Source organism: Stenotrophomonas sp. AC248, from assembly GCF_979258185.1.
Genome location: NZ_OZ409840.1, coordinates 2,095,745 through 2,152,325 on the forward strand (window position 1 = coordinate 2,095,745; position 56,581 = coordinate 2,152,325).

Consider the following 56,581-nt stretch of genomic DNA (forward strand, 5'->3'; position numbering starts at 1 on the left):
CCTGGTCTCCGACTTCGGCACTCATGTTCTCGTTGACCGACGCGAAATGGTCGATGTCCACGTGCATCAGCATCAGCGGGGTGCCACCGGAGGCGGCCTCGGTGACCATCGCCTGCAGCTCGGGATTGCCCGCACCCAGGCGCGGTGGTGCGTCCTCGATGCTGACCAGGGGCAGGGAAGGGTTCCACATGTTCAGTGTTCCAGAGTATCGGGAGTGGCCGCAGCGCTGCTGCGATACGGCAGGTACAGGTCGATCAGGGTGCCGGCGCCGTGCGCCGATTCGATGCGCAGGGTGCCGCCCACGCTCTGCGCGCGTTCGCGCATCACGATCAGCCCCAGCCCGCGCGGGCCTTCCGGGTCGAAGCCCTCGCCATCGTCGCGCACCTGCAGGTGCAGGCCGCTGTCGCCCACGTCATGCAGCTGCAGGCTCACCTGGCTGGCGCGCGCGTGGCGCAGCACGTTGGTCAGGCTTTCCTGGGCGATGCGGAAACAGGCCTGCTCGATATCGCCCTGCGGGCGTCGCGGCAGCGCCTGGATGTCGGCCAGCAGTTCGATGGCCGCCGAGCGGAACAACATGCCAGCCTGCCAGCGCAGCGCGGCTTCCAGCCCCAGCGCGTCCAGCTGTGGCGGGCGCAACAGCGTGGAAATGTCGCGCAGCTTGCCCACGGTGGCATCGGCCAGCTGGATGATCTGTTCCAGGTCTTCGCCGCGGCGCGCGTCATCGGCCTCATCCTGTGCGGCGTACGCCGACAGCTTCATCGCGGTGATCGCCTGGCCGATGTCATCATGCAGGTCGCGCGAGATCGCGCGGCGCTCATCTTCCTGCAGCGAGAACAACCGCCCGGCCATCGCCTGCAATTCGCGGTTGCTGGTTTCAAGGGCTTCGCGGATCCGTTCGGGTTCGCTCAGGTCCCGCACGATCAACAGCTTGCAGTTGCGTCCGCCATAGCGCACGTCACCCACGGCCAGCCCGGCCTGGAAGCGCTGCCGGTCCAGCCGGCGCATGCCGATCACTTCACCGGCGCCGGTGCTCGGCAGCGGGATCGGCGCGAACAGCTGCGCCCGCACCCGCGCCAGATCACCGGCGTCCACCAGCGCCGACAGCGGCTCGCCCAGCAGCGTGTGCTGGCCATAGCCGAACTGCGCCGCCGCGCAGGCGTTGGCATACAGCACGTATTCGTCGGACAGGATCACCACGCCATCGGGCAGCACCCGCACCAGCTCGCGGAACTGCTCTTCGCGCTCACGCAGCAGGCGACGCGACTGCTCGCGCTCGGTGACGTCCTGCAGCGTGCCCAGCACGCGGGGCCGGCCGGCGTCGTCGTGCCCGCTTTCGGCGCGCAGGTGCACCATCAGCGCACGTCCGTCCATCGCCAGCAGCGGCAGCAGCACGTCGATCTGCACCTGCTCGCCGGTCATGTCCTGCAGCAGCTGCTCACTCAGTGCAGCCGTGGCCGGGTCGGCCGGCACCAGCAGTTCCTCGAAGCGATGCCAGCGGCGCGCTTCCGGCGGACGGCGGCCCAGCAGGTGATAGACCTGGTTGGAATAGCGGCCCAGCCCGGTGGCCGGGTCCACTTCCCATGCGCCGATGCGGGCCATTTCGTGCGCTTCCTCGACCCGCGCCAGGGCCATGTCGCGGCGGCGCAGGGCCTGGGTTTCGCTGGTGCGGTCGATGGCGATCAGCAGCCGGGCAGGGCGTCCGCCGTAATTGATGGCGTTGCTGCGCATTTCCATGCGCCGGCGGCTGCCGTCACGCAACTGCAGGTCGGCGGTCAACACACACAGTTCGCCGGGCTCGGCGCGGATCTCCGCCAGCTTGGCGGCCAGCTGGGGCTCGTCGCCGGGAGGCCACAGCGCGCTGATCGGCATGGCCATGAATGCCTCGCGGTCCCAGCCGAACAGGCTGCTCGCGGCGGGATTCACATCCAGGATCGCCAGGGATTCCAGGTCGTACACCAGGATCGGCCCGGGGTTGTCCTGGAACATCTGCCGGTGGCGGGCTTCGGAGCTCTCCAGCCGCGAATGGGCGTGGAGCACGTGCTGGGCCAGCGGACGCAGCAGCAGGTAGATCAGCCCGGCGCTGGCCACCACGAAGAAGGTGCCTTTGGCGGTCTGCCATCGCGCCGCAGTGGCCATGTCGCCGGCCATCACCTGCACCGCGGCATCGCTGCACAGGATCCACACCAGCGCCAGCACCAGGTAACCGGCCACCACCCGCCAGCGGTCGCGGCGCAGGGCCTGGGCGAGCGGGCGTTCGGGGGCGGTGGGGTGGGGCAGGCCGGAGGGGGCGACAGGCATGGACGGGTCGGGGACCTTCGGGGCGGGCGAACTGCATCTTAGTGGGTGTCATGCCATTTGGGGGTGCACGCCGCGCACCGCTCAATAATTGGCGAAATCCGCCGCTAACGATTGCGTTCCCGGTCGTCGGGTGCGTTATCGGAGTCTTACCGCGTGGACCAAGGGATTATCGCGAGTCTGCTGCAGCACCCATTGGCGTCGGCCTTGGTCATCCTCGACCGGGCCGGGCGGCCGCTGGCGGCCAACCCGGTCGCGCGCGAGCTTGGGCTGCCGGCAACCGTGGCGGCCTATGGCGAGCTGCTTGAAGACCTGCGCCTGCTGGCGGCTGATGGAGGCCTGGTGCCCTGCCAGCTGCCCGGCGGACCGCGCGGTCGCCTGGATGGCTGGATGCGGGCCGTGCACGACCCGGACGGCAACCTGCTGGCCTTCACGCTGAGCGTGCCCGAGCCGGTGGCCAGCTATGCCGGCAGCCGCTGGGAGCTGGCCCTGGACCACGCCGGCCATGGCCTGTGGGACTGGGACCTGCCCAGCGACGCGGTGATCCGGTCACGGCGCTGGGACGACCAGCCGGTACCGGCCGAAGAAGTCACCCGGGGCGATGTCACCGCGGCATTGCTCGCTCCGGTCCATCCGGACGATCAGGCGGCCGTACGCGCCGCCCTGGACGCCCACCTGCGCGGCGACGGCGAGGTGTACACCGCCCAGTACCGGTTGCGTCATCCCGACGGTGACTGGCGCTGGGTGCTCGACCGTGGCCGGGTGGTGGCGCGTACCGCCGACGGCCAACCCCTGCGCATGGTGGGCACGCACACCGACATCCAGGCCCAGAAGCAGTTGGAGGCGCAGCTGCTGGAGCAGCAGGTGCACCTGCGCGAAGCCCAGCGCATCGCCAGCATGGGCAGCTGGTCGTGGGACCCGGCCCAGCGCCAGTTCTGGTGGTCGCCGGAGTTCCGCGCCCTGCTCGGCGTGGGCGAAGATCCGCTGAGCGGGCGTCGGCGCTGGTTGCGCCAGCTTGAACCGCGCTCGCGCAGCCTGCTGCGCCACGCCTGGCGGCGCATGCTGCGCGATGGCAAGCCGACCACGCTGGAGCTGGAACTGCCGCGCGAGCGCGAAGGTGCGTTGCACCTGCGGCTGTGGATGCAGCCGCTGCTCGGCGCAGACGGGCGCATCCAGCGCCTGCTGGGCCAGGTCCAGAACATCACCGAACAGCACCAGACCGACGCGCTGATCCGGTGGCGCACCGAACTGCTCAACCGCGTGTCGGCGCTGGGCCGCATCGGTGGCTGCGAAATCGAAGTAACCACCCGCAACATGCAGTGGACCGAGGAGTGCTACCGCATCCACGGCCTGCGCAAGGAGCCGATCAGCCTGGACCAGGCGCTGGCCCTGTACACCCAGGACTCGCGCAATGCCTTCGAGGCCGCCTTGGAGCGTATCGCCGACGGCGGCCTGCCCGAGCAGCTGGATCTGTGCTTCTACCGCCAGTCCGGGCTGCGTATCTGGGTGCAGGTGCTGATTGAACTGGACCGCCGCGATGGCCTGCCGACCCGCTTCGTGGTGCTGTTCCGTGACATCACCCGCGAACGCGAAGCCAACGAGCGCATCGAACTGCTGGCCCACTACGACCTGCTGACCGGCCTGCCCAACCGCATGCTGCTGCGCGAACAGACCGCCGATGCCATCGAAGAAGCGCGCGACCGTGGCGCGCCGCTGGCCATGCTGTTCATCGACCTGGATGGCTTCAAGACCATCAACGACACTTTCGGCCACGCCACCGGCGATGCGCTGCTGAAGGCGGCGGCCAGCCGCCTGCACCAGAACCTGCGCAACGCCGACCTGTTCGGCCGTTTCAGCGGCGACGAGTTCATCGTGGTGCTGCGTGACCTGGCCGACCCCGAGGACGCCGGCCACGTGGCCCGCAAGCTGATCGCCTCGCTGGCTGAGCCGCTGCAGCGCGGCGAGACCACGCTGAAGGTGGGCGCCAGCGTGGGCATCGCCATGCTTGATCAGAGCCACCACGACTTTGAATCGCTGCTGCGCGCGGCCGACGCGGCGATGTACGCCGCCAAGGAAGCGGGGCGCAACACCTACCAGTATTACAGCCAGGACGCGCTGGCCAAGATCCAGCGCAAGCTGGAGATCGAGCATGCGCTGCTGGGCGCGATCGAGCGCGAAGAGTTCACCCTGGCCTACCAGCCGCTGCTGCACGCCGAGAACGACCAGCCGCCGGCGATCGAAGCCCTGCTGCGCTGGCATCGGCCCGGTATCGGTTACTGCAGCCCGGCCGAGTTCATTCCGATCGCCGAAAAATGCGGTGAGATCGTCCGCATCGGTGACTGGGTGCTGGCCGAGGCGTGCCGCCAGGCGGCCGCCTGGGATGCGGCCGGCCTGGCGTTCGACCGCGTGGCGGTCAACGTCTCGGCGGTGCAACTGCGCGACCGCGGCTTCGCCGAACGCGTCATCGACATCTGCCATGCCCACGGCTGGCCCCCGCAGCGGCTGGAGCTGGAGTTGACCGAGTCTGCGTTGATCCGGGATACCGACGTCCTGCGCCACTGCTTCGACGTGCTCGAACGCCACGGCGTGCCGCTGGCGGTGGACGACTTCGGCACCGGTTTCTCCAATCTGCATTACCTCAACCGCTTCCCGGTGGGCCGCCTGAAGATCGACCGCAGCTTTGTGCAGGGCATGCTGCACGATACCGGCACGGCCGAAGTCACCCAGGCCATCGTCCACCTGGGCCATGCGCTGGGCATGAAGGTCGTCGCCGAGGGTGTGGAAACCGAGCAGGAAGAAGCCATGCTGCGCCGCCAGGGCTGCGACGAGATCCAGGGTTATCTGTATTCGCGCCCGCTCACCCCGCGCGACCTGGCCCAGTGGCTGAAGACCGGCGGCACCCGCATCGCGCCGCGCGAGGCGGTGGTCGCGCTGAGCCACGCGATCTGATCGCGCGCGATCCCCCAACGTTCGCGGGGTTCCGTTGGTCACGCACATTTGGCGGGTAGAGCCGACCGTTGGTCGGCTGCTCCCGGTGCAGCCGACCAACGGCCGGCTCTACGTTCGTAGATGGCCTTACCCCAGCAGCCCCGGAATCTTCGCCACCGCGTCACCGACTCGCGCAATTTGATCGCACGCGCCCCCCGGTAGAGCCGACCGCTGGTCGGCTGCTTCCGGTGCAGCCGACCAACGGTCGGCTCTACCAGAGAGGGTGGCTTGACGCGGTCTCATCACGCGCCGGCTTCCGGCCCCGAAACGATCATCAGCAGGTCCAGGAACACCAACATCGTCAGTGCGCGCGTCCGGCCGGGGTCCGTGTCGTCAACGGTCAGCGCGCGTGCACTCTGCCCGGACCTGTGCAGCAACGTGCCAGCGGGCAGTCCACGCCATGGGGCCTCCAGCACGAGATAGTCCTGCACATCCTCGGCCCCGTCATCTTCGATGAGGATCGCAGGGGGGCCGTCATCGAGCTGCACCGAGGAAACCTCAACGTTCGCATCGACACTGCCGGCGTCCGCGTCATCAAGGTCCTCCAGTGCGGCATACGGCTGCTGGAAGTCGCCCGTTTCATCCAGGGTGCGCCGGAGAATGTTCAGTTCCATGGGCTCAAGAAGCCACGGCTCGGCACCGGCGGGTAGTGGCTTCAGGTCAATCGAGAGGTGTGGCGTGAATTCAGCCATGGGGAAGCAACTCGTCTCAGGGGGAGCCGATGTTGGAAAAGTCCCGGGGCTGTGTCGATGCAACTTGTTGTAAAGCGCGTGTTTGCCTGGGGGATTACCTGCCGGTGCAGCCGACCAACGGTCGGCTCTACCGCGGATCGGGTGGGTGCGCTTACCCCTGCGGGCCCGGAATCTCCCCCACCGTGTCGCCTTCGTAGGTCTGCACGGACATGCGGTAGATGTCGGTCCAGCCATCGTCGGGGCCAGGGCCCAATCGGTGTCGCCCTCCGAACATGTAGAGCGTTTCGCCCAATGACATGTGGCCGATCAGGTGTTGCGCGGCAATGCTGACCTGGAACTGGTGCAGGAACACCATCGGTTGCCCCTGGTAGTACAACCAGGCCGGCTCACCCACCCACTTCGGCTTGGCATCCATGCAGGGAAAGGCGTTTGCCAGCCGGGTGGCCAGCCATTTCTTGCGCGCCTTGGGTGCGCCCTGTTCCAGGTACTCGCGATAGAGCTGCCGGGCGAAATCTTCGGCGCCATCGGCTTCCATCGAGGCGGCATGCCGCTCCGCCGCCGCCATCGCTTCGCCCCAGAAAAGATGGAAATCTGTCAGTTCGGACATACTGTTCCTTGTGGATGCCGGCACCCTTGCAGGCCGGCGCCGCAAAACAGGATACCCCCCCGTGGCAAATCCGGATAGACGGCGGATGGACCGCGGTGGCTCAGACAATGATGGGGCGGGGCGCACAAACGTCGTCGGCCAACACCCGATGGCACAACTATCGGCCGTCGGCAGGCAGGCAACCACTACCGCAGCGCCATCCCATCCACGGCGCGTGCGTCCAGCTCTGGACATCGATTGAACACCGCGAACCGGTGCAGCGCCTTGCGCAGTTCAGGCAGGAAGTGATCGCGATCCAGATCGTCGCGCTCCAGGTGCAGACTTATCACCTCCAGCCGCTGCTCGCTGCGGTGCGCCTTGCAGTCCACCCGGCCCACCACTTGGTCTGCGTACAGCAGGGGCAGGCAGAAGTAGCCATGCACGCGCTTGCCCGCCGCCACATAGCACTCGACCCGGTAGTCGAAGGCGAACAAGGCACTCAGGCGGTCGCGGTGGATGACCAGGTTGTCGAACGGGGACAGGATCTTCACCTCGCGACGCAGCCGCATCGGACGGTCCAGCGCGGCCACATCGACGTAGGTGGTCACCCCGTCGTCGCCCTTGCACACGCTCACCTGACCCGCATCGACCCGTTCGTCGACCACTGCGCGCATCGCATCGCGCAGATCCTTTCCGGCCTGCAGGTGCAGCAGCTGTTTCAGGGTGAACACACCGTGTGACCGACGCGTGGTCTCGAACAGATAGGTCGCGTACTCACCCAGCGTGGGAACACGCAGGTCGATGTCGTCGGGCAGGCAGCGCTCGGCAAGGTCGTAGGATTTCTCCATGCCGTTGCGCTCGCACACCATCAGGTCGCCGCGCATGAACAGCGTCTCGAAGGCGCGCCGGCCGGGCCCCTGGTTCCACCAGCTGCCGGCTTCCTTGGTGCCCGGGTCCAGGTGGCGCATCCGCATCGGGCCATCGGCGCGGATCCGCGCCAGGATTTGCTTCATCAGCCGCGGGTCGCCGCCACGGAAATAGCGGCTTTCTCCCGTCCGTATCGCGTGCATCCGGCGCAGCGCATAGCGGTAATCGCACATCGGAAGATAGGCCGCCGCGTGATACCAGTACTCGAAAATCTGCCGCTCGCCGACCAGGCGGTTCAAGTGCGCCGGGTCGTAATCGGGCACCCGATTCCACAGCACGTGGTGATGCGCGCGCTCCACCACCGACAGCGTATCGATCTGCACATAGCCCAGGTGGGCGATGGCGCGGTGGGTGCCCGCCGGGCCTTCGCCGAACGGCGCCCGTGACGCCAGCCCCTGCGCATGCAGTGCCACGCGCCTCAAGCCGGATGTCATGGACGGTGCGGGGGATGCATCGGGTCCGGGGAAGCGGTCGCTACGGCATCGCCACTCAGCCCCAGGTCCCAGGCCAGGCCGATCAATGCCGGGTCCACGGCAGCGGCGCCTGACGATCCGGCAAGCCCGCCCTGTGCCGCCAACTGCGCCAGTTCCCGCTGCGCCAGCTGCTCAAGCTGGGCCAGCAATGCGCGGCCACGCAACGGCTCGGGTGTGCGAACAGGCGAGGGCGGGAGGATGCGTTCCTCCGGCGCAGCCACTGCCTCGGGCAGGGGGGCGGAAGAGGACGGGGCGGCATGGGGGGTGTTCGTCAACAGCATGGGTCGATCATCTGCAGCCAGGACGGATCTTGCAAGCACAACGGCCCCGGGGAAACCGGGGCCGTTGTGGGCGCCGTTGCCGGCACGGAACATCTGGGTCAGAACAGCTCGACCGCGCCAGCGGCCATGCTCTGCTGGGCAACGGCCTTGTGCGGCGGGCGTTCCCACTCGCTGCGCATTTCACGCAGGCGGCTGCCGGTGCGCTGCAGGGCGCTGACGACTTCTTCGTCGAACACGCCGCCATTGCGGTGCAGCAGTTCCTGCAGGGCCACCGCTTCGCGGTTGATGGCGGTCAGGCGGTCCAGGTGGGTATGCACCCCGCCCAGCGCCTGGGTGGCGATGTCTTCGAACTGCAGGGCGCGGACCGCTTCGGCCACGCTGCTGTCGATGGCACGGCCACACTCGGAGATTTCGCGCATGCCGTCGCCCAGCGAGGCATTGATCTGGGCCACGTTGTCCAGCATCTGCGCTGCTTCGTGACGCGCTTCGCGGGAGCGGTCCATGTCGCGCGAGGCCATGTGCGAGACCGTCTCGCGGACCTTGGCGATGGCGTCCTTGGAGCTGTGCGCCAACTTGCGGATCTGCTCGTTGAACGTGGTGGAGCGCTCGGACAGGTTGCGCACCTCGTCGGCGACCACCGCGAAGCCGCGACCGGCCTCACCGGCACGCGCCGCTTCAATGGCCGCGTTCAGCGCCAGCAGGTTGGTCTGGTCGGCAATCGACTTGACGTCTTCCAGCAGGGCGAAGATGCCATCCAGGTGCTGCGCCATCTGGTCGATGTGCTGCACGGTGTTGCTGCTCTGGCCGCTGACCTGCTCCAGGGCTTCCACCAGCTGCTCCATGCGATGGCTGGCATGCTGGGCAAAGCGGGCCACGTCGACACCGGCGCCGCCGTCTTCACCGGCACGGTCGACGATGCGGGCCAATGCCTGGCTTTGCTGGCGCGACTTGCGGTTCATGGCGTCGAAGCTGCCACCCAGGCCGCTGACCGCATGGCGGATCAGATCACGGGCGCGTTCGACTTCGCCGCGGGAGCCGTCCACTTCGTTGGCAACGAAGCTGCGCAGCTCGGTGAGCAGCTGGTCCTGCTCACGCAGGATGCGGGCATGCTCGGGTGACCGCTGGGTCTGGGCCCGGGCGGTCCACCAGGCAAAGCCCAGCCAGCTGAGCGTCATCGTGGTCAGGATGGCCCAGCGCAGCGCGGCGGGCCATTCGAAACCGATGGCGAAAGGAAGAAGCAGGGTCAGGACCAGGGGGGCGGCCAGACGGATGAAGATGCGTGAGTACATGGACGTTCTCGGGAAGTGCACGGTTGAGGTATCGGCCGTACCCCCATTTGCTTTAGTGCTGCACTGCACATTCCATCGAAAAACCTCCCCGCGGTAGCGCCACCCCATGGGTGGATGCGGGATCCCCGACCGCCCAACCCAGCCACCCATGGGGTGGCTCTACCCGCATCCATCAATGGTAGCGCCACCCCACGGGTGGCTGCACGCAACCCCTCATCCCGAAGCCACACATGGTGTGGCTCTACCCGCCCGCCGTGAGTCAGCGCAGCTGGCGGTCCACTGCTTCGATCATCGCCTTGCGCGAGAACAGGAAGTCCCAGTACTGGCCGCCGGTCTGGCGCCACAGCACCGCCGACCGCACCGCCGCCAGCAGCAGGGCGCGGATCTCGGCCACCACCCCGGCCTGGCCCAGGTAGTGCGGGTTGCCCTGGACCATCACCCGCGGCTTCAGATTGCTGATGGTGTCCGCGTACAGCCCGCCCAGGGCGGCCAGCACGTCCGGGTGGGCGCTGTCGCCCAGCTCGGTGGCCTGGCGCTGGGCGCGCTCGATGCCCTGGCTCACCTTGTCCACCACCGCATGCTCACGCACGAACCGGCGCTCCAGCTGCAGCACGGCCAGCGCCAGCCGGGGCAGGGCGTCGTCCTGGCCCTGGTTGCGGAAGTAGTTGTGCAGCAGGCGCAGCCCCGGGGCCACGTTGGCCGGGCTGCCGTAGATGGCCTGCGGGGTCTCGGCATCGATGCGGAACACGCTGTCTACAGCGGTGCGCACCACGGCCGCTTCGGAGTGGCCGGTTTCGGCGATGCGGCGCACCTGCTGCAGGGCCTGGGCGATGCCGGCCAGTGCAAGAACGCGGTCGTCGACGGAAAAACTCATGCAGCAGATACCTCAAAGGGGGAAGGGGCAGTCCGCAGCCGCTGTTCCAGCGGCGCGTCGGTGGCGGCGATCACCGCGCCACCCAGGCAGACCTCATCGTCATACAACACCAGCGATTGACCGGGGGTGACGGCGCGCTGCGGGCGCGCAAACAGCACCTCCAGGGTGCCATCGTCGCGCACGGTCACCGTGCAGGGTTCATCGGGCTGGCGGTAGCGGGTCTGTGCGGTGCAGTCGAAACGGCGGGAGGGTGGGGCGCCGGCGATCCAGTGGGCGGCCTCGGAATGCAGCCGGGTCGAGAGCAGCCAGGGGCTGTCACGGTCCTGGTCCACGTAGAGCACGTTGCTGGCCACGTCCTTGCCCACTACATACCAGGGCGCGGCCGGGCGGCCACGCACGCCGCCGATGTTCAGGCCCTCGCGCTGGCCCAAGGTGAAATAGAACACGCCGGGGTGTTCGGCGATCAGGGCGCCGTCCGGGTCGCGGATCTCGCCGGTCCTGGCCGGCAGGTAGCGGCCCAGGAACTCGCGGAAGTCGCGCTCGCCGATGAAGCAGATCCCGGTGGAATCCTTCTTGGCGTGGGTGGGCAGCCGCGCGTCGCGGGCGATCCGGCGCAGGTCGTTCTTCTGCAGGTCGCCGATCGGGAACAGGGTGGCCGCCAGTTGTTCCTGGCCCAGCTGGTGCAGGAAGTAACTCTGGTCCTTGCTGCGGTCGGCGCCGCGCAGCAGCGCCCAGCGCCCGCCCACCTGCGCCACGCGGGCGTAGTGGCCGGTGGCGATGCGTTCGGCACCCAGTTCGCGGGCCGCGTCCAGGAAATGCTTGAACTTCACTTCCCGGTTGCACAGCACGTCCGGATTGGGGGTGCGGCCGGCGGCGTATTCGGCCAGGAAGTGCGCGAAGACGCCCTGCCAGTATTCGGAGGAGAAATCGCGGAAGTGGAACGGGATGCCCAGCAGGCCGCACACGGCCACCGCGTCGCGGCGGTCGTCCTCGGCCCGGCAGTCGCCGCTGCCGTCGTCTGCCCAGTTCTGCATGAACAGCCCGGCCACCGGCTCGCCCTGCTGGACCAGCCGCCAGGCCGCCACCGAGGAGTCCACGCCGCCGGACACGCCGACCATCACCCGGGGCGTGCTCATGCGGTTTCCTTCAGGAGCGACAGGGGATGGCGATGGCCGCCCAGGTAGTCGGCCACGACCTCCCAGACCAACGGGCTGCGCAGGCGTGCCGCACTGGCCTGCAGCTCGGCCGGGGTCAGCCACAGCGCGCGCAGGATGCCCGTGTCCAGCGGCCGGGCCGGATCGTGCTCGACCGGCGCGGCAGCGAAGGCGAAGCGCAGGAAGGCGGTGCCGTCGGGCGCGGTCCACTGGTAGACGCCGATGAAGGCGCTCAGGCGCACCGTCCAGCCGGTTTCTTCCAGGGTCTCGCGCACCGCCGCGGCGGCCAGGCTTTCGCCCGCCTCCAGGTGCCCGGCCGGCTGGTTGAGCACGTCACGGCCGTCGATACGCTCTTCCACCAGCAACAGGCGCCCGTCACGCACCACAACGGTGGCGACGGTGACATGGGGCGTCCAGCGCGGGTCCTGCACGGCATTCACCTCAGTATTCGTCCGTCTCGGTCAGCTCGTTTTCCATGGCATCGGCGGTGCGCATGGCCGCATCGATGGCATCGCTCAGCGCGGCCGAACTGGCATTGGCGTCCACCTTGACCACGAACATGGCCAGCTGGTCCTGCTTCACCCAGGCGCCCATCTTGGCGTCCTGCGAGTCTTCCAGCAGGCGGTTGGCCACCGCGGCCGGGAACTGCTTGCCGGGGGAGTTGTAGCCGGGCGACCAGATTTCGCGGATCTTGTGGCTGCCGAACTCTTCCACCGACGAACGTACGAACACCAGCTGGGTACGGTCCTCGCCGGCATCGAAGACCAGCTTGTAGTCGCCGTCCTCGTCGATCTCGTAGGGGTAGTCCAGCTGCTTGAGCACACGGCCGACGGCCTTGTCGGGTTCGGCTGCGTGGGCGCCGAACATCGTGGCGGTCAGCAACAGCGCGGTGACGATCCTTTTCATGAAATCCCTGTGAAAGTGTGGGGTGGGTATGCAGATTGTGAAGGGCGACAGAGGCGGCGTCCAATCCCGCTATAATGTGCGGATGCCCCGCGAGCCCAACCAAGAACCCCACCACGATCACGGCGTCATGCTGGAACCGGCCCGGCCGGAGGTGGCACCGCCGCCGTTCTACCAGGTGATGCTGCTGAACGATGACTACACCCCGATGGATTTCGTGGTGACCGTCCTGCAGAGCTTCTTTGCCATGGACCTGGACAAGGCCACCCAGGTGATGCTCCACGTCCACACCCGCGGTCGCGGCGTGTGCGGGGTGTTCACCCGTGAGGTTGCCGAGTCCAAGGTGGCCCAGGTCAACGAATTCTCGCGCATGAACCAGCACCCGCTGCTGTGCACCATGGAGAAGACCAGCGGCTAGCCGCTGGCGCGTGCCAACTGACGCAGGGCCATGGCCGCCACCGCCAGATCGACGTCGGCGGCGCTGCCATCCTCGAGGAACCACACCGCCGACAGCCCGGCGCTGGCCGCGATCCAGCGCAGCAGGCGCGTGCGCTCCAGTCCGGCCAGCGCGCTGACCTGGTCCACGCGGCGGGCAAAGATGTCCGGGTGGATGGCCACATGGATGCCCGGCCCGCACAGGTCCGGGTTGCAGAACAACACGGTGTAGTCAAAGGCGCGGTCGCCAAGCAGGCGCTTGGGGTCTATGGCGAGCCAGCCGCGCGCGCCGCCGTCGAGCACATTGTCATGGTGCAGGTCGCCATGCAGTGGGCGCACCTCGATCTGCGTGGCCAGCACTGCCGTTGCCAGTGATCTGCACTGTTCCAGCAATGGCGACAGCGCCACGCCGGGCTGCAGCAGCGCCCGGAACCAGTCCTGCAGTGGCACCAGCCCCTCCGGCGCCGCGCCGCGCGGGCGGTGCAGGCGTTCGGCAGCCGTGCACAGCAGCGCGGTGGCCTGCGCATCCTGGCCGGCGATGGACATCGGCCGCAGCGATTCGCCCGGTTGGGCGCGCTCCAGCAGCACCGCCTCGTGGTCATGGGCCAGCAGCCGCACCGCGCCGTCGCCGTCCCACCAGCGCAGCAGCCGGTGGCCGTTGCGCTCCTCGGTCTCCGTGCTCACCTTCAACATGGCCGCGGAACCGTCGGGGAGGCGGACCGGCCACAGGCGGGCGTGCGGGGTGGTGATGACGTCGCCATCACGGACAAGCTGCCATTTCGTGAGCTGGAGTTCAGGCATCATGGAGTTGCTGGGAAGCACCTTGGGGAAACCGGGTGGGGTTGGACCGCTAACGCTGTCTGAACGCACCAATCCGCTAGGGTGATGGAAATTGCGCAGCTAGGCCGCATATTGTTCCCACCTGCCGCCGGAGTAGAACATGTTCAGTAAAGACCTCGAACACACCATCGGTCAGTGCTACAAGCGCGCCCGTGAGGCCCGGCATGAATTCATGACGGTGGAACACCTGCTGCTGGCACTGCTCGACAACCCGTCCGCCCAAGCCGTGCTGAAGGCATGCGGGGCCGACGCCGAGCGCCTGCGCCAGGAGCTGGAGCAGGCCATCGAGGCCTCGGTCTCGCGCCTGGCCGAAGATGATGGCCGCGACACCCAGCCCACGCTTGGCTTCCAGCGTGTGCTGCAGCGGGCCGTGTACCACGTGCAGTCCTCGGGCAAGAAGGAAGTGACCGGCGCCAACGTGCTGGTGGCCATCTTCGGCGAGAAGGACTCCCACGCGGTCTATTACCTCAACCAGCAGGATGTGACCCGGCTGGATATCGTCAATTACCTGTCCCACGGCATCGCCAAGCTGGGCGAAGACGGCGAAGTGCCGCCGGCGGCCGATGGTGAAGGCCGCGCCGAGGGCGGCGAGGGCGAAGGCAAGGGCGATGCGCTGGCCGAGTTTGCCAGCAACCTCAACGAGGCCGCCCGCAACGGCCGGATCGACCCGCTGGTGGGCCGTCGCGATGAAATCGAGCGGACCATCCAGGTGCTGTGCCGCCGCCGCAAGAACAACCCGCTCTACGTGGGCGAGGCCGGCGTGGGCAAGACGGCCATCGCCGAAGGCCTGGCCAAGCGCATCGTCGAAGGTTCGGTGCCCGACGTGCTGGCCGATGCGATCATTTACTCGCTCGACCTGGGCGCGCTGGTGGCCGGCACCAAGTACCGGGGCGACTTCGAAAAGCGCCTCAAGGGCGTGCTGACCGCGCTGAAGAAGATGCCCAATGCGGTGCTGTTCATCGATGAGATCCACACCATCATCGGTGCCGGGTCGGCGTCGGGCGGCACCATGGATGCCTCCAACCTGATCAAGCCGGCCCTGGCGTCGGGCGAGCTGCGCTGCATCGGCTCGACCACGTTCCAGGAATACCGCGGCATCTTCGAGAAGGACCGCGCGCTGGCGCGGCGCTTCCAGAAGATCGATATCGTCGAGCCGACCGTGGGTGAAACCTACGAGATCCTGCAGGGCCTCAAGCCGCGTTACGAAGCGCACCACGGCGTGACCTACGCCGACGACGCGCTGCAGGCCGCGGTGGACCTGTCGGTCAAGCACATCGGTGACCGTTTGCTGCCGGACAAGGCGATCGACGTGATCGACGAAGCCGGCGCCCGCCAGCGCCTGCTGCCCGAGGGCGAGCGCAAGGAGCTGATCGACATCGAGGAGATCGAAACGATCGTGGCCAAGATGGCGCGCATCCCGGCAAAGCAGGTCAGTGCCACCGACAAGGACGTGCTGCAGCACCTGGAGCGCAACCTGAAGATGGTGATCTTTGGCCAGGATCCGGCCATCGAGACGCTGTCCTCGGCGATCAAGCTGGCCCGTTCGGGCCTGGCCAACCCGGAGAAGCCGATCGGCAACTTCCTGTTCGCCGGCCCCACCGGTGTGGGCAAGACCGAGGTGACCAAGCAGCTTGCGCTGCAGCTGGGCATCGAGCTGGTCCGCTTCGACATGAGCGAGTACATGGAGCCGCATTCGATCAGTCGCCTGATCGGTGCGCCCCCGGGCTATGTCGGCTTCGACCAGGGCGGCCTGCTCACCGAGAAGATCGTCAAGACCCCGCACTGCGTGCTGCTGCTGGACGAGGTGGAAAAAGCCCATCCGGACATCTTCAACATCCTGCTGCAGGTCATGGACCGTGGCGTGCTCACCGACACCAACGGGCGCGAAGCCAACTTCAAGAACGTGGTGCTGGTGATGACCACCAACGCCGGCGCGGCCCAGGCCTCGCGGCGTTCGATCGGCTTCACCCGCCAGGATCACGCCACCGACGCGATGGAAATCCTGCGCAAGAGCTTCACGCCGGAATTCCGCAACCGCCTCGATGCGGTGGTGCAGTTCCAGCCGCTGGGCTTCGAGCACATCCTGCGCGTGGTCGACAAGTTCCTGATCGAGCTGGAGATGCTGCTGCAGGAGAAGCACGTCAGCCTGTCGGCCACGCCGACCGCGCGCGACTGGCTGGCCCGCCATGGTTTCGACCCGCTGATGGGCGCCCGCCCGATGGCGCGCGTGATCCAGGACAAGGTGAAGCGTCCGCTGGCCGACGAACTGTTGTTCGGCAAGCTGGTCAACGGTGGCCGGGTCAGCATCGACGTGCGCGACGACGAGCTGTTCGTGGAAACGCAGGCCGAACCGGAGCGCCTGCTGCCGGCAACGGTGTAAAACACGACCGTTGGTCGTGACGTGCAGCCGGTACATGAAAAGGCCCCGCAAGGGGCTTTTTCATGTCCGCCGATCCAGTGCTCAGCGCCGCGCGCGCGCCCGCGCACCGAACTGCTGCGGCGTGATCGGCTCCACCTCACTCACGGTGCACTTCTGCGTTTTGGTGCGCAGGCTGCTGACGCCGCCGCCGCACAGCTGCCCATCACGCTCGGGGGTGACAAAGCGCAGGTCCGAGGTCTGTGCGGCGCTGGTGCAGCTGTCCTTGAAGCGCACGACGTAGTGCTGGTCGGCGTTGCGCAGCAGGATGTCGCGGTCGGCGCCGGCGCGCACGATCTGCTGGTCGGCCGACAGCGTGATGCATGCGGTGTCGGCGGCGGGCGCCGGTTCGGCGGCCTGGGCCGCAGTGGCAAGACAGGTGCAGGCCAGCAGGCTGAGCAGGGACAGGGTCTTCATGGCAGGGGCCGGGGGATGGCGATCCGGATTGGATCGGCAACCAGAGTGTCGGGTGCCGCGCCAGTGCGAATCTGCGTCAAGGCAGCCTTACCGATGTCAGGGTGCACAGGGTCAGGGTGTCGCTTGGCAGGGGGGTGGCCGCTTTATCGCGGCCACGCAAAAAGGCCAGCTCCTGGCTGGCCTTCTGGCGGGGCTTCTGTTGGGAAGCCGCCCCGAACCGCTTACTTCATGCGGTACGTGATACGACCCTTGGTCAGGTCGTAGGGCGTCATTTCGACCTTGACACGGTCGCCCGTCAGGATGCGGATGTAGTTCTTGCGCATGCGGCCGGAGATGTGGGCGATGATTTCATGCCCATTTTCCAGTCGTACGCGGAAAGTGGTGTTCGGCAGCGTCTCGCTGACGGTGCCTTCGAACTCGATGGAGTCGTCTTTCGACATGTAGTCCTGTGCAGTTCTGTAAACGGCCGAGCTGGCCTTAAGAGCGGGCATTTTACGCGCGTTCGCCCGTTCATGCAAAGTTTGCGTTAAGCGGCCTGATTTACCAGCGATTCACCCGCCGCGCACCGGCACTTCCGGCCGCTCGCCGGCTCCCCGCGATCCCGACCGATCACCGGTAGTGCCGGCCGCTGGCCGGCTCCTCCTGTTCTCGACCGCGCCAGGTAGTGCCGGCCGCTGGCCGGCTCCTCAGGATTCCTGGCTTGCCAGCACCGCCGCCGCCATCTCACCAAACCCCGTCGTCCAGCTCCCCGCCGCCGCATCCATCCGCACCTGCTCCCGCACCAGCGCCAGAAAGCGCTCACGCGGCCAGTGTTCGGCCCCCATGCTCAGCAGATGATCGTTCTCCACCTGGGCATCGATCAGTGGCCAGCCCCACTGTGCCAGGCGGTGGGCCAATGCGGCCAACGCCACTTTGGAGCCACCGCTGGCGGCGCTGAACATGCTCTCCCCGAAGAACATCTGCCCGATCGCCACGCCGTAGATGCCGCCCACCAACCGCTCGCCATCGAACACTTCCACCGAATGCGCGTGCCCCATTTGGTGCAGGGCCACATACGCGTCGCGCATCCCATCGGTGATCCACGTCCCGTCCTGGCCCGGGCGGAAACTGCCCGCGCAGGCGGCGATCACCTCGGCAAAGCACGTGTCGGCACGTACCACCCACGGGCTGGCACGCAGGCTGCGGCGGAACCGCGACGACAGGTGCACGCCGTCGGTGCGGAACACCATGCGCGGGTCCGGCGACCACCAGAGCAGCGGCTGCCCGTCGGAGAACCACGGGAACACGCCGCCGGCATAGGCATTGAGCAGCCGCACCGGCGCCAGGTCGCCACCGACGGCCAACAAACCATCCGGTTCGCGCAACGCGGTCTCGGCAGGAGGGAAGGGGGCGTCGGCGCGTGCATCAAGCGCCCAGGGCAGGCGACGGGTCATGCCGGGTCTTCAGATTTGAATGGACTGTGTCCGGACAATGTCTGCGCATACCGCGCCACCTCGTCGCGCTCGTGCTCGCACCAGTCGGCCAGCGCTTCGGCAAAGGCGGGCTCGGCCACCCAGTGCCGGCTGCGTACCGTCTGCGGCAGGAAGCCGCGGGCCAGCTTGTGCTCGCCCTGCGCGCCGGGTTCGAAATGCGCCAGGCCTTCGCGCAGGCAGTACTCGATGCCCTGGTAGTAGCAGGTTTCAAAATGCAGGCCGGGCAGGGTGGCCCCGCCCCAGTAACGCCCATACAGCGTCGTGGTGCCGCGCAGGCAGAGTGCGCCGGCCACGGGCGCGTCGTCGATCAGGGCCAGGAAGATCACCAGCTGGCGCGGCATCCGGGCAGCCAGGTGGCGCAGGAACGGCAAGGTGAGCGCCGGTGCGTTCCCGTACTCGGCAAAGGTCTGCAGGTAGAACCCGTGCATCGCCAGCAGGTCCTCTTCGCTGGCCTCATTGCCATGCACGACCCGGTAAGTCACGCCGGTGCGGGCCAGCTTGGCGCGCTCCTGGCGGATGTTCTTGCGGTGCTTGTGGTTCATCGCCGCAAGGAAATCGCCGAAGTCGCGCCAGTCGCCCGGGTTCTGCCACTGGAACTGGATGTCCTCGCGCAGCATCCATTCCGGCCCGAACGCGGCCTCTTCGTCGGCCAGGTGGAAATTGACATGCGCCGAGGACCAGCCCATCCGGTCGACCCCGGCCCGCAGGGCTTCCAGCAGCGCGGCCCGGGCGGCCTCGCTGGGTGCCAGCAGCCGCGGCCCGGTCACCGGCGAATACGGCACCGCGCCCAGCCATTTGGGGTAGTACTCCAGGCCGTGGCGCGCGTAAGCGTTGGCCCAGGCGTGGTCGAACACGAACTCACCGTGGGAGTTGTCCTTCAGGTAGCCCGGTATCGCCGCAACCAGCGTGTCGCCGTCCCACAGGGTCAAGTGGCGCGGCCGCCAGCCCCATTCCGGGCGCAGGCAGCCATGTTCTTCCAGGCCGGCCAGAAACGCATGGCTGACGAAGGGATTGTGGCCGTCGTGCAGGGCGTCCCAGGCAATGGCCGGGACGTCGGAGAGGCGATGCAGGAAACGTGGATCGGGCATGGGGAGAGGATAGGGCAGAGCGATGAAGAGTGGGTGCGTTGAGGGTGGATCAATGCCTTTTAAGGGAGTGATTGAAACGTTGCGAGGCGTCTCCCGTTAACTGAGTAGTGGCGCAACGCCTGACGCTGGATCGCGAGGCAGGGTGGATAGGCGCCGGTCTCATGGAGGCGCGTTACTTTCAATATCAAGGAAATGAAGATGAAGATGAAGATATCCTGCCATCTGCGCCGGACGGTCCTTGCATTGTTGTTTGCCTGCACCTTCGCATCCCATTGGGCAGCTGCGCGCCAGGGAGCTCCATCAATCGACGTGGAAAGCGATGCGGGGTTGGACCTTCTTCTTACCCGGGAAGCGCAGCGCATCCTTGACCTGGATCGGATGAAGCAATCACGTTCGACCGATGTGACAGTCATGGCCCGGGCTGACATTGCCCGCAAGAAAGTCATCATTGATTTTGGCCGAGGCTTCCTGCCAGATGAAGACGACAGTTCCACCGAGCAGATTGAGCAGAACATCAGTGGCTCACTTCGGTACTACATGGAGCAGATCGTCCAGCTGGAAGTGGAGATTCAGATCCTGTACGACGGCCGACCCTTCGAACATTACTTCCCCTCGCCAGCAGAACGGCAGGTCGGGGTGCGCGTCGCCTTGCCTGGGACGGTGTTGATTTCAGCCAGTCATGGATGGATTCGCGTTCACCCGTCGAGAGATTGGGCGCTCCAGCGGCCCTTGCTGAACGGCATTCGGGAGGATCTGATCACGCCGGACTTTGCTGATGACCTGCAGCAACTACTGCAGGAGCGAAGCGCTGCAACTGTACATCGCGCTCGACGCGGCGGGCAGGAGGTGCATCCAGAGTCCATGCAGCCTTGGGTGCAGATGTCATCGCGCTATCATCTCAGAAGTCTGTTGCCTGATCGCACTGATATCTGGAACCATTTCGCGAACAGCACTGCAAACAATCGTGAGGTCAATGATGACATCCGAGCGAGGCCGTATTACGCGAATTTCCTCGACGTGGAGGGAATGATAAGCATCCATACCAATGGAAGCGACAATCAAGCAGCGCGCGGGTCGGAAGTGTTTTATCACCCGACCAAGCCCAATGATCGTGCACTGGGGTCAATGATGCTGTGTTACATGAGGGAATTGATCACTGCCCAGGATGGCTATGAGGACTTTCCGCTTCGCATGGCTGCGGCAGCCGCGGGTCATGGTGAAAATCGGTTTGCAGAGATGCCGTCCGTGATCGTGGAAGTGGCGTATCACTCGAATGCGCTGGATGCTGCCGCTCTCCAGGATCCCATCTTCCGCACAGCCTCGATGAAGGGCGTCGAGAAGGGCTATCGACTCTACCGGGAAGGAAATGACTGCAAGCCGCTCAAGGGCGATGCCATCGAAGCGGTCAGCATGTCGCAGGGCACCACCCGTGAAGTCGATGTTCCATTCGAAGGGTACCCGCAGTATCCGCTGCGCATCGTGACCCGCAATGTCGGCTGCCCACCTGGCTGGGTCTGCCGAGGTAATGAGGTCACGATCGAGGCGCCGCAAGAGACACCCCTCAGGATCGCGTTGACCTGCAACAACAATGGCTCCGCGCCGCTGCTCTGGGAGACATCGCTGGTGGATGACGACGGGGTCAAATCGGCACCTGTCCGTCATCAACAGCAGTGCATACGCAGCTCGTAGCGGGTCGTTGCAGGCCACAAACGCTGCATTGTTCCAGACCGGGTCGTACAGGGCCGCGCATGACCCCGGGCGAAGAGCATCCACGCATGGCGTGGATCTACGATGGCCGGTGACGCGGGCCGGGCAATACCCGCGTAGACCCACGCCATGCGTGGAGACCGCTGGCAGCGCGGCAAGGTGTCCCATGAAAAAGGCCGGCGCAGGGCGTCGGCCTTGGGGTGTCGCAATCGATCAACGCCAGGCCTCAGCCCAGGTCGCCCTTCGCGTCCAGATACCGCTCGGCGTCCAGCGCGACCATGCAGCCGAAGCTGGCCGAGGTCATCGCCTGGCGGTAGTGCTGGTCGGCCACGTCGCCAGCGGCGAACACGCCCTCCACCGAGGTCTGGGTGGCGTTGCCGCCCAGGCCCGGGCGGATGTCCAGGTAGCTGTTGTTCATGGTCAGCTGACCGTCGAACAGGCTGGTGTTGGGGTGGTGACCGATGGCCACGAAGAAGCCGTGCGCCTCGATGTCGCGGGTGCTGCCGTCCAGGGTGGACTTGACGCGCACGCCGGTGACGCCCGCCTCGTTGCCGAGCACTTCGTCCACCTGGTGGTGCCACACGGTCTCGATCTTGCCGGCGGCCACCTTGGCAAACAGCTTGTCCTGTGCGCCGCCCGGCCAGTTGTCCACTTCGGTGGTGGTCATCAACTGGCCACCTCGCCATGCGAGTTGTCCTTCAGGTAGCCCGGGATGGCGGCGACCAGCGTGTCGCCCTCCTGCAGCGTGAAGTGGCGCGGTCGCCAGCCCCATTCCGGGCGCAGGCAGCCATGGTCTTCCAGGCCGGCCAGGAGCGCTTGGCTGACAGACGGATTGCTGCCGTCATGGAGGGCATCCCAAGCGGTGGCGGGGACATCGGACAGGCGATGCAGGAAGCGTGTATCGGGCATGTGGGAAGGATAGGGCAGGTTGTCCGGTGACCGTGTGTTTAAGGTGCGGTCCATGAAGGCTGTAGATGCGATCAGATCTGTGTCTCGTCGTGCGCCTCATAGTGAGATCCAAGGCTTGGAAGCATAGGTTCTGGACGAGGACGATGGAATGCGCCGCCACTCAGGGCGGAGAGTTTCAATCTAAGGAGTGGAGAGTGACATACACAAGGTGGGCGCTTGGCGGAGTTGGCATCCTGATGTTCTTCGCCGCGGGTGCATCCGAGAGTCGCAGCCCGTCGCCGCAGCGGGGCGACATCGTTGGCGACGCGGAGTTCGATGCACTGTTGTCGAGCGCAGCCCAGCGTGCCCTCAATCGTTTGTCGGGAAAGCCAGAACTGCGCCTCCCCGCGACTGCGATGGCGCAGTTTGACCTTGAGACCGGCACGATCATAGTGAATCTGTCGGGCGGGGCGCTGCCGGAAACGGGGGGAGCACAGCTGGAGGACATCCAGGGATATTTGATGAATGACGTGCTTGATGAGGCGCGCCCCATTCATCCCGCGTCGGGTGTGGAGTTCCGTTACAACGGCAGGCGTTTTGAGGAGCAGTATCCGCGCGATGCACTCTCTGTGGCTCCCAGGCTTCCCCGAAACGCGATCACTGGGCCTGTCGTCGTGTCGGCCGGTCACGGGTGGTATTTCCGCCATGGTTACAAGGATTGGCGGGCACAGCGCGAACCCTCACACGTGCAGGGCGTCCCAGGCCGGGGCCGGGCGATCGGAAAGGTGATGCAGGAAGCGTGTATCGGGCATGGGGGAAGGATAGGGCAGTGCGATGGAAAGAAGGTGTATTGGACCGCCATGAATGCCTCTTGATGAAGCGATTGAAACCTTGTGCGACGACTTTCCACACCTGGGCAGTAGCGCACCGCTTGCCGCCGGGCTGAAGGGCAGGGTGATCAGGCGCCGTACTTATGAACTGGCGCGCCCCGATTTCAACGTCAAGGAAATGAAGTGACTACACCTGGTCTCTTGTGCAGGACCGCACTGACCCTGCTGCTTGCCTGTTGCTGTGCGCCGGATTCGGCATTGGCGCGCCAACGCGATGGCGATCCATCTCCGGTTGGTGTGGGCGATGCTGCGTTGGATCTTCTGCTCAGCCGTGAGGCGCAGCGGCTCTTGGATACAGATCGCATCCAGCGCTCCCGGGCGGCCAACGTAACGGTGTCGGCTCAAGTGGACATTGAACAGGAAATCATGACGATCAACTTCGGGCCAGGCTTCCTCCCCGCCGAAGACAACAGTTCCACAGAGGAGATCGAGCAATACATCAGCAATACGTTAGGTGCCCATGCGAGTCGAGCAGGGCTTGAGGATGTAGAGGTAAGGATTCTGTATGAAGGCAAGCCATTCGAGTACCATTTTCCGGCCGCTTCTGATGCAGGTAGCGCTGGGAGCTTATTGCCTGTTCTGCAGGCCGGTGTGATGGTTTCTGCAGGGCACGGCTGGATCCGAGTCCATCCGGGCGGGGAATGGAAGTTTCAGCGCCCTTTGTCGCTTGGCATACAGGAAGATCTGATTACGCCGCGATACGCAGAAGAGTTGCAGCAGCTGCTTCAGGACCGAAGTGCGGTGACCGTGCACCGGGCTCGGCGCGGTGGACTTGAGCTTCATCCGGAATCCATGCAGGCCTGGGAAGAGATGTCGGCACGCTATCACCTCAGGGCATTGCTGCCAGAAAGAGCTGACATCTGGAATCACTTCGCAAACAGCACGGAGAACGATCGTGAGGTGAGCGACGACATCAGGGCAAGGCCGTATTACGCCAATCATCTTGGGGCCGCGGCCATGATCAGCCTCCACACGAACGCCGACGACACCGACACGGCGCGCGGCACACGGGTGTACTACCACGCCAGCAAGCCGAATGACCGCGAGTTGGCGGCGCTGACCTTGTGCTATATGAAAGAAATGATCACTGCTCAGGAGGGTTACGCGGATTTCCCCATTTCGACCTCGCCCTCAACTGCGGCGCACGGTGAAAACAGATTCGCGCAGATGCCTTCGGTAGTCGTGGAGGTGGCGTTCCACACCAATGCGACGGATGCTGCTGCGCTGCAGGACCCGCTCTTCCGCACCACCGCCATGAAAGGCGTCGAAAAGGGCTATTGGCTGTTCCGAGACGGCAAGGACTGCAAGCCGCTCAAGGGTGACGCCATCGAGGCCGTCACCATGTACCAAGGCACCACCCGCGAAGTGGAGGTGCCGTTCGAGGGCTATCCGCAGTATCCCTTACGGGTCATCACCCGCAATGTCGGCTGCCCGCCCGGCTGGGTTTGCCGTGGCACCGAGACCACGTTGGAAGCGCCACGGGCCGCGCCGATCACGGTTGGACTGGTCTGCAACAACTATGGCTCGGCACCGCTGTTCTGGGAAACCTCGCTGGTGGACGATGACGGGGTGAAGTCCGAGCCGGTGCGGCATCGGCAGCAGTGCATCCGCAGTTCCTGAGGTGCTCCGGGACGGTCCCGTCCATTTCCTGGTGACACATGAAAAAGGCCGGCGCATCGCGCCGGCCTTCAGAGAATGCAGGGGTCGGCCGGGGCTCAGCCCAGGTCGCCCTTTGCATCCAGATACCGCTCGGCGTCCAGCGCGGCCATGCAGCCGAAACCGGCCGAGGTGATCGCCTGGCGGTAGTGCTGGTCGGCCACGTCGCCGGCGGCGAACACGCCTTCCACCGACGTCTGGGTGGCGTTGCCGCCCAGGCCCGAACGGATGTCCAGGTAGCCGTTGTTCATGGTCAGCTGGCCGTCGAACAAGCTGGTGTTGGGGTGGTGACCGATGGCCACGAAGAAGCCGTGCGCCTCGATGTCGCGGGTTCTGCCGTCCAGGGTGGACTTGACGCGCACGCCGGTGACGCCGGCCTCGTTGCCCAGCACTTCGTCCACCTGGTGGTGCCACACGGTCTCGATCTTGCCGGCGGCCACCTTGGCAAACAGCTTGTCCTGCATGATCTTTTCCGCCTTGAGGGTGTCGCGGCGGTGGACCAGGTAGACCTTGCGGGCGATGTTGGACAGGTACAGGGCCTCTTCCACGGCAGTGTTGCCGCCGCCCACCACGACCACGTCCTGGTCACGGTAGAAGAAGCCGTCGCAGGTGGCGCAGGCGGAGACGCCGCGGCCCTTGAATTCCTCTTCGGTCGGAATCCCCAGGTACTTGGCGGTGGCGCCGGTGGCAATGATCAGCGCGTCGCAGGTGTACTCGGCGCTGTCGCCAATCAGCCTGATCGGACGCTGGGCCAGGTCGGCGGTGTGGATGTGGTCGAAGATCACCTCGGTCTCGAAGCGCTCGGCATGGGCCTGCATGCGCGCCATCAGGTCCGGACCCATCAGGCCATGTGCATCGCCCGGCCAGTTGTCCACTTCGGTGGTGGTCATCAGCTGGCCACCCTGCTGCAGGCCGGTGATGACCACTGGCTTGAGGTTGGCGCGGGCGGCGTAGACGGCGGCGGTCCAGCCGGCCGGGCCGGAGCCGAGGATGACGAGCTTCTGGTGGCGGGAGGGCGTGGAATTGCTCATGTAGACTCGCGTAAAGGTGACGGGATGGGGCGCCGGCGGTGCATTGCGGGACGTCCGGGACAGGTCATAGAGTGGCGGCAGGGGCAGGGCGATTCAAGGTGAACGGTGGAACGGTGGAACCTGCAGGGCGTGTGGCGGGCCCCGTGCCGGAGTTTTGACACGGGCCGGGCCGGGCGGGCATGCCCACCAGCGGCCCAGACCTACCGGGGTGCCTGCCAGTCGTTTATTATCAAGCACTAACAGTGCATTCCCAAGGTGTGGTCTAAGGTGGCGAAGCAGCTCCCGGAACGATCCAAGTCTCCTGACAGCAAACCGTCGCGCAAAGCGGCAGCCGCGCCTGCGCCTGCCGACAATCCGCGTCGCCAACGGCTGTGGCGCGACCTCGGGCTGATCGCGATCGCCCCAGCGCTGCTGTACCTGGTGGCCAGCCTGTTCACCTATTCGGCCGCCGATCCGGGCTGGTCGCATACCGGCAGCGTGGTAGCCCCGGTGCACAACATGGGCGGCCGCGTGGGCGCCTGGATCGCCGATGTGCTGCTGCAGTTGTTCGGCTACATCGCCTTCGTGCTGCCGATCGTGCTCGGCGCGCTGGCCTGGATCGCGATGTTCGGCCTCAAGCGCGAGAGCAAGGGCGAGCATGACCTGGACCCGGCGCTGCGTCTGGTCGGGCTGGTCGGTTTCCTGATCGCCGGCACCGGTTTCCTGCATGTGCGCCTGTTCACCGGTGACGTGGCCCATGCCGGCGGCATTCTCGGGCGGCTGGTCGGCAACTCGCTCAGCGCCGGTTTTGGTGCGCTGGGCGCGAACCTGTTCGTGCTGGTGCTGCTGCTGGCGTCGATCACCCTGGCCACCGGCATCTCCTGGTTCGTGGTGATGGAGAAGATCGGTCGCTGGGTGCTGGCGCTGCCGCCGCTGTTCAACAAGAAGAAAGAGCAGGCCACCGAGTGGCAGCAGACCCGCGCCATGCGCGAAGAGCGCCAGGAAGTGCGCAAGGTCGATGCCGAGGTGCGGGCCAAGCGCGAGCCGGTCAAGATCGAGCCGCGTCCTGAGCCGGTGCTGGAAAAGAGTGATCGTGCCAAGCGCGAGACCCAGATTCCGATGTTCCGCGGCGTCAACGGTGATGGCTCGGACCTGCCGCCGCTGGCACTGCTGGATGATCCCAAGCCGCAGCCCAAGGGCTACGACGAGGACACCCTGGAGACCCTGTCGCGGCAGATCGAGTTCAAGCTCAAGGACTTCCGCATCGAAGCGCAGGTGGTGGGCGCATACCCCGGCCCGGTGATCACCCGCTTCGAGATCGAGCCGGCACCGGGGATCAAGGTCAGCCAGATCAGCTCGCTGGACAAGGACATCGCCCGCGGCCTGTCGGTCAAATCCGTGCGCGTGGTCGACGTGATCCCCGGCAAGTCGGTGGTCGGCCTGGAGATCCCCAACGTCACCCGCGAAATGATCTACCTGTCCGAACTGCTGCGCTCCAAGGAGTACGACAAGTCGGCCAGCCCGCTGACCCTGGCGCTGGGCAAGGACATCGCCGGGCGCCCGACCGTGGCCGACCTGGCGCGCATGCCGCACCTGCTGGTGGCCGGTACCACCGGTTCGGGCAAGTCGGTGGCGGTCAACGCCATGGTGCTGAGCCTGCTGTACAAGGCCTCGCCGAAAGACCTGCGGATGCTGATGATCGACCCGAAGATGCTCGAGCTGAGCGTCTACCAGGGCATCCCGCACCTGTTGGCGCCGGTGGTGACCGACATGAAGGAAGCCGCCAACGGCCTGCGCTGGTGCGTGGCCGAAATGGAGCGGCGCTACAAGTTGATGAGCGCGGTGGGCGTGCGCAACCTGGCCGGCTTCAACAAGAAGGTCAAGGACGCCGAGGACGCCGGGCAGCCGATGATGGACCCGCTGTTCAAGCCGAACCCGGAGCTGGGCGAAGCCCCGCGCCCGCTGGAGACGCTGCCGTTCATCGTGATCTTCATCGACGAATTCGCCGACATGATGATGATCGTCGGCAAGAAGGTCGAAGAACTGATCGCACGTCTGGCGCAGAAGGCCCGTGCAGCCGGCATCCACCTGATCCTGGCCACCCAGCGCCCGTCGGTGGACGTGATCACCGGCCTGATCAAGGCCAACATTCCCACCCGCATCGGCTTCCAGGTCAGTTCCAAGATCGATTCGCGCACCATCCTGGACCAGTCCGGCGCCGAAACGCTGCTGGGCCACGGCGACATGCTGTACCTGCCGCCCGGCACCGCGCTGCCGGACCGTGTGCACGGCGCGTTCGTGTCCGACGAGGAAGTGCACCGCGTGGTCGAGCACCTCAAGGCCAGCGGCCCGGCCGACTACATCAGCGGCGTGCTGGACGAAGTGCAGATGATGGGCGACGGCGTGGTGGTGGGGGCCGGTGGCCTGCCCGAAGCCAGCAGCAGTGCCGGTGATGAGTCCGACCCGCTGTATGACGAAGCGCTGCGCATCGTCACCGAAACCCGTCGCGCCTCGATCTCCGGCGTGCAGCGCCGGCTCAAGATTGGCTACAACCGCGCCGCGCGCCTCATCGAAGCGATGGAAATGGCCGGCGTGGTCAGCCCGCCCGAACACAACGGCGACCGCAGCGTGCTCGCGCCGCCCCCCCCAAGTAGAGCCGGGCGCTGCCCGGCTGCTCCATCCGCGGGTTCTGTCCGGCTGTTCCATCCCCGCGCTCTGCCCAGTTGCGTCACCGCCGGGCTCCGTCACCGGCACCCTCGTCCCAAGGAAGCGCAATGAAGCCGATGGTCTGGTGGGTGGTGGGCGGGCTGGCGCTGATGGCGACCGCCGCGCATGCCGGTGTGACGCCGGCAGTCCCGGCCACGTCCCCTGCTGCAGCGGCGCCAGTGGAGCAGGGCGCCGACGCGCAGGCCAGCAACAACTTCAGTTTCGTGCGCTATCGCGCCGACTATGCCGTGCGCCCCGATGCGGGCAACGTGCAGACCGAAGAGTACGAGATCCTGCTCAAGACCAAGGCGGCCGTCGAGCAGTTCAGCCAGGTGCGCCTGAGCTACAGCGAAAAGATGGAGACGCTGGACGTGCTGGCGGCCTATACGCTGACCGCCGATGGCCAGCGCCGCGACGTACCGGCCGATCGCATCTATACCCAGGAAAGCTACTCCAGCGCGGCCGCGGCGATGTATGCCGACCGCAAGGTGCGGGTGGTGGTGTTTCCGAACCTGGCCCCCGGCACGCGGGTGGTGTACCAGACCCGGCGGACCCAGAACACGCCGTACTTCCCGGGCTATTTCGGCCTGTGGGAAACCTTCAGCGTGTTCACCCAGTACGACGACGCACGGGTCACGCTGTCGGCGCCTGCCGCCATGCCGATGTTCGTGCAGCAACGCGGCGTGCAGGGCAGTGACACTCCCATCATCCGTGACGGGCAGGCGCACTGGGAGTGGCATTACCAGCGGCGCACGCCGATGCAGGCGCAGAACTGGTCGGCCGCGGCCTGGGAGTTCAGCCCGACCATCATGGCCAGCACCTACCGCGACTGGGCCCAGGTGGCCCGTGCCTACCAGCTCAAGGGCGGCGAGGCGGCGAAGGTGACGCCCGGCATCCAGGCGCTGGCCGACCAGCTCACCGCCGGCATCGCCGACCGTCGGGAGCAGGCCGCCGCGCTGTATCGCTGGGTGTCGCAGAACATCCGCTACGTGGCGGTGTACCTGGGCAACGGCGGGCTGGAGCCGACCCGAATTCGACCTGTACCTGGATTCCACCAGCGCCTACGCCCGCTTTGGCCAGTTGCCCGACGGCGACCTTGGCGCGCCGGTACTGCTGACCCGCCAGGCCACCGTGGCGCGCACGCCGGAAAACGATGCGTCGCGCAACGGCAACGGGCTGGAGGTGGGCTTCCGCTTCGATGCGGCGGGCAACCTGAGCGGGCAGACCGTGCAGCAGCCCAGCGAAATCAGCGAGATCGGCATGCGCGGTTCCTTTGCCCGCCTCAACGCACAGAACCGCGCCCGGGTGGAGGAGTCGATCATGGCCTCGTCCGGGTTCGACGGCAGCGGTACGTTGACCCTGCTGGGGGATCCGCAGGATCTGACCCGGCCGTTCAACTACCGCTACGACTTCCATGCCAGTGACTACGTGGATTTCGGTGCGGTCGGTGGCATGCCGCTGCCGGATGCGCCCGGGGCGAATCGTTCCGCGACATCTACACCACCACCTCGGCACCGACCAACGACACCCCGTTCTACTGCACCGACAGCCTGCGCGAGGAAACCTACCGGCTGCAGTTCCCGGCCGGCGTGCCGATCGTGGCCATCCCGCGCAGTCAGCAGTTCCGCAATGCCGCCGGTGAGTACCGGCTGGACTGGACCCGTGACGGCCAGGTCATCACCGCCCACCATCGTCTGCACCAGCGGGCAGTACGCGGGCCGCAGGCGCTGTGCGAAGCGCAGGATTACCCGGCCTTCCGCGCGCTCTACCAGCAGGTCCGGCGCGGGTTCCGCGGCCAGGTGGTGTATGGCGACCTGAAGACGGTCCAGGTCAGTCCCTGACCCTGCGCCACCGGTAGGCGGGCGCAGCGGCGCGGCGCATACTATGCCTGATCGCCCATTCAGGTTTGGCTGGGCACACTGCACTCCATCCTTCCCATCTGTTCGGATACCTCGCATGCACACCACTTTCCGTCGCTACCTGGTTGCCGCCACCCTGGTCATGGCCAGTGTGGGCTCAGCGTCTGCCTGGGCTGGTGCCCGTGATGAGCTCAACCGCTTCACCCAGGGCCTGAAGGGCCTGGACGGGCAGTTCAGCCAGCAGGTGTTCGACAGCAAGGGCAAGGTCAAGGAAAACACCAGCGGCCGGGTCGCGCTGTCGGCGCCGCGCCTGTTCCGCTGGGAGTACATCAAGCCGCACGAACAGCTGATCGTGGCCGACGGCAAAAAGGTGTGGGTGTACGAGCCGGACCTGGAGCAGGCCACCGTGCGTGCACAGGGCGCCGAAGAGCAGAACAGCCCGCTGACCGCGCTGATCAACCCGGCATTGCTGGACAAGCAGTACGACGTCAGTGAAGAGGCGGCCACCCGCGACGGCCTGCAGTGGCTCGCGCTGAGCCCCAAGCGTGAAACCGACACCGCCTTCCAGTACGCCGCCCTGGGCTTCAACGCGCAGGGCCTGGCCCGTATGGAAGTGGTGGACGCCGTTGGCCAGCGCACCGTGATCACCTTCACCGGCTGGAAGCGCAACCCGGGCTTCGCCGCGGGCACCTTCAGCTTCGCGCCGCCCAAGGGCACCGACGTCATCGGCCAGTAGAGCCGGGCTCTGCCCGGCTGGGGCGCAACCGCACGATCAACGGCAGCCGGGCAGAGCCCGGCTCTACGGGGCTGCGGTCACGGGCATATGCCGATGCGTTGGATCGGCGCACGCCCGGCCACGGTAGAATAGGCGCGTGGCCAGAAATCGAACGACATTCAATGGGCCCGATCTGCTGACCGTGGATCGGGACAACATGCGTCCGCTCGCCGAGCGGATGCGCCCGCAGACGCTGGACGAGATGGTGGGGCAGAAGCGCCTGCTCGCGCCCGGTAGTGCATTGCGCCGCGCGGTCGAGTCCGGGCATGTGCACTCGATGATCCTGTGGGGGCCGCCGGGCTGCGGCAAAACCACCCTGGCGCTGCTGCTGGCGCATTACGCCGATGCCGAATTCCGCGCCATCTCGGCCGTGCTGTCCGGGCTGCCCGACGTGCGTCAGGTGCTGGCCGAAGCGGCGCAGCGGTTCGCCGAGGGGCGCCGCACGGTGCTGTTCGTGGACGAGGTGCACCGCTTCAACAAGGCCCAGCAGGATGCGTTCCTGCCGCATATCGAGCGCGGCACCATCGTGTTCGTTGGCGCCACCACCGAAAACCCGTCGTTCGAGCTGAACTCGGCGCTGCTGTCGCGTTGCCGTGTGCATGTGCTTGAAGCGGTGTCGCCGGCCGATATCGTGGAGGCGCTGGAGCGCGCGCTGGACGATGCCGAGCGCGGGCTGGCGGCCGAGCCGGTGCAGGTGGCGGCCGAGTCGCTGCTGGAAATCGCCACCGCCGCCGATGGCGACGTGCGCCGCGCACTGACCCTGCTCGAAATTGCCGCGGAACTGGCCGGCGGTGACGGCGGCAGGATCAGCCCGGAGATGCTGCAGCAGGTGCTGGCCGACCGCACGCGGCGGTTCGACAAGGGCGGCGAGCAGTTCTACGACCAGATCTCGGCGCTGCACAAGTCCGTGCGCAGCTCCAACCCCGACGCCGCGCTGTACTGGCTGACGCGCATGCTGGACGGTGGCTGCGACCCGTCCTACCTGGCCAGGCGCCTGACCCGCATGGCGATCGAGGATATCGGCCTGGCCGACCCGCGCGCGCAGTCGATGGCACTGGAAGCCTGGGACATCTACGAACGACTGGGCAGCCCCGAAGGTGAACTGGCCTTCGCCCAGCTGGTGCTGTACCTGGCCAGCACCGCCAAGTCCAACGCCGGCTACGCCGCCTTCAACCAGGCCAAGGCCGACGTCCGCGACAGCGGCACCGAAGAGGTGCCCCTGCACCTGCGCAACGCGCCGACCAAGCTGATGAAGAACCTCGGCTACGGCGCGGCGTACCAGTACGACCACGACGTGGAAGGCGGCATCGCGCTGGACCAGACCGGGTTCCCGGATGCACTGGGCGAGCGCGTGTATTACCAGCCCGTCGCGCGCGGACTGGAAATCAAGCTGAAGGAAAAGCTGGACCGGCTGCGTGCAGCGCGCGAGCAGGCGCGCGCCGACAAGGGCGGGCAGTGATGGACGGCCTTACCCTCTGGTGGCAGCAGCTGGGGCTGGTGATGGCCGGGGGAGCGCTGGGCGCGGCGCTGCGCTTCATGATCGGCGACGCCATGCTGCGCCAGTTCGGCCATGGGTTTCCGTGGGGAACGTTGACCGCCAACCTGGTCGGCGCGTTCGCCGCCGGCTACCTGATGATGTGGCTGCAGACGCGCGGCAGCCAGGCAGCCTATTGGCGCGCGTTCCTGATCGTGGGGCTGCTGGGCGGGCTCACCACGTTCTCGGCCTTGATGATGGAAACCCTGGTGTTTGCGCGCGGCGGGCGCGGCGCGATGGTGCCGCTGTATCTGGGCGTCACCCTGGTGGGTGGGATGGTGCTGGTGTGGCTGGGTGCGCGCCTTGCCGAAGCGGCGCGCTGAAGGCAAAACACAGAAAGCCGCGCAAAAGGCTGGATTAAAGTGATGTCTCACGATATCGTGCGCGCCCCCGTTTGCATCTTCGTCCGTCATGCGCGATGAACAAGACCCCGGCACCCTGGAGCTGATGCTGCCGCGCAAGCGCGGCCGTCCGCCCACGTTCGGCTATGCGATGACCGATGCACAGCGCGCGGCACGCTACCGTGCGCGTCGCGCCGGCCAGGCCGATCACGCCGATGTGCGCAGCTGCAGCGACATGGTGCTGCTGGACAAGATCCGCGCGGCGATCAGCAGCAAGGACCCGGAGTTGACCGGGTTCCTGGTGCACGTGCTGTGGCAGCGGTATCCGCTGCAGCTCAAGTAACGCGCGAACGCGGCAGCGCACCGGCGTGTGCACGCAGATGGGCAAGCAGCCGATCAGCGTCGAGCCAGTCGGTGGGCGTCTCCAGTGGCGCCTCGTGCAGGTCCGCAGCGGTATCGGCCAGCGCCTCACGTCCCAGCATGCGCAGCACCCCGGTCAGCCGATGCGCATGCCGGCGCAGGGCGGCGACCTGTCGCTGGTCGCGGGCCTGCTGCAGCGCCAACAATTCCTCCTGCAGTGCGTGCACGTACGGCGCCCACATCGGGTCATCGTTGTCCACGGCCTGGCTGCCGTTTGACCCCGGCGTCACCTCCACATCCAGGACTGCCAGCAGCTGCGCCGGGTCCAGCGGCTTGTACAGCACCGCGTCCATGCCGCTGGCACGGCATCGCTGGACATGCGCGGGTGAGCTGGACCCTGAGAATGCCAGCAGGCGCGCCGGCGGGCCGGGCTGCAGCGCCTCGGCGTCGCGCAGCAGGGTCGCCAGCTGGTAGCCGCTCATGTCCTTCAGGTCGCAGTCGATCAATACCACGATGCTTGGTGCGGCACGCTGCGCGCGCAGGGCGCTGGCAGCATCGGCGCATGTCTGGACAGTGGCACCCAGCGCGCTGAGCTGCCGTGCAACGAACGTCCGGGTCAGCGGGTGGTCTTCGACCAGCAGCAGGGTGCAGCCTGCCAACGGGGCGGCAGGCGCAGCCGGCACCGGGGGCGGGGCCGAGGTGGGAAGACAGACGTCGAATCGACTGCCCTGGCCGGGTGCGCTGTGCAGTGCGATCCGGCCCTGCAGTGCGTTCACCAGGTCCCGACAGATCGACAGCCCCAGCCCTGCGCCGCCGGCGTCGGGCGCGTGGCCTGCATGAGCCTGCGCAAATGGCTTGAACACGCTGGCCTGGCGTTCGGCGGGAATGCCGATGCCGGTGTCGCTGATGGTCAGCTGCAGCTCGGTGCCGCCGGCGCGCCGCTGCACCGACAGGGCGACGTCAATGCGGCCCTGTGCGGTGAACTTCAACGCATTGCCCAGCAGGTTGTTGAGGATCTGGCGGAGTGCGGCGGCATCGATCCACAGCAGAGGCAGCGGATCCGGGTTCAGCGCCAGGTCCAGCTGCAGACCCTTGGCGTGGACGCTGGGCCGTACGGCGGCGACGCAGTCGTTGGCCAGTTGTTGGACGTCATGCCAGTCCGGCGCCGGCCGGAACTGCCCGGCGGCCATCCGCGAGTAGTCCAGCGCATGGCCCAGCAGGTGGCGCAGGCCGGTACCGGCGGTGCGCGCCGCGTTGACCAGTTGGCGCTGGCCCGGATCCAGGCCGGACTGGCTCAGCAGGTCCACCGACGCCACCAGTGCCTGTGCAGCGTTGCGCACCTCGTGGCTCATCACCCCGATGAAGCGCGCCTGCCGGCGCTCGTTGCGCTGCGCGGACTGCTGGGTGCGCAGCAGCCAGAAGGCGGCCACCAACAGCAGCGACATCAGCGCGCCGGCCGCCAGCACCTGCCACTGGTAGTGTCGGATCAAGATGCCCAGCGGCGGAATGCTGAGGTAGGTGGTGCGGGCCAGGCGCTGCAGCACCTGGGCATGCTGCTGCGGGGTGATCGCCTGCATCGCCGCATCGATCTCGGCGATCATCCCGTCATCGGCGCTGCGCGCCACCAGGTGGATGGTGGCAGGCAGGTCATCCGGGGCGCGATGCAGCAGCAGGGTGTCGAACTCCCGGCGCACCAGCGGCCGCATCAGCACGTCCAGCCCGAGCGCGGCATCGGTCACGCCGGTTTCCACCGCCGACAGGGCATCGGGCAGGTCCGCCACCGCGATCACCTGCAGTTGCGGATAGTGCCGGCTCAGCCAGGTGACATAGCGGCTGCCCCGGACCACCGCGATGCGATGGGGCGCGCCGTCGCCCAGTACCACCTGCGCCCGCTGTGCGTGTCGGCTGGCCAGCAGCGCCTCGCCGCGGTAGTAAGCGGGCGAGGTGGCCAGCGCACACGGCGGGTGCTCGGGCGGCCCGACCATCAGCATCAGGTCGGCGCGGTCTTCGCACAATGCCTGCACGGCTGCCCAGCTGGAGGGCTCCATGTGTTCGTCGAAGCGCAGCCCGGTGTGCGCGGTGACCAGCGCGGCATAGCCGTGCGCCAGACTGGCGTGGCGGGCGGGAATGGCCTCGCGTGAGAGGGTGCGGTACTGCCCCGGGTCAAGCGCCACCCGCACCGTGCGTGGTGCGGCCGCGGCGCTGGCGGGCGCGGGCGCGGCCAACAGCGCGATCACCAGCAGGCAGTGCCAGCGGCCGTTCACAGCGGACCCAGTTGCGGGCGCAGGGTGAACAGGTCGCGATCGCTGCGCAGGCCGAGTTTGCGGAACGCCGCGTGCTTCTGGGTGCTGATGGTTTTGATGCTGCGGTGGCGGTGCAGGGCGATCTCGCTCACGGTCAGGCCGGACAGGCACAGCCGCAACACGTCGCGCTCGCTGCGGGACAGGGTGGCGTCGGGAAGTACCTGGCCGAACTCCGCCGGCACCCTGCGCTGGCCGTTGGCGACCTGGGTGACGGCGTCGGACAGTGCATCCAGGCGCTCGGTCTTGGTCACCATGCCAGCCGCGCCGGCGCGCAGCACCGCCGACAGCAGCACGCGGCTGGCATGTGCGGTGAACAGCAGCAGGCGGACGGCGGGGAAGCGTTCCCGAAGCAATGCCACCAGGTCCTTGCCGGCCAGGTCATCGCTGGCCAGTGTGTAGTCGACTACCGCCACGTCCACCGGCATGCGCCCCAGGGTGGCGATCAGGTCGTTGCTATGTGCGTGGCTGCCGACGACGTCGAAGCGGGGGTCGGAGGAAAGGTGCACGAAGCTGCCGTGCCGGACAACATCGTGGTCGTCGAGCAGGGCGATCTTCAAGGTGCAGGGGGTGGCCTGTCCGCTCATGGGATCTGTTTGCTGTTGGACAAAGGAAAGCACGCGACGGAGAGTGTTTAGGAATTCTCCTCGCTTGGCTGTGCGGCAATACCGCTTCATTGCGCATTTGCGACGATTCCTATGTCCAGTTCGCGAGCGCCGTCACTATCCAGACGGATCGCCGTCGCCCTGCGGCTGTTCGCCCCGTGCTGCCTGCGGTGCTCAGCGACGCTCGCGGTCGAGCAGTCGTGCGAAGCGGGCGGCCAGTTCGGCCACCAGTGGATCGGCGTTGGGCCGATGCAGCAGCGCGATCTCCATGCTTTCAACCGGCGGCAGACCCTGTCGCCGGGTGAGCACGCGATGGTCGCCGGTGGTGGCGCGCGCGGGCAGCAGGCTGATGCCCATGCCATCGGCCACCGCGCCCTGGATGCCGCTGAGGCTGGAGCTGGTGAAGCTGATGCGCCAGCGTCGGCCCATGGCCTCGACGGCGGCGATCAGGTCGTCGCGGTACAGCCCGAGCGGCGGAAAGGTCACCAGCGGGATCGGGTCCAGGCCAATGCAGGGCGCGCGGGCACTGTCGATCCAGCGCATCGGCTCGGGCCAGCACGCCACCGCCTGCCGGCTGTTGCGGCGTTGTTTGACCAGCACCAGATCCAGTTCGCCATGGTCGTAGCCACTGGCCAGGTCGCGGCTCAGGCCGCTGGTGACCTCCAGCTTCACCTGCGGGTGGCGGCGGTTGAAGCTGGCCAGCAGGCGCGTGGTGCGTGCATTGACGAAGTCCTCCGGCACGCCAAGGCGTACGGTGATCGCCACGGTGGCCCCGGCCAGCGCCTCCAGCATCTGCTCATTGAGGGCCAGCATCTGCCGCGCGATACCGAGCAGCGTCTGCCCGGCATCGGTGGGGTGTACTTCGCGGTTGCCGCGGACCAGCAGCGGATGCCCGGCCATGTCTTCCAGGCGGCGGATCTTCTGGCTGATCGTGGACTGGGTGGAATGCAGGCGCGCGGCGGCCGTGGTGAAGCTGCCGCAGTCGGCGACGGTGACAATGGCGCGCAGCAGGTCCAGGTCGAACAGGCTGCGGTGGGGTCTTGCGGGGGAAGCCACGGTGCCATCCACATCTGGCAGGGGGTGGAGTTCTAGCATGCCGTCGTGGGGGCGGCAAACCCGGCGCGGCTCAGCTGCCCGTGCGTGCCAGGCTGCGTGCTACCCGTTGCCCGGCGTCGCGCAGCTTGTCCTGCAGTTCCGGCGGACCCAGCACCTCGAATTCCAGGTCCAGGGCCATCAACCAGTACACGATGGCGCCCGCCGGGTTGGCACTACAGCGCAGCAGGCAGCGGTGCGCGTCGACGTGTTCCAGTTGCCCGGCCGTGTCGGGGATCTGTCGCCGCATGGCCGCCAAGGGCGCGTGCAGGATGATCCGCGCCGGCTCACTGGATTGGGCAAGTGACAGCGACTGGGCCACCCAGGTGCGCAGGTCGCCATCGCCCGGGCCCGCACGCGGGCTGAAGTGCGCCCCGACCACCGGTGCAGCGGTGATGCGGTCGATGCGGAAGGTGCGCCAGTCTTGCCGGGTGGTGCACCAGGCCACCAGATACCAGCGCCGATCGGTATGCACCACGCCGTGCGGTTCCACGCGGCGCTGGCTGGCCTGGTCGTTGCGGTCGGCGTAGGCAAGGTGCAGCTGCAGCTGGTCGCGGCAGGCGCCCGCCAGCACGGCCAGCAGCCCGGCATCCACCACCGGGCCGGACGGCCCCAGCGGCAGGATCGCCGAGCCCAGCGCGTCCAGCCGCCGGCGCAGGCGGGGTGGCATGACCTGTTCCAGTTTGACCAGGGCGGTGATCGCGGTCTGCTCGATGCCGCTGACGGTGCCGGTCACGGCGGTGCGCAGGGCCACGGCCGTGGCCAGGGCTTCGTCGTCGTCCAGCAGGAGTGGGGGCAGGGCGCGTCCGGCCCGGAACGCGTACCCCCCGGCCACGCCGCTGCTGGCCTGGATCGGGTAGCCCAGCTGGCGCAGGCGGTCGATATCGCGGCGCAGCGTGCGCGGATGCACGCCGGTGCGCTCGGCCAAGGCGGTGCCGGCCCAGTGTGGCCGCGATTGCAGCAGGGACAGCAGGCTGAGCAGGCGGGTCGAGGCGGTGAGCATGGCGGCAGTGTGCGCGACGGTCGCGGACAGAAGGTGTCCGCAATGGTGGCTAGCCTGTGGGTGTGGTGCAAGGCCCCGGCGGCGGCACCCTCCCTCCTAGTCCAACTACACGGAGTTCCGCATGTCCCTCGTCTTCTATTGGCACCCCATGTCCAGTGCCACCCCGGTTGCCTGCGCCTTGGCCGAACTGGCCGTGCCCCACGACCGTGTCAAGATCGATATCCGCACCGGCGAGCAGCGCACGGCGCAGTACCTGGCGATCAATCCCAATGGCAAGGTGCCGTGCCTGGTGGTCGATGGAACGCCGCTGTTCGAAGGCCTGGCCATCCTGCAATGGCTGGGTGCGCAGCATGGCGTGGCGCAGGGGCTGTGGCCGCAGGACGGCACGCCCGAACGCCTGCAGGCGCTGTCGTGGACCACCTGGGCCTACGTGACCTATGCCGCGTTGTTGAACCGGCTGTGGCTGGCCACCCGCGACGAGGCGTTGCGCAGCCACGAGCAGGCCGCTGCCGCTCTGGCGGGCGTCAACGAGCTGCTGGACCTGTTGGAGGTGCGGCTGGCGGAGCGTCCCTGGATGCTGGGCGAGGCGTACTCGCTGGTCGATCTGGTGGTGGGGTCGGTGGTGGGCTATGGCGTCTACTTCGGGGCCGACGTGGAGGCGCATCCGCAGGTGAAGCAGTGGCTGGGGCGGCTGCAGGCGCGCCCGGCGATGCAGGGCGAGGTCTAAGGGGTGCCGGCACTGCCCGGCGCGCACGCTGCCGGGCAGTGCATTTGATTGCTGCATGTTGGCCATGCCGAGATTTAACTGGTGCATGCCGACGCCAGCGCCGTATGGTGGCCCGGTCTTCCCTGATCGTGCCCCGTCCATGAAACCTTCGCTGTGTGCCGTGCTTCCGACCCTGTTGATGCTGGCTGCGCCCGCGTTCTCCGCCGAGCAGGCCGATCTGATCATCCGCCAGGCCACGGTGGTCGACGTGGAGCATGCCAGTACGCAGGCCAATCAGAGTGTGGTGGTACGCGGCGCTGACATCGTCGCCGTCGGTGCGGACAAGGCGATTGCACGGCAGTGGCGCGCGCCGCGCCAGGTGGATGCCAAGGGCCGGTATCTGATTCCCGGGCTGTGGGACATGCACGTGCATTTCGGCGGCGGCCCGGAGCTGATCGAAGAGAACAAGGCGCTGTTGCCGCTGTATATCGCCCATGGCATCACCACCATCCGGGACGCCTCCGGCGACCTGCCCACGCAGGTACTGCAGTGGCGCGGGCAGATCCATGACGGCAGCCTGATGGGGCCGCAACTGTTCACTTCCGGCGCCAAGATCGAAGGGGTGAAGCCGGTCTGGAAGGGCACGATCGAGGTCGGCAACCAGGCCGATCTGGATGCGGCCTTCGTGCGGTTGAAGGAAGACAAGGTCGACTTCGTCAAGATCACCGACAGCACGCTGACCCCGGACCTGTTCCTGGCAGCGGTGCGCGGTGCGCGTGCCAACGGGCTGCGTGCCTCCGGCCACATTCCGATGGCGCTGACCGTGCAGCAGGCGGTGGACGCCGGTATCAGTTCCATCGAACACCTGGACTATGCCTACAAGGCCGGGGTCAAGAACGAAGCGGTGATCGCGGCGGCCTTCGCGGACAAGCGCATCGACCGCGCCGAAGCCAACCGGCAGCTGGACGCCGGCTTCGACCGGGACACGGCGATGGCGGCCTACCGTGGGTTCGCGGCCAAGGGCGTGTACGTCACGCCCACGCTCAACGGCGGACGCATCCTGGATTTCCTCGACCAGGATGACCATGCCAACGATCCGTACCTGGCCTACATCGGCCCCAAGCTGCAGGCGACTTATGCCTGGCGCGTCGAGCGTGCCGCCAAGGCGACGCCGGTGCAGATCGAGGCGCGCCATCGCGAGTACCACCAGGTGGCCGCGGTGCTGCCGATGCTGCAGCAGGCCGGGGTCACGATCATGGCCGGCACCGATGCCGGCTTCCTCAACTCGTTCAACTATCCCGGCATCGGCCTGCACGACGAACTGAGCCTGTTCGTCAAGGAAGGTCTGACCCCTGCGCAGGCACTGTCGGCGGCAACGCGGGCAGGGCCGTCGTGGTTCGGGATGCTGGATCGCTATGGCGGCATCGCGGTGGGCAAGGCCGCCGACATGGTGCTGCTGGACGCGAACCCGCTGCAGGACATCAACGCCACCCGTCGCATCGACACCGTACTGCTGCGTGGCCAGGTGTACGACCGCAAGGCACTGGATGGGTTGCTGGAACAGACCCGGGCCAAGGTGGCGGCGTGGCAGGCTGAAGGCGAGGGTTGAGCGCGGCGTGCTGCTGAGTGCGGCATTGCAAGTTATTGCATGGAGGTGCGCCGGCGTTGGCTTCAAGATGTCGCCGTCCCCTGTGTTCACCCCGAGGATCCATGCTCCCCGTGCGCCACATGCTGCTGGCCTTCCATCGCTACGCCGAATTTGCCGGGCGCTCCAGTCGCCGAGAGTACTGGATGTTCCAGTTGCTGCTCGCGCTGTGCTTTCTGGTTCTGCACGGTATGGTGATGCTGGCGCGTGCGATGGCGAACGCGACGGTGGTGGCGGTGGTCGAGCTTCTGGTGGGGCTGTTGATCATCGGGACGCTGGTGCCGTATCTCTCGGTGACGGTGCGGCGACTGCACGATTTCGATCGTTCGGGCTGGTACGTGATGGTGACGTTGATCCCGATCCTGGGGCCGCTGATGTTGTTTTTGTCCGTACTGGCGCGAGGCGATGCACAGCCGAATCGTTTTGGGGATGTGCCAAAGGAGTGAGCGCCGCCGGGACGCATTGGCAGGGCGACGTCACCATCATCTTCGGTAGTAGTGAGCTCTGAGCGCGGGCGACCTACTGACGGGCAGGCCAGTGCGCTCGCCGCGTTAACGAGGGCTTACGGCGCGGGTGAGGCGGCCGTGCGTGCCCGGTTCACGGCGATAGACCTGCCCAGCGTGGGAGCGGCCGTCAGCGCGCCATCGGCGCCGGTGGTGTCCACTTCCAGCAGCAACGTGGACGACACCACCGGTGCGCCGCAGTAGTCGAAGATGCCGGTGTCGATCTGGGTCTTCATGGCGGTCTCGTAGCCGCGCTTGGTCCAGGTGCGCTGGTCCGCACCGCCCAGGCCGACCAGATGCACCTGCAGGCGCGACAGCTTCTTCTCCACGCGGCCGCTGCTGTCGTCGTAGGCCCAGCCGTTGGAAAAGACCCGGTCGATCCAGCCCTTGAGCTGGGCGGGCATGGCCCACCAGTACACCGGAAACACCAGCACCAGCGTGTCGGCACGGTCCAGCCGGGCCTGCTCGGCCAGCACGTCGTCCGGGAACGGCTGCCGCCGCTGGTGGCCGTCCAGGTCGGCCTGGGTGAAGCGCGGGTCGAAGCCTTCGCTGGCCAGGTCGGCCATTTCGACGGTCGCGGTGGGGTGGGCGCTGATGATCCCGTCGCGGATGCGAGCGGCCACGGCGTGGGTGAGGGAATCCGGGTTGGGGTGCGACGTCACGATCAGGGTGTGCATGGGGGAATCCAGGTGCCGGGGGAGGGTGTATACTTTTGGTAAGTTACGTCCAGTAAGTTACGATTGGTATATAGCGATGTCAAGCCGCCTGCCTGAACCTCCGGATGCCGCGCCCCGTCGCCGGCTGAGCCGCGCCGACCGGCAGCAGCAACTGCTGACCGAGGCGTGGCGACTGGTGCGCGAGGAGGGCACCGATGCCCTGACACTGGGGCGATTGGCCGAGCGGTCCGGCGTGACCAAGCCGGTGGTGTACGACCATTTCGGCACCCGCGCCGGATTGCTGGCCGCCCTGTACCGCGATTTCGACGCGCGCCAGGACGTGGTGCTGCAGACGGCACTGGCCGCCGCCGGCCCGACCCTGCAGGAAAAAGCCGACGTGATTGCGCAGGCCTACGTGGCGTGCGTGCAGACCCAGGGGCGCGAAATTCCCGGTGTGGTGGCGGCGCTGGCCGGCTCGCCGGAGCTGGCGCGCGTCAAACGCGAGTACGAGACGGTGTTCATCGAGCAGTGCCGCGCGCTGCTGGCGCCGTTCGCGCGTGACCAGTCGCTGCCGTCGGTAGGGCTGTGGGGAATGCTGGGCGCGGCGGAAGGGTTGTCGTATGCCGCGGTCAACGGTGACATCACTGCGGCGCAGGCGCAGCGTGAGTTGGCCGAGACGATTGTGTCGATGGTGACGCGCGCCTGAGCACAGGTCGCGACAGGGCGTGGCAGCGTCCGCTGCTTAAGAAGAATGCAAGTCTGCATATGCCACGGGGCGCAGTCGCGACCCCGAAAACGCGCGCGTAGTTCCCTGTCTGCTGTGTCACTGCGATGTCAGTCGCAGGCGGCGTCATGAATTGTTTAGTGATATGCGGGCGGCGTCTACGCGCGGCGGTCAACTTCGCACGCGCTGCTAACCCGTGCACGCCTACGGTGCAGTCACCGGCATCATTTCGTTGCCGAACACCGGAGATGCACAGATGGGTACCAACCAGAACCCGCAGCAGAACCAACAGAATCAGCAGGACAAGAACCAGCCGGGCCAGCAGGGCCAGCAACAGCAGCAGCGCGATCCGCAGCGCCAGGGCCAGCAGCAACAGCAGGACCAGGATCAGGACCAGAAGCGCGAGCGCGCCGGTCAGCAGGGCGGGCAGGACGAAGAAGAATAAGTCGGCTGCCGGTTGAACACTGTGCAGGGGCCCGGCCGCTTGGTCGGGCCTTTGCTTGTGTGGCAGCCGGCGCGCGGATACACGCTGTTACACCGATCTATGTGATAAGCATTCGCATTTGGGATACACTGCGTTGTCTCCATGTGAAGAGGGCGGCGTGGCTCCGTGCTGCCGTCCACCAGTGCCCATGACGTTGTCCTTTGCAGCCCGCCGCCGTGTATATGCCTTGCTGCCCGTAGCCGGTCTGATGCTGAGCCTGGCCTGCACCCTGCCAAGCGCATCGGCACAGCAGCGCAATCCGCAGCAGCGCGTGAGCAACACCATCTTCGAACAGAAGGCCGAGAGCTATCGCTTCGAGCGCTTCCGTCTGGACAGTCCGGACGGACAGCGCCGCTGGCAGGTCAACGTGGGTATTCCGTTGCGCGGCGGCAAGGCGCCCGCGCCGGTGCTGTACATGCTCGACGGCAACGCGGCTGCCATGGTGATGGACCAGCCGCTGCTGGCTGAGCTGGCCGCGCGCAAGGCCGCGCCGGTCCTGGTGTTCATCGGTTACGACAACGACCTGCGCATCGATTCGCCCGCGCGCACCACCGACTACACGGCCTGGATCGACCGCGCCGACGATGAAGGTGGGCAGCCGACCGTGGTAGGCGGCGGTGCGTTTGCATTCCAGGACCTGATCGAACGGCGGATCAAGCCGGAAGTGGAGAAGCGCGCCACGATCGACCGCCAGCAGCAGGCGCTGTGGGGCCATTCGCTGGGCGGCCTGTTCGTGCTGAGTACGCTCTACACCCGGCCGGCGGCGTTCCAGTACTACCTGGCCGCCAGCCCCTCGTTGTGGTGGAGCCAGGGTGCGCCGTTGGGTGACATGGAGCGCCAGTTCCTGGAAAACCAGCATGGCCAGCCCGCCACGGTGTGGGTAATGCTCGGCGGCGCCGAGCGCGTCGGTGATCGCGGCAAGCGCGACATGAGCAACCCGCGCGTGGTGGCGCACCTGCGGCGCATCGGCGGCGCTACGCCGGATGCGGCCATGCAGTTGTCCCAACGCCTGTCCAAGGTGCCGGGGCTGGACGTGCATTACCGCGAATTCGATGGCCTGGGCCACGGCCCGATGTTGTCGGCGTCGTTGCAGGCTGCCTTGAGCGCGCTGTATGGCGTGGGCGACCGCAGCCGGGAAGCGCCCGCGCAGCCCTGAGCCCCCATTCTCTGCACGGCCTGGCCGTGCACCCCCGCTACCCAGGCTTTCCGTGCGCCTTTGCACCGGCCCAGGCAACCAATGAACCCCCGCGCGCTGCGCGGTACCCCGTGCAAGGAGCCTGTCATGTCATTCCGTTCTTCCCTCCGTCTCACCACCCTCGCCGCCGGCCTGCTGCTGGCCGTCGTCGGCAACGCGCAGCCCGTGTTCGACCAGCCCGCCAGCGTGTTCAAGGGCGAAGTTGTCTCGCGTGGTGAGAACGTCGTGCCGGGCAGCACGGCCGACGTGATCGGCCGCGGCTTCGTGCCGGGCCAGCAGGTCAGCCTGCTGCGCGGCGACACCGTGCTCAACGCGCAGCCGCTGACCGTGGATGCCGAAGGCAACTTCAAGACCCAGCTGCAGATTCCCGCCGATGCGGTGCCGGGTACCCACCCGGTGGTGGTGCGCGCCAGCCAGCCGGCCGCTGCGGCCGTGCTCAAGCTGCGCGTGTCGCCGCAGCTGCCGCTGTCCGGGCAGGAGCAGTTCACCACCCAGTCCAACAAGCTGGTGCAGGGTCTGTACCAGTCGGCCTACAGCGCGGCCAGCAACGCGGTCTTCGTGACTTCGGCGGTGGGCCGCCCGCCGGTGACCCAGTCGCAGCTGCTGAAGGTGGACCCGAAGACGCTCAAGGTGGTCAAGGCGATCACCCCGGCCCAGGTGCCCGACGCCAAGGGCGGCAGCGTGTTTGCCGTGTACGGCGTGGGCGTGGACGATGCCAACGGCACCGTGTGGGTGACCAACACCCGCCAGGACAGCATTGCGGTCTACCGCCAGTCCGATCTGTCGCTGGTGCACCAGTTCCCGGTCGGCACGGTGCCGCATGCGCGCGACGTGGTGGTGGATGCCAAGCACGGCAAGGTATTCGCGTCGGCGACCGGTGAAGACCATCTGTCGGTGTTCGATGCCAAGACCTTCAAGGCGCTGGAGCCGATCACCCTGGCGTCGGGCGTGGACGATGAGAAGTTCGTTCCGATGAGCCTGGTGCTCGACGAAGCCAGCGGCAAGCTGTTCACCGTCAGCATCGGCACGCCCGAAGCGGCGGTGATCGACGTGGCCAGCGGCAAGGTCGACAAGGTGATCGACCTGGGCAATTCGATCAGCGCCTCCGGCGTGGCTTATGACGCGCAGCAGAACCGGCTGTACGTGGCCTCGCAGGGCACCGACAACCTGCTGATCGTGGATGTCGCCAGTGGCAAGGTGCTGCACGACGTCGCGGTGGGTGCCGGCGCGCTGAACGTTGCCTTCGATCCGAAGGCGGGGCTGGCCTACGTGACCAACCGCGGTGCCGGCACCGTGACCGTGGTGGACCGCAGTGGCAAGGTGGTCGGCAACCTCGACGGCGGCACCTTCCCCAACCACGTGCGTGCCGACGGCAAGGGCAACGTGTTCGCGGTGAACAAGTCGCGCGGCACCGACGATGCCAAGGGCGACCGCATCACCCGCATCGCGCTGCGCCAGCGTTGAGTCAACGGGCAGGGCGGTCATCGGCCGCCCTGTCGAAGGAGTCATGATGAAATCCAGTACGTCCCTGCGGCTGTTGCCGCTCACCATGGCCGTGGCACTGGCCGCCTGCAGTGGCCCGGCCACCCCGCCTGCCGCCGATGCGCCCGCGGCAACCACCGCGTCGGCCACCGACACGCCAGCCGACGGCGCATTGCCCGCCGGCTGGACGCGGCTCGATGGCGGGGCACTGCCGAGCCTGGTGGGCCAGGCTGCCGTGCTGCCGGCCAAGGTGCGGTCCGATGACGATGCCGAGGTCGAGGTGGACGACACCAGCCGGATCATCGTCGGCGGCGACGACGTGATTGCGGTGATCGATGCGCTGGGCCTGGGCAAGCAGGTGTTTGCCGCGCCGAAGAACACCACCACCGCGTCCGGTCGCGCCGCGCCGCACCAGTTCCTGTTCAACCGCACCACCGGTGTGGAGGGCGTGCTCAGCCTGCAGGGTTCGCTGTTCCTGGGCAACAGCCTGCGCCGCCATACCGATCTGGCGCAGAAGCTGCGCGCGGTGGGCGAGCCGGCGGTGGTGGTGGACGACCTGCAGCCGGCACCGGACAAGGTGCGCAAGATCGCCGCGGCGCTGGGCCTGGCCGATGCCGGGCAGACGCTGGCCACCCAGGTGCAGCAGCAGCTGGACGAAGCCGCGGCGATCGGCACGGCCAGTGGGCGCAAACCGCGCGTGATCCACGTGTCGGCCACCGGTGCCGGTGGCGCGCCGACCGTGGCCGGTACCGACAGTGCATCGGCCAAGCTGATCGCGCTGGCCGGTGGGCTCAACATCGGCACCGAAGCGGGCGTAGCCAACTACTCGGCGCTGAGCAATGAAGGCGTGGTGGCCGCGGCACCGGAGGTGATCCTGGTGACCGAGCACGACCTGGCCCTGTTCGGCGGCGCCGACGGCCTGTGGAAGGCCTACCCGACCCTGAAGCAGACCCCGGCCGGACAGGCCAACCGGGTCTGGGTGATGCCCGACGTACAGCTCAAGTACGCCAGCGTCGGTTCGGGCGTAGGCGCAGTGGCGTTGGCCAAGGCGCTGGCGGCGCTGCCCAAGGCATGAGTCCGGCCGATCGGCGCCGCCGACGCGGGCGCGGCATGTTGGTGTTGGCCGCCGTGGTGCTGGTGCTGGCGGTGCTGGCCTCGTTCGCGGTGGGGCCGTTGCGGCTGCCACCGCTGGAGGTGCTGCAGGCGCTCGGGGTGAAGCTGGGGCTGGTGGACCCGCAGGCCGTGAGCAGCCGTGACCTGGCCGTGGTCTGGCAGCTGCGCATCCCGCGCGCGCTGCTGGGGGCGATGGTCGGCGCTGCGCTGGCGATGGCCGGTGCCAGTCTGCAGGGATTGTTCGGCAATCCGCTGGCCGACCCGGGCATCGTGGGCGTCAGCCAGGGGGCGGCGCTGGGTGCGGTGGCGGCCATCGTGCTGGGCGCGGCCGGTGCGGCCGGCTGGATCGTGCCGGTGGCCGCGTTTGTCGGCGGCGCCGTGGCGATCAGCCTGACCTACCTGCTGGCGCGGCCAGGCAAGGGCAGCGGCAACGCGACGCTGTTGCTGGTGGGCATCGCGATGGCGGCGTTCTGCTCGGCGCTGATCGGTTTCCTGACCTACATCGCCAGCGAAAGCGAGTTGCAGTCGCTGGTGTTCTGGCAGATGGGCTCGCTGGCGCGGGCCAGTTGGAGCGACGTGGTGGCGGTGCTGCCGTTGTTCGCCATCGGTGTGTTCGCGCTGCAGCGTCTGTCCACGCCGCTGGACATGCTGGCGCTGGGCGAACGCCAGGCCCAGCATCTGGGCCTGGACGTGGCCCGTACGCGGCGTCGCCTGGTGGCCTTCAGTGCGCTGCTGGTGGGGGCCGCTGTGGCGTTTGCCGGTTCGGTGGCGTTCGTGGGTCTGGTGGTGCCGCACGTGGCGCGCATGCTGGTTGGCCCGGGCCACCGCTGGTTGCTGCCGGTGTCGGGCGTGCTGGGCGCGCTGTTGATCGTGGTGGCCGATACGGCCGCACGCACGCTGGACCCGCCCGCGGAGATTCCGCTGGGCCTGTTCTCGGCCGCGCTGGGCGCGCCGTTCTTCCTGTGGCTGGTGCTGCAACAGCGTCGCAAGGACGCCCCATGAGCGCACTGTTGCGCCTGCGCGGGGTGATCGTGCGCCGCCAGCAGCGCGAGATCCTGCACGGCATCGCGCTGGATTTCGTGCCCGGCACGGTGACGGCGCTGGTCGGGCCGAACGGTGCGGGCAAGTCGACCCTGCTGGCGGTGGCCGCGGGCGACCTGCAGGCCGATGCGGGTGAGGTGCTGCTGCAGGGCAGGCCGCTGGCCGACTACAAGGCCGGGCCGCTGTCGCGCGAGCGCGCGGTGATGCCGCAGGAACATGGGGTGCGGTTCGCCTTCAGCGTGGAGGAAGTAGTGGCGATGGGGCGGTTGCCGCATCCGCCGGATCCGGTGGCGGACGATGCGCAGGTGGAAGCCGCCATCGACGCCGCCGAGCTGCAGGCGCTGCGCCTGCGCGAGGTGCAGCAGCTGTCCGGCGGCGAATCGGCCCGCACCACGTTTGCCCGGGTGCTGGCCCAGCAGACCGCGTTGCTGCTGCTGGATGAGCCGACCGCGGCGCTGGATCTGCGCCACCAGGAGCGCACCCTGCGCAGCGTGCGCGCGCTGGCCGACGCCGGCGCCTGCGTGATCGTGGTGCTGCACGACCTGAATCTTGCGGCGGGCTATGCCGACCGCATCGTGCTGCTGGAACAGGGCAGGGTGGCGGCCGACGGCACGCCCGCGGAAGTGCTTACCGAAGCCCATCTGGGCCGCGTGTACCAGCAACCGGTGATCGTCCTGCAGCACCCGCAGCGCGGCGTGCCGCTGGTGGTGGTGGCCGACGCGGACTGACGCGCGGCGGTCCGTGGCGGCGCCCTCCGATCGGCGGGTGCCGAGGTTCACTTGATCGGTGGGTGCCGACCGTGCGTCTGATCGGTAGGTGCCAACCGTTGGTCGGCACGAAAGGCCGCGCACCGGTAGTGCCGGCCGCTGGCCGGCTCCAGGCAATCCCGGATCACGAGCAGCCGACCAACGGTCGGCTCTACCGTGTGTTACGAGCCCATCGTCGCAGTGTCCGTCGTCGTGCGGCCATTGCCGGAGGTGCCGACCGTTGGTCGGCACGAAAGACCGCGCACCGGTAGTGCCGGCCGCTGGCCGGCTCCAGGCAATCCCGGATCACGAGCAGCCGACCAACGGTCGGCTCTACCGTGTGTTACGAGCCCATCGTCGCAGTGTCCGTCGTCGTGCGGCCATTGCCGGAGGTGCCGACCGTTGGTCGGCACGAAAGACCGCGCACCGGTAGTGCCGGCCGCTGGCCGGCTCCAGGCAATCCCGGATCACGAGCAGCCGACCAACGGTCGGCTCTACCGTGCGTTACCGGGCCCCGTTACCACCCCAACGTCGCAGTCGCCGTCACCGTGCGGCCGCTGCCGTAGTAGCACGACGACACCCCGGTGCAGGTGGACACGAAGCGCTTGTCGGCCAGGTTGCTGGCATTGAGCGCGAGCCGCACCGTGGTGCTGCCGATCTGGCCCACGTTGTAGCGGATCGCCGCGTCGAACAACGTGTATGACGGAATGCGGTACAGGTTGGCGCTGTCGCCGTAACTCACGCCGTTGTAGCGCGCCCCCGCTGCGAGGCTCAGACCCTGCAGTGCGCCGCCCTGGAAGGTGTAGTCGGCCCAGAACGAGGCGCTGTAGTCGGGCACCATCGCCAGCTCCTTGCCCTTGTACGGTGCCGAGCGGGTCATCTCCGAATCCATCCGCGACGCCGCGCCGATCAGGCTGAAGCCCTCGAACGGGGTGATCCTGCCTTCCAGTTCGATGCCGCGCACGCGGCCTTCGTCGCCCTGGATCGAGCAGGTGGCGGTGCCGGTGGCACCGCAGGTGCGGTGGCTGGCGATCGGATCGTCGACGATCATGTTCTGCTGGCGCAGGTCATACACCGCCAGCGTCACCAGCCCATCCACGCTGGCCGGCTGGTACTTCAGGCCGGCCTCCCACTGCGCGCCGGTGACCGGCTCGAAGGTGGCCTGGGTGAAGCTGTCCAGCGGCGACTTGGTCGAGGGTTGGAACGACTCGGCATAGCTCACATACGGGGTCAGGCCGTTCTCGAACACATACAGCACGCCGGCGCGGCCGGTGAACGCCTCGCTCTTGATCACGTTGCGACCACCGGGCGTGGAAATGCCCGTGCTGATGTTGCGGTTGGCGCTGCTGCTGTCGTCCTTGGTCCAGTCGTAGCGGCCGCCCAGCGTCAGGCGCCAGTTGCCCAGCGCCAACTGGTCCTGCAGGTACACGCCGCTCTGCCGGTTGACGCCGGCGGTGGGCGTTTCGGTGCTCACCGTGGGCATGTAGTTGGAATACACCGGGTTGAAGATGTCGATCGGGCGCGGGCTGCTCATCGCGCTGCGCACGCCTTCCCAGTCGGCACGCTGCCAGTCCCAGCCCAGCAGCACCGTGTGGTCGACCGCACCGGTGGTGAAGCGGGCCTGCAGGCGGGTGTCGAAGGTGTCGCCATCCGAGTCGCCGGTACCCATCACGCCGCGACGGTTCTGGGTGCGGCCATCGGCGTTGAGCGCGCCGAAGGTCACCACGCCGCGGTACAGCGAATCCACGTGGGTGCGGCGCGCGCTCTGGGTGAGCGTGAGGTGGTCGTTGAACTGGTGCTCGAACAGCCAGCCGGCGGTCCACACGGTGCGGTTGAAGGTGTTCCAGCCGGGTTCGCCGATGAAGGTGCTGTTCTTCATGTGGCCGTAGGCGGTGGGGTTGAGCGTGCCGGCGGCGGGCAGGAACTGGTAGGTGGAGCCGCCGTCGTCCTTCTGGTACATGCCCAGCAGGGTCAGACGGGTGCGTTCGGCGATCTGCCAGGTGTAGCTGGGCGCCAGGAACCGGTGCTTCTGTTCGGTGTGCTGGATCTGGGTGTCGCCATCGCGGTACAGCCCGACCAGCCGCACCAGATGGGCGTTGTCCGCGCTGCCGGTGCCCACGTCGAAGGCGGCGTTGTACTGGCCGTTGGCGTCCACGCCCAGGCGCAGTTGCTGCTGCTGGTCGGGGGTAGGGGTCTTGCTGACCTGATTGACCATGCCGCCGGGCGCCACCTGGCCGTACATCACGGCCGACGGCCCCTTGAGCACTTCCACGCGGTCCAGGTTCCAGCTGTCGAACATGCTGCGGTTCCACTGGCTGCCCTGCGGTGCGCGCATGCCGTCCAGGGTGACGTTGTTGGCCCAGCTGCCGGCATCGAAGCCGCGGATGCGGAAGTCGTCCACGCGGTTGTCGATGCCGCTGCTTTCCAGGCTGACGCCGGCCACGTAGCGCATCGCATCGTTGAGCGACTGCACGCCGCGCGCATCCAGCTCCGCGCGCTCGATCACCGACACCGACTGCGGCGTTTCAGCGATGCTGGTGCTGGTCTTGGTGGCCCCGCTGGTGCTGTTGGCGGTGCGGTAGGCGTTGACCTGGACCGCATCCAGCGCGGTGGCCTGCTGCGCGGTTGCGTCGTAGGCCAGCGTGGTGGCGGCCAGCGTGCAGGCCAGGGACAACAGGGTGCGGCGCAGCCTGTAGGGGAGGGGGAAGAAGAATGCATGGCGCGGCTCGGGACGGATGGGGGCGACTGCCTGGCCGGTGGCGATGCGCAACACTGCGGACGTCGATTCCACGCCAGGCAACGGGAATCTGCACGCCATTTTAACTGGTTGGCGTACGGATGCAATTGCAACCCATTCGCATATCGGCCGTTGCGACATCCGGTCGCAGCGGGCCACGGGGCCTACCCGCCCACGTATCATGCGCGACCCTGTTCGACGTCGATGTCCATCGGCGCGCTTCCGCAAAGGACTGATCGCATGACCCACACCCCCACACGCATCGCACTCGCCGCTGCGCTCCTTGCGCTCTCCGGCGCCGCCACGGCCGCCACGTTGAGCACCGTGTCGCTGAACAAGGCCGCCTCGGACGCGGCCAGCATCGATGTCCAGCACCTGCCAGGCAAGGGCGCGGAGGTCTCGCGCATGCAGACGCAGCATTTCGCCGACGGCGACCAGCTGACCACCTGGGCCGACGGTGGGGTGGTGATGCTGTGCCGCAAGGTGGGCTACATCAAGGTGCCCGCCGACAAGCCGGAGGTGGCCACGCTGCCGCTGGAACAGCGGCAGATGCTGGTGTACGCGGCCATGATGGGCAGCGTGGGCGGCGTGGTGCAGGTGATGCAATGGACCGGTGAGAACGTGGAGGTGGCCGACGACGGCAGCGAAACCACGCGCAGCGCCGAATCCAACTGGGCCTATGGCGTGGAGCGCGCCGAGGTGACCACCCAGCGCATGCCCGACGGTGCGTTGCGGGTGCGTGCGCGCAAGATCGCCACGGAAGAATCCACGCCGCGCTCCGGACCTGACGCCAGTTTCAGCACCGATGCCGACCGTGACGCGCGGATCGCCGAGCTGCCGGCCGTGGGCAGCTGGATGGAGGTGCTGATCGGTACGCAGCCCAAGGCGGCCCGCATCGATCCGGCGTTCTCCCTCACCGGTTGGGTGTCCTCGGGCGACGGGCACGCCGCAACTGTGGGCGAGGCCCGGGCGGCGGCGGGCTGCAAGGACTGAGCCCCGGCGCCATTGTTCTGTTGATGGCCGATCCATCGCTGGATGGATGGCAGCGTTCTGCCGGTGTGGCGTAAAAGCCCTTGCCGCCCGCCTGCACAGGTCTACAATGGCGCCATTCCTTCCGGGACACCCCGATGCGTTCGCAACCGCTCCTGACGTTTTTTACCCAGACCCGCGCAAGCGTGGAACGGGCGCGTCTGCCCTGCGGCTCATCCGGCGGCTGATCGATACCCGATCCCCCTGAACGACCCAGACAGAGCGCCCCACCGGGCGCTCTATTCGTTTCCGCGTTTCACTTCCTTCCCCGCTTCAGAACACCGCAAAGGAGAACGTGCCATGCACCAGATCGCCGAGCCCCAAACCTGGCCGCACGCCCGTTAGCCAACGGCGGCGTGCGGCTCCCCGATGTTGGCGACACGAGCATTGACCATGAACACCCATACCCACCTTCTTTCCCACTGGCGCAACCTGGGCATCATTGCCCACATCGACGCCGGCAAGACCACGCTCACCGAACGCCTGCTGTGGAAAACCGGCGAGATCCGTCGCGTCGGCGAAGTGCATGACGGCGCGGCCACCACCGATTTTTCGGCGATCGAGCGCGAACGTGGCATCACCATCGGTGCAGCGGCCGTGCAGGCGCACTGGGCGCCCCGCGATGGCGACGACCACCGCCTGACCCTGATCGACACCCCCGGGCACATCGATTTTGCGATCGAAGTGGAGCGTTCGCTGCGCGTGCTGGACGGCGCGGTGGCGGTGTTTTCCGCGGTCGATGGCGTGCAGCCGCAATCCGAAACGGTGTGGCACCAGGCGCGCCGGCACGGCGTGCCGCTGATCGCTTATGTCAACAAGATGGACCGCGTGGGCGCCTCGTTCGAGCGCGTGCTGGGCCAGTTGCAGGACAAGCTGCAGGCACGGCCCTGGGCGCTCGGCTGGCCGTTGGGCGAAGAAAGCCAATTCCACGGCTGGGTCGATTTCGTCGGCCGCCAGATCGTGGAGTGGGACGACGCTGGCAACCCGACCCGCCAGGACTGGAACGCGGACCAGCAGGCGCAGTGGCAGCCGCATCGGCTGCGCCTGATCGAAGCTGTGGCCGACCATGACGAGGTGCTGGCCGATGCGTGGCTGGCCGGTACAGCGGTCGACGACGCACAGCTGCGCGCTGCGCTGCGCCGGGCCACCCTGGCCGGTGCGGGCGTGCCGGTGCTGGCCGGTGCTGCGTTCAAGAGCAAGGGCATCGACACGTTGCTGGATGCGATCGTGGATTTCCTGCCCTCGCCGCTGGACCGCCCTGCGGTCGTGGCCACCCGTGGCGACGACGAGGTGCTGTTGCCGCCGGACCCGAAGGGGCCGCTGGCGGGCCTGCTGTTCAAGATCACCCACCAGAGCCATGCCGCGCTGAGCTTCGTGCGGCTGTACTCGGGCACGTTGAAGGTGGGCGACCAGGTGGCCAGTTCGCAGCACGCACAGGGCCGGCGCATCAGCCGGCTGGTGCGGGTGCAGGCCGACCACACCCACGACATCACCGAGGCGGTCGCCGGTGAGATCGTGGCGGTGATCGGGTGGAAGGATGCGGTGAGCGGTGAAACGCTCAGTGCGCCGTCCGCGCCCCTGCTGCTGGACACCATCCATGCCCAGCACGCGGTGCTGGCCTGGCGGTTGAACGCCGACAAGGCGTCCGACCTGATCCGGATGAGCCAGGCGCTGTCGAGCCTGGCCCAGGAAGATCCCTCGTTCCGCGTCGCGACTGATGCGGTGACCGGGGAGACCCTGATCTGGGGCATGGGCGAGCTGCACCTGGAGGTGATGGTCGAACGCCTGCGCAGCGAGTGGAATGTGCCGGTGCGGGTGGGTGAGCCACGCGTGGCGTACCAGGAAACACCGGCGCGCGCGGTGCAGGGCGTGGAAGGCAAGGTGGCCAAGCAGACCGGCGGCCAGGGCCAGTTCGCCCGGGTGCTGATCGAGGTGGCGCCCACCGGCGACGATGCGGTGCGCTTTGTCGACCGTACCGTGGGCGGGGTGATCCCGAAGGCGTTCGTGGCGGCGGTGGAGAAGGGCGTGCGTGCGGCGCTGGAAGAGGGTCCGCGCGGGCATCCGGTGGTCGGGATCGAGGTGACCCTGACCGACGGCCAGACCCATGCCAAGGATTCGTCGGAAATGGCGTTCCACCGCGCCGGCAGCGAGGCGGTCAAGGCGGCGCTGGCCACGACAGGTACGCGCCTGCTGGAGCCGGTGATGGAGGTGGCGATTCATGCACCGTCGGGCAACGTGGGCGATGTGGTGGGCGACCTGAATCGCCGGCAAGGGCGGGTGGCGTCGATCGAAGACCAGGGTGCGCAGGTGGAAGTGCTGGGCTATGCGCCGCTGGCGCGGCTGGCCGGTTACACCACGGCGTTGCGCTCGCTCACCCAGGGGCGTGCGTCCAGCGACATGCGCTTCAACGGCTACGAGGAAGTGCAGGCCGCATGACACGCCGGTAGGCGCCGACACACGTCGGTAGGCACCGACCGTTGGTCGGTGCATGCGGGGGGCCGGGCAACCGGCCCCCTTTTTTGGTTCTTCGCCGATCTGCGGGGCGAGCAGAAGCGTGCCTTGACGCTTTCGAAACGCGGTCGTCGACGGGTCGGGCGCTGGGCCCCCATGCCCTTTCCGGCGAATGTCCCCCGGCGTCGGCCTGCGGCCGCCACCTCCTCCTTTATTTCGCCTCCAAGGGCATGGGGACCCAGCGCCCGACCCGCCGACCACCATCAAAAAAGCGCGGCGTCGTTGCCTACCCTGCAGCAAGGCCGGTGTGGGCTGGCGGCCACGGAAAGAGCCAGGCGCATCAACACAACGTTGCCGTGGCACTTGAGGGTCAACATCAGCCGCCGCTCACCCGGCAGAAGAACACCCATTCGGGATCCCCTTCATCCAGGTTGTCGATGTACCCGCTGCGCTGGAACCCGGCCTGCAGCAGCAGTGCGTGCATCGCGGTGTTGGAGCGGTTGGTCGAGGTGAACAGTTTGGGGCGCGCGCACTGCGCGCGGAGGTGCTCGACCAGCTGGCGGGCCAGGCCCTGGCGCCGATACCCGGGTCCGACCATCAGCATCTCGATGAATCCGCAGTTGAAGAACTGGTGGTGCAGGACGCCGTAGGCCGCTGCGCGCCTGTCCACGAGAAGCACGTGGCAGGTGCCGGCCTGCACCCATGCCTGGATCTGGGCGGCACGCTCGGGCGCGTGTTGGGCCACGCTGTCGAGGGCTACCAGGGCCTCGATGTGGTGGGGTGCCGCAGGGCAGATCTCGATCACGCGTTACCGTCCTTCCTGATTGCCGGGTGCAAAAGGGTACCTTGCCCATTCTGGCCTGCGCGGACCCCGCCGGGACCGGCCAGGCCTTCTGCATTTACACTACCCGGCTGGGCCACGCGTTTTCGCGCGGGCCTGTTTCCCGACTTCTGGAGCCTCCGATGACCCTTGCGCACTTTTACCCGATCGGCACCCCCGGACAGCCCTGGGGCGACGCCGAGCGCGCGCAATGGCGGGCCCGCCAGCAGCGCCAGCGCAGTTATCACGAAGACGTGGTGGCCGCGCTCGAGCGCCTGGGCGAGCGGTTCGAGGTGGTCCAGTATGGCCAGCTCGACTATGCCCCGGACCACTACCCGCTGTTTGCGGTGGTGAACCAGGCGTGGGACCCGGCGCTGCCGAGCGCGCTGGTGACCGGTGGCGTGCACGGCTATGAAACCAGTGGCGTGCATGGCGCGCTGCAGTTCCTGGACCAGCACGCCGACGCCTACGCCGGGCGCATCAACCTGATCGTGGCCCCGTGCGTCAGCCCGTGGGGCTATGAGCGCATCCAGCGCTGGAACCCCGATGCGATCGATCCCAACCGCAGCTTCCGTGACGGCGGCCAGATCGAAGAGGCCGCCGCGCTGATGCGCTGGGTGGGCACCCGGGCAGACGGCCTGCTGGTGCATCTGGACCTGCATGAAACCACCAACAGCGACCTCGAAGAGTTTGATCCGGCCCGCTGCGCGCGTGACGGCAAGGACCTGGTGCCGGATATCATTCCCGATGGTTTCTACGTGATCGGCAACAGCGAAGACCCGCAGCCGGCGTTCCAGCGGGCGCTGGTGGCCGCGGTGGAGAAGGTCACGCATATCGCACCGGCCGATGCCAAGGGCGAGCTGATCGGCATGCCGTTGCAGTCCAACGGGGTGGTGTGGGGCGAATCCCGTTCGATCGGTGCCTGCGCCGGCTTCACCAACGCACGCTATGCCACCACCACCGAGGTGTATCCGGACAGCCCGCGCACCAACCCGCAGGAATGCAACGATGCGCAGGTGGCGGCCGTGTGCGCCGGCCTGGACTTCGCGCTGGCCCAGCGCTGATCACCGCCGTCATGTCGTCACCGGGCACCCCCAACCCCGCTGCCGCCGATGACGGCGATGCGCTGCATTTCTGCAGCACCTGCGCGTTTTCCGATGCGTGCATGTCGCAGGGCTACGACAAGACCGCGCTGGCCGAGCTGCATGTGCTGGTGGACCACGTGGGGCCGTTCCGCGCGGGCGAGCATATCTTCCGCGCGGGCGATGCGTTCGATTCGATCGCCGCGGTGCGTGGCGGCATGGTCAAGACCTACCTCAACGACAGCCAGGGCAACGAGCAGGTGCTGGGCTTCAGCCTGCCCGGCGAGGTGATCGGGCTCAACGCGATCCAC

The 56,581-nt window shown here is 67.4% G+C and carries 49 protein-coding genes and 4 pseudogenes (2 of these 53 cut by a window edge); 27 read left to right on the forward strand and 26 right to left on the reverse strand.

The annotated features are described in order from the left end of the window. Positions 1-190 carry the 5' portion of an EAL domain-containing protein gene (locus ACZ0AE_RS09580; protein WP_038688418.1) on the reverse strand. The gene continues 1,568 nt to the left of window position 1, outside the view, so the window shows 190 of its 1,758 coding nt (coding positions 1-190); its start codon is at positions 188-190; the stop codon falls past the left edge of the window. Positions 191-192: 2 nt separating this feature from the next. Further along, entirely contained in the window at positions 193-2,298 is a 2,106-nt protein-coding gene (locus ACZ0AE_RS09585) for a sensor histidine kinase (protein WP_463600921.1), read from the reverse strand. 153 nt (positions 2,299-2,451) lie between these two features. Between ACZ0AE_RS09585 and ACZ0AE_RS09590 the strand changes: the two genes are divergently transcribed. After that, positions 2,452-5,244 (forward strand): EAL domain-containing protein, encoded by a 2,793-nt coding sequence (locus ACZ0AE_RS09590; protein WP_463600922.1) that lies wholly within the window; start codon positions 2,452-2,454, stop codon positions 5,242-5,244. 281 nt (positions 5,245-5,525) lie between these two features. Here the strand turns inward: ACZ0AE_RS09590 and ACZ0AE_RS09595 are convergent, their stop codons facing one another. From ACZ0AE_RS09595 to ACZ0AE_RS09635, 9 genes are all read right to left on the reverse strand, one after another. Next, on the reverse strand, positions 5,526-5,975 hold the full coding sequence (locus tag ACZ0AE_RS09595) for a hypothetical protein (protein ID WP_038688412.1): 450 nt from the start codon (positions 5,973-5,975) through the stop codon (positions 5,526-5,528). Positions 5,976-6,126: 151 nt separating this feature from the next. After that, positions 6,127-6,582, reverse strand: coding sequence for a hypothetical protein (locus tag ACZ0AE_RS09600; RefSeq protein ID WP_463600923.1), 456 nt, complete (start codon positions 6,580-6,582; stop codon positions 6,127-6,129). A 185-nt stretch (positions 6,583-6,767) separates the two neighbouring features. Beyond that, positions 6,768-7,901 (reverse strand): winged helix-turn-helix domain-containing protein, encoded by a 1,134-nt coding sequence (locus ACZ0AE_RS09605; RefSeq protein WP_463600924.1) that lies wholly within the window; start codon positions 7,899-7,901, stop codon positions 6,768-6,770. A 17-nt stretch (positions 7,902-7,918) separates the two neighbouring features. Further along, entirely contained in the window at positions 7,919-8,242 is a 324-nt protein-coding gene (locus ACZ0AE_RS09610) for a hypothetical protein (RefSeq protein ID WP_463600925.1), read from the reverse strand. A 98-nt stretch (positions 8,243-8,340) separates the two neighbouring features. Next, positions 8,341-9,531, reverse strand: a complete 1,191-nt coding sequence (locus tag ACZ0AE_RS09615; protein ID WP_038688404.1) for a methyl-accepting chemotaxis protein — start codon at positions 9,529-9,531, stop codon at positions 8,341-8,343. A gap of 259 nt (positions 9,532-9,790) precedes the next feature. Then, complete coding sequence (gene hflD, locus ACZ0AE_RS09620; protein ID WP_137189445.1) at positions 9,791-10,405, reverse strand: high frequency lysogenization protein HflD; 615 nt, start codon at positions 10,403-10,405, stop codon at positions 9,791-9,793. Further along, positions 10,402-11,541 carry a tRNA 2-thiouridine(34) synthase MnmA gene (gene mnmA, locus ACZ0AE_RS09625; RefSeq protein ID WP_463600926.1) on the reverse strand — a complete coding sequence of 380 codons (1,140 nt, stop codon included), beginning with the start codon at positions 11,539-11,541 and terminating at the stop codon, positions 10,402-10,404. Before mnmA ends, hflD begins: the two co-directional genes overlap by 4 nt. Beyond that, positions 11,538-11,999, reverse strand: coding sequence for an NUDIX hydrolase (locus ACZ0AE_RS09630; protein WP_038688398.1), 462 nt, complete (start codon positions 11,997-11,999; stop codon positions 11,538-11,540). The genes mnmA and ACZ0AE_RS09630 overlap by 4 nt, the downstream gene beginning before the upstream one ends. A 1-nt stretch (position 12,000) precedes the next feature. Then, positions 12,001-12,465: a hypothetical protein gene (locus ACZ0AE_RS09635; protein WP_038688395.1), complete on the reverse strand. Its 465-nt coding sequence runs from the start codon at positions 12,463-12,465 to the stop codon at positions 12,001-12,003. Between the two features lie 82 nt (positions 12,466-12,547). Here ACZ0AE_RS09635 and clpS point away from each other — a divergent pair, with 82 nt between their 5' ends. Beyond that, a complete protein-coding gene (clpS, locus tag ACZ0AE_RS09640) occupies positions 12,548-12,880 on the forward strand; it encodes an ATP-dependent Clp protease adapter ClpS (protein ID WP_038688394.1) in 333 nt (110 codons plus the stop codon). Here the strand turns inward: clpS and ACZ0AE_RS09645 are convergent. Beyond that, positions 12,877-13,698, reverse strand: coding sequence for an APH(6)-I family aminoglycoside O-phosphotransferase (locus ACZ0AE_RS09645; RefSeq protein ID WP_463600927.1), 822 nt, complete (start codon positions 13,696-13,698; stop codon positions 12,877-12,879). The genes clpS and ACZ0AE_RS09645 overlap by 4 nt on opposite strands. A 139-nt stretch (positions 13,699-13,837) precedes the next feature. Here ACZ0AE_RS09645 and clpA point away from each other — a divergent pair, with 139 nt between their 5' ends. Then, the gene (gene clpA, locus ACZ0AE_RS09650) at positions 13,838-16,117 is read left to right on the forward strand and encodes an ATP-dependent Clp protease ATP-binding subunit ClpA (protein WP_137189450.1); all 2,280 of its coding nucleotides are present in this window, start codon (positions 13,838-13,840) and stop codon (positions 16,115-16,117) included. 81 nt (positions 16,118-16,198) lie between these two features. Here clpA and ACZ0AE_RS09655 read toward each other — a convergent pair whose 3' ends face one another. The 4 genes from ACZ0AE_RS09655 to ACZ0AE_RS09670 form a co-directional block, all read right to left on the reverse strand. Next, positions 16,199-16,570 carry a hypothetical protein gene (locus ACZ0AE_RS09655; protein WP_051598826.1) on the reverse strand — a complete coding sequence of 124 codons (372 nt, stop codon included), beginning with the start codon at positions 16,568-16,570 and terminating at the stop codon, positions 16,199-16,201. Between the two features lie 221 nt (positions 16,571-16,791). Further along, positions 16,792-17,010 (reverse strand): translation initiation factor IF-1, encoded by a 219-nt coding sequence (gene infA, locus ACZ0AE_RS09660; RefSeq protein WP_005409596.1) that lies wholly within the window; start codon positions 17,008-17,010, stop codon positions 16,792-16,794. 246 nt (positions 17,011-17,256) lie between these two features. Next, complete coding sequence (gene aat, locus ACZ0AE_RS09665) at positions 17,257-18,003, reverse strand: leucyl/phenylalanyl-tRNA--protein transferase (RefSeq protein ID WP_463600928.1); 747 nt, start codon at positions 18,001-18,003, stop codon at positions 17,257-17,259. Further along, positions 18,000-19,130 (reverse strand): GNAT family N-acetyltransferase, encoded by a 1,131-nt coding sequence (locus ACZ0AE_RS09670; protein WP_463600929.1) that lies wholly within the window; start codon positions 19,128-19,130, stop codon positions 18,000-18,002. The genes aat and ACZ0AE_RS09670 overlap by 4 nt, the downstream gene beginning before the upstream one ends. Positions 19,131-19,328: 198 nt before the next feature. Here ACZ0AE_RS09670 and ACZ0AE_RS09675 point away from each other — a divergent pair, with 198 nt between their 5' ends. Then, complete coding sequence (locus ACZ0AE_RS09675; protein ID WP_463600930.1) at positions 19,329-20,819, forward strand: N-acetylmuramoyl-L-alanine amidase family protein; 1,491 nt, start codon at positions 19,329-19,331, stop codon at positions 20,817-20,819. Positions 20,820-21,063: 244 nt separating this feature from the next. Here the strand turns inward: ACZ0AE_RS09675 and ACZ0AE_RS09680 are convergent. Both ACZ0AE_RS09680 and ACZ0AE_RS09685 read right to left on the reverse strand, forming a co-directional pair. Continuing rightward, positions 21,064-21,465 (reverse strand): annotated as a pseudogene (locus ACZ0AE_RS09680) (NAD(P)/FAD-dependent oxidoreductase); the annotation flags it as partial. A gap of 50 nt (positions 21,466-21,515) precedes the next feature. After that, a pseudogene (locus tag ACZ0AE_RS09685) lies at positions 21,516-21,746 on the reverse strand (peptidogalycan biosysnthesis protein); the annotation flags it as partial. Between the two features lie 236 nt (positions 21,747-21,982). Here ACZ0AE_RS09685 and ACZ0AE_RS09690 point away from each other — a divergent pair. From ACZ0AE_RS09690 to ACZ0AE_RS09700, 3 genes are all read left to right on the forward strand, one after another. After that, entirely contained in the window at positions 21,983-22,600 is a 618-nt protein-coding gene (locus ACZ0AE_RS09690) for a hypothetical protein (RefSeq protein ID WP_463600931.1), read from the forward strand. Then, positions 22,590-22,742 carry a hypothetical protein gene (locus ACZ0AE_RS09695; RefSeq protein ID WP_463600932.1) on the forward strand — a complete coding sequence of 51 codons (153 nt, stop codon included), beginning with the start codon at positions 22,590-22,592 and terminating at the stop codon, positions 22,740-22,742. The genes ACZ0AE_RS09690 and ACZ0AE_RS09695 overlap by 11 nt, the downstream gene beginning before the upstream one ends. Positions 22,743-22,813: 71 nt before the next feature. After that, entirely contained in the window at positions 22,814-24,235 is a 1,422-nt protein-coding gene (locus ACZ0AE_RS09700; RefSeq protein WP_463600933.1) for an N-acetylmuramoyl-L-alanine amidase family protein, read from the forward strand. A 95-nt stretch (positions 24,236-24,330) separates the two neighbouring features. Here ACZ0AE_RS09700 and trxB read toward each other — a convergent pair whose 3' ends face one another. Next, the gene (trxB, locus tag ACZ0AE_RS09705; protein WP_463600934.1) at positions 24,331-25,302 is read right to left on the reverse strand and encodes a thioredoxin-disulfide reductase; all 972 of its coding nucleotides are present in this window, start codon (positions 25,300-25,302) and stop codon (positions 24,331-24,333) included. Between the two features lie 267 nt (positions 25,303-25,569). Here trxB and ACZ0AE_RS09710 point away from each other — a divergent pair. The 6 genes and pseudogenes from ACZ0AE_RS09710 to ACZ0AE_RS09735 form a co-directional block, all read left to right on the forward strand. After that, a pseudogene (locus tag ACZ0AE_RS09710) lies at positions 25,570-27,930 on the forward strand (DNA translocase FtsK); the annotation flags it as partial. Between the two features lie 167 nt (positions 27,931-28,097). After that, positions 28,098-29,828 (forward strand): annotated as a pseudogene (locus tag ACZ0AE_RS09715) (DUF3857 domain-containing protein). A 115-nt stretch (positions 29,829-29,943) separates the two neighbouring features. Then, on the forward strand, positions 29,944-30,582 hold the full coding sequence (gene lolA, locus ACZ0AE_RS09720) for an outer membrane lipoprotein periplasmic chaperone LolA (protein WP_463600935.1): 639 nt from the start codon (positions 29,944-29,946) through the stop codon (positions 30,580-30,582). Positions 30,583-30,778: 196 nt separating this feature from the next. Further along, positions 30,779-32,080, forward strand: coding sequence for a replication-associated recombination protein A (locus tag ACZ0AE_RS09725; protein WP_244880110.1), 1,302 nt, complete (start codon positions 30,779-30,781; stop codon positions 32,078-32,080). Further along, entirely contained in the window at positions 32,080-32,478 is a 399-nt protein-coding gene (gene crcB / locus ACZ0AE_RS09730) for a fluoride efflux transporter CrcB (RefSeq protein ID WP_038688376.1), read from the forward strand. The genes ACZ0AE_RS09725 and crcB overlap by 1 nt, the downstream gene beginning before the upstream one ends. A gap of 88 nt (positions 32,479-32,566) precedes the next feature. Next, on the forward strand, positions 32,567-32,839 hold the full coding sequence (locus tag ACZ0AE_RS09735; protein ID WP_038688374.1) for a hypothetical protein: 273 nt from the start codon (positions 32,567-32,569) through the stop codon (positions 32,837-32,839). Here ACZ0AE_RS09735 and ACZ0AE_RS09740 read toward each other — a convergent pair. From ACZ0AE_RS09740 to ACZ0AE_RS09755, 4 genes are all read right to left on the reverse strand, one after another. Continuing rightward, complete coding sequence (locus tag ACZ0AE_RS09740; protein WP_463600936.1) at positions 32,832-35,120, reverse strand: ATP-binding protein; 2,289 nt, start codon at positions 35,118-35,120, stop codon at positions 32,832-32,834. The genes ACZ0AE_RS09735 and ACZ0AE_RS09740 overlap by 8 nt on opposite strands. Next, positions 35,117-35,743 carry a response regulator gene (locus ACZ0AE_RS09745; protein WP_447593529.1) on the reverse strand — a complete coding sequence of 209 codons (627 nt, stop codon included), beginning with the start codon at positions 35,741-35,743 and terminating at the stop codon, positions 35,117-35,119. The genes ACZ0AE_RS09740 and ACZ0AE_RS09745 overlap by 4 nt, the downstream gene beginning before the upstream one ends. 192 nt (positions 35,744-35,935) lie before the next feature. Next, positions 35,936-36,817 (reverse strand): LysR substrate-binding domain-containing protein, encoded by an 882-nt coding sequence (locus ACZ0AE_RS09750; RefSeq protein ID WP_447593531.1) that lies wholly within the window; start codon positions 36,815-36,817, stop codon positions 35,936-35,938. Positions 36,818-36,887: 70 nt separating this feature from the next. After that, a complete protein-coding gene (locus ACZ0AE_RS09755) occupies positions 36,888-37,856 on the reverse strand; it encodes a helix-turn-helix transcriptional regulator (protein WP_463600937.1) in 969 nt (322 codons plus the stop codon). Between the two features lie 121 nt (positions 37,857-37,977). Between ACZ0AE_RS09755 and ACZ0AE_RS09760 the strand changes: the two genes are divergently transcribed. The 3 genes from ACZ0AE_RS09760 (at position 37,978) to ACZ0AE_RS09770 (ending at position 40,653) form a co-directional block, all read left to right on the forward strand. Further along, positions 37,978-38,583: a glutathione S-transferase family protein gene (locus ACZ0AE_RS09760; protein ID WP_463600938.1), complete on the forward strand. Its 606-nt coding sequence runs from the start codon at positions 37,978-37,980 to the stop codon at positions 38,581-38,583. A gap of 139 nt (positions 38,584-38,722) precedes the next feature. Then, a complete protein-coding gene (locus ACZ0AE_RS09765; protein ID WP_463600939.1) occupies positions 38,723-40,171 on the forward strand; it encodes an amidohydrolase family protein in 1,449 nt (482 codons plus the stop codon). A 119-nt stretch (positions 40,172-40,290) separates the two neighbouring features. Continuing rightward, positions 40,291-40,653: a DUF805 domain-containing protein gene (locus ACZ0AE_RS09770; protein ID WP_244880239.1), complete on the forward strand. Its 363-nt coding sequence runs from the start codon at positions 40,291-40,293 to the stop codon at positions 40,651-40,653. Between the two features lie 116 nt (positions 40,654-40,769). On the opposite strand, the gene ACZ0AE_RS09775 is transcribed toward ACZ0AE_RS09770, so the two are convergent. After that, positions 40,770-41,387 (reverse strand): NAD(P)H-dependent oxidoreductase, encoded by a 618-nt coding sequence (locus ACZ0AE_RS09775; RefSeq protein ID WP_463600940.1) that lies wholly within the window; start codon positions 41,385-41,387, stop codon positions 40,770-40,772. A gap of 76 nt (positions 41,388-41,463) precedes the next feature. Between ACZ0AE_RS09775 and ACZ0AE_RS09780 the strand changes: the two genes are divergently transcribed. The 7 genes from ACZ0AE_RS09780 (at position 41,464) to ACZ0AE_RS09810 (ending at position 48,133) form a co-directional block, all read left to right on the forward strand. Further along, the gene (locus ACZ0AE_RS09780; RefSeq protein ID WP_463600941.1) at positions 41,464-42,072 is read left to right on the forward strand and encodes a TetR/AcrR family transcriptional regulator; all 609 of its coding nucleotides are present in this window, start codon (positions 41,464-41,466) and stop codon (positions 42,070-42,072) included. Between the two features lie 274 nt (positions 42,073-42,346). After that, positions 42,347-42,535: a hypothetical protein gene (locus ACZ0AE_RS09785; protein ID WP_038692209.1), complete on the forward strand. Its 189-nt coding sequence runs from the start codon at positions 42,347-42,349 to the stop codon at positions 42,533-42,535. Between the two features lie 187 nt (positions 42,536-42,722). Continuing rightward, on the forward strand, positions 42,723-43,730 hold the full coding sequence (locus tag ACZ0AE_RS09790) for an alpha/beta hydrolase (protein ID WP_463600942.1): 1,008 nt from the start codon (positions 42,723-42,725) through the stop codon (positions 43,728-43,730). A 126-nt stretch (positions 43,731-43,856) separates the two neighbouring features. Continuing rightward, positions 43,857-45,233: a YncE family protein gene (locus ACZ0AE_RS09795; RefSeq protein ID WP_463600943.1), complete on the forward strand. Its 1,377-nt coding sequence runs from the start codon at positions 43,857-43,859 to the stop codon at positions 45,231-45,233. A gap of 46 nt (positions 45,234-45,279) precedes the next feature. Then, positions 45,280-46,326, forward strand: a complete 1,047-nt coding sequence (locus ACZ0AE_RS09800; protein ID WP_463600944.1) for a heme/hemin ABC transporter substrate-binding protein — start codon at positions 45,280-45,282, stop codon at positions 46,324-46,326. Further along, positions 46,323-47,366 (forward strand): FecCD family ABC transporter permease, encoded by a 1,044-nt coding sequence (locus ACZ0AE_RS09805; RefSeq protein WP_463600945.1) that lies wholly within the window; start codon positions 46,323-46,325, stop codon positions 47,364-47,366. The genes ACZ0AE_RS09800 and ACZ0AE_RS09805 overlap by 4 nt, the downstream gene beginning before the upstream one ends. Continuing rightward, the gene (locus ACZ0AE_RS09810) at positions 47,363-48,133 is read left to right on the forward strand and encodes a heme ABC transporter ATP-binding protein (RefSeq protein WP_463600946.1); all 771 of its coding nucleotides are present in this window, start codon (positions 47,363-47,365) and stop codon (positions 48,131-48,133) included. The genes ACZ0AE_RS09805 and ACZ0AE_RS09810 overlap by 4 nt, the downstream gene beginning before the upstream one ends. Before the next feature lie 535 nt (positions 48,134-48,668). On the opposite strand, the gene ACZ0AE_RS09815 is transcribed toward ACZ0AE_RS09810, so the two are convergent. Next, positions 48,669-50,924, reverse strand: a complete 2,256-nt coding sequence (locus ACZ0AE_RS09815; RefSeq protein ID WP_463600947.1) for a TonB-dependent siderophore receptor — start codon at positions 50,922-50,924, stop codon at positions 48,669-48,671. Between the two features lie 204 nt (positions 50,925-51,128). On the opposite strand from ACZ0AE_RS09815, the gene ACZ0AE_RS09820 reads away from it, so the two are divergent. Then, the gene (locus ACZ0AE_RS09820) at positions 51,129-51,881 is read left to right on the forward strand and encodes a hypothetical protein (protein ID WP_463600948.1); all 753 of its coding nucleotides are present in this window, start codon (positions 51,129-51,131) and stop codon (positions 51,879-51,881) included. Between the two features lie 429 nt (positions 51,882-52,310). Further along, the gene (gene fusA / locus ACZ0AE_RS09825; protein WP_463600949.1) at positions 52,311-54,353 is read left to right on the forward strand and encodes an elongation factor G; all 2,043 of its coding nucleotides are present in this window, start codon (positions 52,311-52,313) and stop codon (positions 54,351-54,353) included. A 391-nt stretch (positions 54,354-54,744) separates the two neighbouring features. On the opposite strand, the gene ACZ0AE_RS09830 is transcribed toward fusA, so the two are convergent. Beyond that, positions 54,745-55,173, reverse strand: a complete 429-nt coding sequence (locus ACZ0AE_RS09830) for a GNAT family N-acetyltransferase (RefSeq protein WP_463600950.1) — start codon at positions 55,171-55,173, stop codon at positions 54,745-54,747. A 158-nt stretch (positions 55,174-55,331) separates the two neighbouring features. On the opposite strand from ACZ0AE_RS09830, the gene ACZ0AE_RS09835 reads away from it, so the two are divergent. Beyond that, a complete protein-coding gene (locus ACZ0AE_RS09835; RefSeq protein WP_463600951.1) occupies positions 55,332-56,252 on the forward strand; it encodes a M14 family metallopeptidase in 921 nt (306 codons plus the stop codon). Between the two features lie 11 nt (positions 56,253-56,263). Then, on the forward strand, positions 56,264-56,581 hold the start of the coding sequence (locus ACZ0AE_RS09840) for a helix-turn-helix domain-containing protein (RefSeq protein ID WP_448133638.1). Its footprint extends 438 nt past the window's final position; only the first 318 of its 756 coding nucleotides appear in the window; the start codon lies at positions 56,264-56,266; its stop codon lies beyond the right edge, outside the window.

Bases quoted from the DNA above. Each gene is read 5' to 3' on its own strand.
- ACZ0AE_RS09765 (WP_463600939.1), top strand. From the start codon at position 38,723: ATGAAACCTTCGCTGTGTGCCGTGCTTCCGACCCTGTTGATGCTGGCT.
- ACZ0AE_RS09585 (WP_463600921.1), bottom strand. From the start codon at position 2,298: ATGCCTGTCGCCCCCTCCGGCCTGCCCCACCCCACCGCCCCCGAACGC.
- hflD (WP_137189445.1), bottom strand. From the start codon at position 10,405: ATGAGTTTTTCCGTCGACGACCGCGTTCTTGCACTGGCCGGCATCGCC.
- ACZ0AE_RS09725 (WP_244880110.1), top strand. From the start codon at position 30,779: ATGCGTCCGCTCGCCGAGCGGATGCGCCCGCAGACGCTGGACGAGATG.
- ACZ0AE_RS09805 (WP_463600945.1), top strand. From the start codon at position 46,323: ATGAGTCCGGCCGATCGGCGCCGCCGACGCGGGCGCGGCATGTTGGTG.
- ACZ0AE_RS09785 (WP_038692209.1), top strand. From the start codon at position 42,347: ATGGGTACCAACCAGAACCCGCAGCAGAACCAACAGAATCAGCAGGAC.
- ACZ0AE_RS09635 (WP_038688395.1), bottom strand. From the start codon at position 12,465: ATGAAAAGGATCGTCACCGCGCTGTTGCTGACCGCCACGATGTTCGGC.
- fusA (WP_463600949.1), top strand. From the start codon at position 52,311: ATGAACACCCATACCCACCTTCTTTCCCACTGGCGCAACCTGGGCATC.
- trxB (WP_463600934.1), bottom strand. From the start codon at position 25,302: ATGAGCAATTCCACGCCCTCCCGCCACCAGAAGCTCGTCATCCTCGGC.
- ACZ0AE_RS09770 (WP_244880239.1), top strand. From the start codon at position 40,291: ATGCTGCTGGCCTTCCATCGCTACGCCGAATTTGCCGGGCGCTCCAGT.
- clpS (WP_038688394.1), top strand. From the start codon at position 12,548: ATGCCCCGCGAGCCCAACCAAGAACCCCACCACGATCACGGCGTCATG.
- clpA (WP_137189450.1), top strand. From the start codon at position 13,838: ATGTTCAGTAAAGACCTCGAACACACCATCGGTCAGTGCTACAAGCGC.
- ACZ0AE_RS09795 (WP_463600943.1), top strand. From the start codon at position 43,857: ATGTCATTCCGTTCTTCCCTCCGTCTCACCACCCTCGCCGCCGGCCTG.
- ACZ0AE_RS09655 (WP_051598826.1), bottom strand. From the start codon at position 16,570: ATGAAGACCCTGTCCCTGCTCAGCCTGCTGGCCTGCACCTGTCTTGCC.
- ACZ0AE_RS09675 (WP_463600930.1), top strand. From the start codon at position 19,329: ATGAAGATGAAGATATCCTGCCATCTGCGCCGGACGGTCCTTGCATTG.
- ACZ0AE_RS09780 (WP_463600941.1), top strand. From the start codon at position 41,464: ATGTCAAGCCGCCTGCCTGAACCTCCGGATGCCGCGCCCCGTCGCCGG.
- ACZ0AE_RS09775 (WP_463600940.1), bottom strand. From the start codon at position 41,387: ATGCACACCCTGATCGTGACGTCGCACCCCAACCCGGATTCCCTCACC.
- ACZ0AE_RS09810 (WP_463600946.1), top strand. From the start codon at position 47,363: ATGAGCGCACTGTTGCGCCTGCGCGGGGTGATCGTGCGCCGCCAGCAG.
- ACZ0AE_RS09645 (WP_463600927.1), bottom strand. From the start codon at position 13,698: ATGCCTGAACTCCAGCTCACGAAATGGCAGCTTGTCCGTGATGGCGAC.
- ACZ0AE_RS09695 (WP_463600932.1), top strand. From the start codon at position 22,590: ATGCCTCTTGATGAAGCGATTGAAACCTTGTGCGACGACTTTCCACAC.
- ACZ0AE_RS09835 (WP_463600951.1), top strand. From the start codon at position 55,332: ATGACCCTTGCGCACTTTTACCCGATCGGCACCCCCGGACAGCCCTGG.
- aat (WP_463600928.1), bottom strand. From the start codon at position 18,003: ATGACCCGTCGCCTGCCCTGGGCGCTTGATGCACGCGCCGACGCCCCC.
- ACZ0AE_RS09595 (WP_038688412.1), bottom strand. From the start codon at position 5,975: ATGGCTGAATTCACGCCACACCTCTCGATTGACCTGAAGCCACTACCC.
- ACZ0AE_RS09610 (WP_463600925.1), bottom strand. From the start codon at position 8,242: ATGCTGTTGACGAACACCCCCCATGCCGCCCCGTCCTCTTCCGCCCCC.
- ACZ0AE_RS09670 (WP_463600929.1), bottom strand. From the start codon at position 19,130: ATGCCCGATCCACGTTTCCTGCATCGCCTCTCCGACGTCCCGGCCATT.
- ACZ0AE_RS09820 (WP_463600948.1), top strand. From the start codon at position 51,129: ATGACCCACACCCCCACACGCATCGCACTCGCCGCTGCGCTCCTTGCG.
- ACZ0AE_RS09615 (WP_038688404.1), bottom strand. From the start codon at position 9,531: ATGTACTCACGCATCTTCATCCGTCTGGCCGCCCCCCTGGTCCTGACC.
- ACZ0AE_RS09735 (WP_038688374.1), top strand. From the start codon at position 32,567: ATGCGCGATGAACAAGACCCCGGCACCCTGGAGCTGATGCTGCCGCGC.
- mnmA (WP_463600926.1), bottom strand. From the start codon at position 11,541: ATGAGCACGCCCCGGGTGATGGTCGGCGTGTCCGGCGGCGTGGACTCC.
- ACZ0AE_RS09790 (WP_463600942.1), top strand. From the start codon at position 42,723: ATGACGTTGTCCTTTGCAGCCCGCCGCCGTGTATATGCCTTGCTGCCC.
- ACZ0AE_RS09745 (WP_447593529.1), bottom strand. From the start codon at position 35,743: ATGAGCGGACAGGCCACCCCCTGCACCTTGAAGATCGCCCTGCTCGAC.
- lolA (WP_463600935.1), top strand. From the start codon at position 29,944: ATGCACACCACTTTCCGTCGCTACCTGGTTGCCGCCACCCTGGTCATG.
- ACZ0AE_RS09800 (WP_463600944.1), top strand. From the start codon at position 45,280: ATGAAATCCAGTACGTCCCTGCGGCTGTTGCCGCTCACCATGGCCGTG.
- ACZ0AE_RS09600 (WP_463600923.1), bottom strand. From the start codon at position 6,582: ATGTCCGAACTGACAGATTTCCATCTTTTCTGGGGCGAAGCGATGGCG.
- infA (WP_005409596.1), bottom strand. From the start codon at position 17,010: ATGTCGAAAGACGACTCCATCGAGTTCGAAGGCACCGTCAGCGAGACG.
- ACZ0AE_RS09755 (WP_463600937.1), bottom strand. From the start codon at position 37,856: ATGCTCACCGCCTCGACCCGCCTGCTCAGCCTGCTGTCCCTGCTGCAA.
- ACZ0AE_RS09690 (WP_463600931.1), top strand. From the start codon at position 21,983: ATGTTCTTCGCCGCGGGTGCATCCGAGAGTCGCAGCCCGTCGCCGCAG.
- crcB (WP_038688376.1), top strand. From the start codon at position 32,080: ATGGACGGCCTTACCCTCTGGTGGCAGCAGCTGGGGCTGGTGATGGCC.
- ACZ0AE_RS09760 (WP_463600938.1), top strand. From the start codon at position 37,978: ATGTCCCTCGTCTTCTATTGGCACCCCATGTCCAGTGCCACCCCGGTT.